Origin of the sequence: Paludisphaera mucosa (genome assembly GCF_029589435.1) — a bacterium.
GTDB classification, from domain to species: Bacteria; Planctomycetota; Planctomycetia; order Isosphaerales; family Isosphaeraceae; genus Paludisphaera; species Paludisphaera mucosa.
In genome coordinates this window covers 745,164-801,865 of the sequence record NZ_JARRAG010000002.1, presented here as the reverse complement: position 1 = coordinate 801,865, position 56,702 = coordinate 745,164, and the positions used below count along the sequence as shown (strand labels likewise).

44 protein-coding genes (2 of these 44 cut by a window edge) are annotated in these 56,702 nt (G+C 72.4%); 24 read left to right on the top strand and 20 right to left on the bottom strand.

Annotation, left to right across the window (positions count from 1 at the left end; genetic code table 11):
* From PZE19_RS12820 to PZE19_RS12785, 8 genes are all read left to right on the top strand, one after another.
* On the top strand, positions 1-595 hold the 3' portion of the coding sequence (locus PZE19_RS12820) for a DUF4956 domain-containing protein (protein ID WP_277861017.1). It extends 80 nt beyond the left edge of the window; 595 of the gene's 675 nt are visible here — the last part of the coding sequence; the start codon falls outside the window, past its left edge; its stop codon occupies positions 593-595.
* 32 nt (positions 596-627) lie between these two features.
* On the top strand, positions 628-1,368 hold the full coding sequence (locus tag PZE19_RS12815; RefSeq protein WP_277861016.1) for a response regulator transcription factor: 741 nt from the start codon (positions 628-630) through the stop codon (positions 1,366-1,368).
* Entirely contained in the window at positions 1,365-1,856 is a 492-nt protein-coding gene (locus PZE19_RS12810) for a hypothetical protein (RefSeq protein ID WP_277861015.1), read from the top strand. Before PZE19_RS12815 ends, PZE19_RS12810 begins: the two co-directional genes overlap by 4 nt.
* Positions 1,790-2,692: a sensor histidine kinase gene (locus tag PZE19_RS12805; RefSeq protein WP_277864348.1), complete on the top strand. Its 903-nt coding sequence runs from the start codon at positions 1,790-1,792 to the stop codon at positions 2,690-2,692. Before PZE19_RS12810 ends, PZE19_RS12805 begins: the two co-directional genes overlap by 67 nt.
* A 241-nt stretch (positions 2,693-2,933) precedes the next feature.
* Positions 2,934-3,956 carry a DUF1559 family PulG-like putative transporter gene (locus PZE19_RS12800; RefSeq protein ID WP_277861014.1) on the top strand — a complete coding sequence of 341 codons (1,023 nt, stop codon included), beginning with the start codon at positions 2,934-2,936 and terminating at the stop codon, positions 3,954-3,956.
* Between the two features lie 41 nt (positions 3,957-3,997).
* Positions 3,998-4,162, top strand: coding sequence for a hypothetical protein (locus PZE19_RS12795; protein WP_277861013.1), 165 nt, complete (start codon positions 3,998-4,000; stop codon positions 4,160-4,162).
* 244 nt (positions 4,163-4,406) lie between these two features.
* Entirely contained in the window at positions 4,407-5,816 is a 1,410-nt protein-coding gene (locus PZE19_RS12790) for a redoxin family protein (protein WP_277861012.1), read from the top strand.
* A 174-nt stretch (positions 5,817-5,990) separates the two neighbouring features.
* Complete coding sequence (locus PZE19_RS12785) at positions 5,991-6,926, top strand: lactate/malate family dehydrogenase (protein WP_277861011.1); 936 nt, start codon at positions 5,991-5,993, stop codon at positions 6,924-6,926.
* Here the strand turns inward: PZE19_RS12785 and PZE19_RS12780 are convergent.
* From PZE19_RS12780 to PZE19_RS12770, 3 genes are all read right to left on the bottom strand, one after another.
* The gene (locus PZE19_RS12780) at positions 6,904-7,992 is read right to left on the bottom strand and encodes a BAR domain-containing protein (protein WP_277861010.1); all 1,089 of its coding nucleotides are present in this window, start codon (positions 7,990-7,992) and stop codon (positions 6,904-6,906) included. The two genes, PZE19_RS12785 and PZE19_RS12780, sit on opposite strands and share 23 nt — an antisense overlap.
* A 489-nt stretch (positions 7,993-8,481) precedes the next feature.
* On the bottom strand, positions 8,482-10,134 hold the full coding sequence (locus PZE19_RS12775) for an RNA polymerase sigma factor (protein ID WP_277861009.1): 1,653 nt from the start codon (positions 10,132-10,134) through the stop codon (positions 8,482-8,484).
* Positions 10,135-10,272: 138 nt separating this feature from the next.
* The gene (locus tag PZE19_RS12770) at positions 10,273-11,436 is read right to left on the bottom strand and encodes an FAD-dependent oxidoreductase (RefSeq protein ID WP_277861008.1); all 1,164 of its coding nucleotides are present in this window, start codon (positions 11,434-11,436) and stop codon (positions 10,273-10,275) included.
* Between the two features lie 226 nt (positions 11,437-11,662).
* Here PZE19_RS12770 and PZE19_RS12765 point away from each other — a divergent pair, with 226 nt between their 5' ends.
* The 4 genes from PZE19_RS12765 (at position 11,663) to PZE19_RS12750 (ending at position 18,111) form a co-directional block, all read left to right on the top strand.
* Positions 11,663-12,514 (top strand): formylglycine-generating enzyme family protein, encoded by an 852-nt coding sequence (locus tag PZE19_RS12765; RefSeq protein ID WP_277861007.1) that lies wholly within the window; start codon positions 11,663-11,665, stop codon positions 12,512-12,514.
* A 231-nt stretch (positions 12,515-12,745) separates the two neighbouring features.
* Complete coding sequence (rplU, locus tag PZE19_RS12760) at positions 12,746-13,063, top strand: 50S ribosomal protein L21 (protein ID WP_277861006.1); 318 nt, start codon at positions 12,746-12,748, stop codon at positions 13,061-13,063.
* 513 nt (positions 13,064-13,576) lie between these two features.
* A complete protein-coding gene (locus tag PZE19_RS12755) occupies positions 13,577-16,582 on the top strand; it encodes a vitamin B12-dependent ribonucleotide reductase (RefSeq protein ID WP_368411357.1) in 3,006 nt (1,001 codons plus the stop codon).
* A gap of 161 nt (positions 16,583-16,743) precedes the next feature.
* On the top strand, positions 16,744-18,111 hold the full coding sequence (locus PZE19_RS12750) for a cytochrome P450 (protein ID WP_277861004.1): 1,368 nt from the start codon (positions 16,744-16,746) through the stop codon (positions 18,109-18,111).
* Positions 18,112-18,118: 7 nt separating this feature from the next.
* Here the strand turns inward: PZE19_RS12750 and PZE19_RS12745 are convergent, their stop codons facing one another.
* A complete protein-coding gene (locus PZE19_RS12745; RefSeq protein ID WP_277861003.1) occupies positions 18,119-18,361 on the bottom strand; it encodes a hypothetical protein in 243 nt (80 codons plus the stop codon).
* Positions 18,362-18,543: 182 nt separating this feature from the next.
* Between PZE19_RS12745 and PZE19_RS12740 the strand changes: the two genes are divergently transcribed.
* Complete coding sequence (locus PZE19_RS12740) at positions 18,544-19,467, top strand: alpha/beta hydrolase (RefSeq protein ID WP_277861002.1); 924 nt, start codon at positions 18,544-18,546, stop codon at positions 19,465-19,467.
* Positions 19,468-19,554: 87 nt separating this feature from the next.
* Here PZE19_RS12740 and PZE19_RS12735 read toward each other — a convergent pair whose 3' ends face one another.
* The 5 genes from PZE19_RS12735 to PZE19_RS12715 form a co-directional block, all read right to left on the bottom strand.
* Positions 19,555-19,818: a hypothetical protein gene (locus tag PZE19_RS12735; protein WP_277861001.1), complete on the bottom strand. Its 264-nt coding sequence runs from the start codon at positions 19,816-19,818 to the stop codon at positions 19,555-19,557.
* Positions 19,818-22,283 carry a tetratricopeptide repeat protein gene (locus PZE19_RS12730; RefSeq protein ID WP_277861000.1) on the bottom strand — a complete coding sequence of 822 codons (2,466 nt, stop codon included), beginning with the start codon at positions 22,281-22,283 and terminating at the stop codon, positions 19,818-19,820. Before PZE19_RS12730 ends, PZE19_RS12735 begins: the two co-directional genes overlap by 1 nt.
* A 123-nt stretch (positions 22,284-22,406) precedes the next feature.
* On the bottom strand, positions 22,407-23,474 hold the full coding sequence (locus PZE19_RS12725) for an SgcJ/EcaC family oxidoreductase (RefSeq protein WP_277860999.1): 1,068 nt from the start codon (positions 23,472-23,474) through the stop codon (positions 22,407-22,409).
* Positions 23,475-23,699: 225 nt separating this feature from the next.
* Positions 23,700-24,050: a hypothetical protein gene (locus tag PZE19_RS12720; protein WP_277860998.1), complete on the bottom strand. Its 351-nt coding sequence runs from the start codon at positions 24,048-24,050 to the stop codon at positions 23,700-23,702.
* An 83-nt stretch (positions 24,051-24,133) separates the two neighbouring features.
* A complete protein-coding gene (locus tag PZE19_RS12715; protein ID WP_277860997.1) occupies positions 24,134-24,889 on the bottom strand; it encodes a hypothetical protein in 756 nt (251 codons plus the stop codon).
* 239 nt (positions 24,890-25,128) lie between these two features.
* Here PZE19_RS12715 and PZE19_RS12710 point away from each other — a divergent pair, with 239 nt between their 5' ends.
* Entirely contained in the window at positions 25,129-26,301 is a 1,173-nt protein-coding gene (locus PZE19_RS12710) for an aldose 1-epimerase family protein (protein WP_277860996.1), read from the top strand.
* Between the two features lie 61 nt (positions 26,302-26,362).
* Here PZE19_RS12710 and PZE19_RS12705 read toward each other — a convergent pair whose 3' ends face one another.
* Entirely contained in the window at positions 26,363-27,043 is a 681-nt protein-coding gene (locus PZE19_RS12705; protein ID WP_277860995.1) for a PEP-CTERM sorting domain-containing protein, read from the bottom strand.
* A 130-nt stretch (positions 27,044-27,173) separates the two neighbouring features.
* Entirely contained in the window at positions 27,174-29,348 is a 2,175-nt protein-coding gene (locus tag PZE19_RS12700) for a heavy metal translocating P-type ATPase (RefSeq protein WP_277860994.1), read from the bottom strand.
* 145 nt (positions 29,349-29,493) lie between these two features.
* Between PZE19_RS12700 and PZE19_RS12695 the strand changes: the two genes are divergently transcribed.
* Positions 29,494-30,210 (top strand): hypothetical protein, encoded by a 717-nt coding sequence (locus tag PZE19_RS12695; RefSeq protein WP_277860993.1) that lies wholly within the window; start codon positions 29,494-29,496, stop codon positions 30,208-30,210.
* On the opposite strand, the gene PZE19_RS12690 is transcribed toward PZE19_RS12695, so the two are convergent.
* Positions 30,184-33,363, bottom strand: coding sequence for a serine/threonine-protein kinase (locus PZE19_RS12690; RefSeq protein WP_277860992.1), 3,180 nt, complete (start codon positions 33,361-33,363; stop codon positions 30,184-30,186). The genes PZE19_RS12695 and PZE19_RS12690 overlap by 27 nt on opposite strands.
* Positions 33,354-34,052, bottom strand: a complete 699-nt coding sequence (locus tag PZE19_RS12685) for an RNA polymerase sigma factor (protein ID WP_277860991.1) — start codon at positions 34,050-34,052, stop codon at positions 33,354-33,356. The genes PZE19_RS12690 and PZE19_RS12685 overlap by 10 nt, the downstream gene beginning before the upstream one ends.
* A gap of 606 nt (positions 34,053-34,658) precedes the next feature.
* On the opposite strand from PZE19_RS12685, the gene PZE19_RS12680 reads away from it, so the two are divergent.
* The 4 genes from PZE19_RS12680 (at position 34,659) to PZE19_RS12665 (ending at position 38,883) form a co-directional block, all read left to right on the top strand.
* On the top strand, positions 34,659-35,654 hold the full coding sequence (locus PZE19_RS12680; protein ID WP_277860990.1) for a sigma-70 family RNA polymerase sigma factor: 996 nt from the start codon (positions 34,659-34,661) through the stop codon (positions 35,652-35,654).
* Positions 35,655-35,716: 62 nt separating this feature from the next.
* Complete coding sequence (locus tag PZE19_RS12675; RefSeq protein ID WP_277860989.1) at positions 35,717-36,352, top strand: DUF502 domain-containing protein; 636 nt, start codon at positions 35,717-35,719, stop codon at positions 36,350-36,352.
* A gap of 101 nt (positions 36,353-36,453) precedes the next feature.
* Positions 36,454-37,974 carry a glycosyltransferase family 39 protein gene (locus tag PZE19_RS12670; RefSeq protein WP_277860988.1) on the top strand — a complete coding sequence of 507 codons (1,521 nt, stop codon included), beginning with the start codon at positions 36,454-36,456 and terminating at the stop codon, positions 37,972-37,974.
* Between the two features lie 24 nt (positions 37,975-37,998).
* The gene (locus tag PZE19_RS12665; protein ID WP_277860987.1) at positions 37,999-38,883 is read left to right on the top strand and encodes a DUF4261 domain-containing protein; all 885 of its coding nucleotides are present in this window, start codon (positions 37,999-38,001) and stop codon (positions 38,881-38,883) included.
* Here the strand turns inward: PZE19_RS12665 and PZE19_RS12660 are convergent.
* Both PZE19_RS12660 and PZE19_RS12655 read right to left on the bottom strand, forming a co-directional pair.
* Positions 38,865-40,436, bottom strand: a complete 1,572-nt coding sequence (locus PZE19_RS12660) for a LolA family protein (protein ID WP_277860986.1) — start codon at positions 40,434-40,436, stop codon at positions 38,865-38,867. The two genes, PZE19_RS12665 and PZE19_RS12660, sit on opposite strands and share 19 nt — an antisense overlap.
* Positions 40,433-40,957 (bottom strand): RNA polymerase sigma factor, encoded by a 525-nt coding sequence (locus PZE19_RS12655; protein ID WP_277860985.1) that lies wholly within the window; start codon positions 40,955-40,957, stop codon positions 40,433-40,435. The genes PZE19_RS12660 and PZE19_RS12655 overlap by 4 nt, the downstream gene beginning before the upstream one ends.
* A gap of 201 nt (positions 40,958-41,158) precedes the next feature.
* Here PZE19_RS12655 and PZE19_RS12650 point away from each other — a divergent pair, with 201 nt between their 5' ends.
* Complete coding sequence (locus PZE19_RS12650) at positions 41,159-41,743, top strand: DUF302 domain-containing protein (RefSeq protein ID WP_277860984.1); 585 nt, start codon at positions 41,159-41,161, stop codon at positions 41,741-41,743.
* Positions 41,744-41,755: 12 nt separating this feature from the next.
* Here the strand turns inward: PZE19_RS12650 and PZE19_RS12645 are convergent, their stop codons facing one another.
* On the bottom strand, positions 41,756-42,769 hold the full coding sequence (locus PZE19_RS12645; RefSeq protein WP_277860983.1) for an Ldh family oxidoreductase: 1,014 nt from the start codon (positions 42,767-42,769) through the stop codon (positions 41,756-41,758).
* A 239-nt stretch (positions 42,770-43,008) separates the two neighbouring features.
* Between PZE19_RS12645 and PZE19_RS12640 the strand changes: the two genes are divergently transcribed.
* The 3 genes from PZE19_RS12640 to ribA all read left to right on the top strand — a co-directional run bounded on the left by PZE19_RS12640 (position 43,009) and on the right by ribA (position 47,092).
* Positions 43,009-44,340, top strand: coding sequence for a hypothetical protein (locus PZE19_RS12640; protein WP_277860982.1), 1,332 nt, complete (start codon positions 43,009-43,011; stop codon positions 44,338-44,340).
* Positions 44,341-44,395: 55 nt separating this feature from the next.
* On the top strand, positions 44,396-45,607 hold the full coding sequence (locus PZE19_RS12635; protein WP_277860981.1) for a DUF2092 domain-containing protein: 1,212 nt from the start codon (positions 44,396-44,398) through the stop codon (positions 45,605-45,607).
* Positions 45,608-45,802: 195 nt separating this feature from the next.
* Entirely contained in the window at positions 45,803-47,092 is a 1,290-nt protein-coding gene (ribA, locus tag PZE19_RS12630; RefSeq protein ID WP_277860980.1) for a GTP cyclohydrolase II, read from the top strand.
* A gap of 173 nt (positions 47,093-47,265) precedes the next feature.
* Here the strand turns inward: ribA and PZE19_RS12625 are convergent, their stop codons facing one another.
* The 4 genes from PZE19_RS12625 to PZE19_RS12610 all read right to left on the bottom strand — a co-directional run bounded on the left by PZE19_RS12625 (position 47,266) and on the right by PZE19_RS12610 (position 53,132).
* Positions 47,266-48,630 carry a DUF5009 domain-containing protein gene (locus PZE19_RS12625; protein ID WP_277860979.1) on the bottom strand — a complete coding sequence of 455 codons (1,365 nt, stop codon included), beginning with the start codon at positions 48,628-48,630 and terminating at the stop codon, positions 47,266-47,268.
* Positions 48,631-48,637: 7 nt separating this feature from the next.
* Positions 48,638-49,255: a hypothetical protein gene (locus PZE19_RS12620; RefSeq protein ID WP_277860978.1), complete on the bottom strand. Its 618-nt coding sequence runs from the start codon at positions 49,253-49,255 to the stop codon at positions 48,638-48,640.
* The gene (locus PZE19_RS12615; RefSeq protein WP_277860977.1) at positions 49,252-50,523 is read right to left on the bottom strand and encodes an ADP-ribosylglycohydrolase family protein; all 1,272 of its coding nucleotides are present in this window, start codon (positions 50,521-50,523) and stop codon (positions 49,252-49,254) included. The genes PZE19_RS12620 and PZE19_RS12615 overlap by 4 nt, the downstream gene beginning before the upstream one ends.
* A 248-nt stretch (positions 50,524-50,771) precedes the next feature.
* On the bottom strand, positions 50,772-53,132 hold the full coding sequence (locus tag PZE19_RS12610) for a sialate O-acetylesterase (RefSeq protein WP_277860976.1): 2,361 nt from the start codon (positions 53,130-53,132) through the stop codon (positions 50,772-50,774).
* 327 nt (positions 53,133-53,459) lie between these two features.
* On the opposite strand from PZE19_RS12610, the gene PZE19_RS12605 reads away from it, so the two are divergent.
* Positions 53,460-56,702 carry the 5' portion of an efflux RND transporter permease subunit gene (locus PZE19_RS12605; RefSeq protein ID WP_277860975.1) on the top strand. The gene runs 282 nt beyond the window's last position, so only the first 3,243 of its 3,525 coding nucleotides appear in the window; it begins with the start codon at positions 53,460-53,462; its stop codon lies off the right edge, out of view.

Sequence of the window (56,702 nt, the reverse complement as noted above, 5' to 3'; positions counted from 1 at the left end):
AGGGGTGGTCGCGGGCATCTACCGCTGGGCCCGCCGCGAGCAGTACGCGCAGGCGACGTTCCTGACCACGCTCGTCCTGCTCTCGGTGACGATCGCCATCGCCACCCAGGTCATCGGCGACAGCGTGGCGCGGGCCTTCAGCCTGGTCGGCGCGCTGTCGGTCGCCCGCTTCCGGACGGTGGTCAAGGACACGCAGGACACCGCGTTCGTCATCCTGGCGGTGGTCGTCGGGATGGCGGCGGGGGCCAACAACCTGACGGTGGCCCTGGTGGGCCTGGGCGTGACGGGGCTCGCCGCCCCGCTGCTCTGGCCGCCCCGGAAAAACTCGGGCTGGGCGGGCGTGGAGGTCGACATGAAGATCCGCCTCGCCGCCGGCCAGAACGTCCGCGCCGCGGCCGACCAGCTGCTCGCGGCCTTCGCCGTCCGAGCGACGCTGCTCTCGGTCGAGACGGCCCGCCAGGGGGCCTCGATCGACCTGACGTACCGCGTCCGCCTGCGGCCCGAGTCGTCGCCCGTCCAGGCGGCGGCCGAGCTGAACCAGACGCCGGGCGTCGAGGGCGTGGAGCTCCGCCGCTCGGATCGATCCTCCGACTGACCGCCGGCCCGGACGGGGCGAGGCCCGGAAACATGATCGACGCCACGACCGACACGCGAGCCGACGACGACGCCGCGGCGAGCCCGTCGATCCTCCTGATCGACGACGACCTGGAGCTGTGCGACCTGCTGCGCGAGTTCTTCGCCCAGGAGGGGATGCGGCTGGAGACGGCCAACGACGGCCGCCGCGGCCTGGGCGCGGCCCTCGACTCCGACCGCGACCTGGTCCTGCTCGACGTGATGATGCCCGGCCTGGACGGCTTCGAGCTGCTGCGGCTGCTGCGGCGGCGGAGCCAGGTCCCGGTCATCATGCTGACGGCGCGCTCCGCCAAGGCCGACCGGCTGGCGGGCCTGGGGGCGGGGGCCGACGACTACGTCCCCAAGCCGTTCGACCCCGACGAGCTGCTGGCCCGCGTCCGCGCCGTGCTCCGCCGCGTCGGCCGCGCGCCCCAGCCCGTCGCCCCGCTCGACGCCGAGGGGATCCGCCTGATCCCCACGGCGCGCGAGGTCCGCGTCGGCGGCGAGGTCGTGGCGACCACCACGTTCGAGTACGAGATCCTCGAATACCTCGTCCGGGCCGCCGGGCGGATCGTCTCGCGCGACGAGCTGACCGCGGCCCTGTACCACCGCCGCAGCACCCCCTTCGACCGCGCCATCGACGTCCACGTCAGCCGGCTCCGCAAGAAGCTCGGCCCGCTGGGGGCGGCCGTCCGGACCGTCCGGGGCGCGGGCTACCTGTTCCGTTCCGACCCCGAGGACCAGGCGCCGCGATGAGGTCGATCTACTCCAAGATCCTGGCCTGGGCGGCGGCGACGGTCGCCCTCTCGTCGATCGGGTTCGTCGCCACCTTCTGGTACCTCTCCGAGTCGCGGTCGGCGGAGACCCGGTTCTTCCACGGCATCATCAGGCTCCAGCGCGACGGTGCCGCGCGGGCCTTCCGCGACGGCGGCCCCGAGGGCCTGCGGGCCTACCTCGCCGAGATGGGGGCCTCGTTCGAGGGCGAGCACTTCCTCGTCGACGCCCGCGGCCGCGACCTGGTCGACGGCCGCGACCGCGGCGACGTCCTCGCGCGGGGCCGCGGGCCCCACGGCGGCGGGGACTCGCCGGGCCGCAGGCCGCCCCCCTCGGCGGCGGGCCCCCCGTGCTCGTCAGCCCCCCCACGGCCGACGGCCTGCGGTTCGTGGCGTTGCCCCGCATGCGGTTCCCCTGGTTCCAGACCCTGCCGTACTACGCCTGGATCCTGCTGCTCGTCCTGGCCCTGATCTACGCCCTGGCCGTCCACCTGGTGCGGCCCCTGCGGCGGCTGCGGCGGGCCGTGGACGAGTTCGGCAAGGGCGAGCTGACGACCCGGATCGGCTCGACCCGCCGCGACGAGATCGGCGAGCTGGCCCGCTCGTTCGACCTGATGGCGCACCGGATCGAGTCGTTGATGGCGGCCGAGCGGCGGCTGATCCAGGACGTCTCCCACGAGCTGCGCTCGCCCCTGACCCGGCTGGGCCTGGCCGTCCGGCTGGGCCGCGCCGGCGACCGCGAGACGGCGATGGAGCGGATCAAGAAGGAGGCCGACCGGCTCTCGACCCTGGTCGACGAGCTGCTCCGGCTCAACTCGGCCGAGGAGGACCCCCACGCCCGCCGCCGCGACGAGGTCCGGCTCGACGACCTGCTCGACGACCTGGTCGACGCCTGCGCCGTCGAGGCCGAGGCCAAGGGCTGCCGGCTGGACCTCTGGATCGACGCCCCGGTCGCCGTCGCGGGCGACCCCGAGCTGATCCGCCGGGCCGTCGAGAACGTCCTGCGCAACGCGGTCCGCCACGCGCCCGAGGGGTCGGCCGTCGACGTCTCGCTGCGCTCGGACGCGGCCGGGGCGACGATCGCCGTCCGCGACCACGGCGAGGGGGTCCCGGAGGCCCACCTGGCCGACATCTTCAAGCCCTTCTTCCGCATCGAGGACGATCGCAGCCGGGCCAGCGGCGGCGTCGGCCTGGGCCTGGCCATCGCCCGCCGCGCCGTGGACCTCCACGGCGGATCCATCGCCGCCGCCGACGCCCGGCCCGGCCTGCTCGTCACCATCCGCCTGCCCCTCCGCCCGGCCGCCTGAGCCCTCGCCCGCGGGCCCGGCCCATGATCGGAATGTATAGATGACAGCGAATGCCGGGGTGGTCCCTTGCATTCTCCTAGGATCTTCGGTGTAATGAAGCCCTCCGGGACGGCGGGGCGCGCCCCCGCACGGTCCCGCTTTCCCTCATCCGGCCTCGACCGGCCCCCGGCCGGCGCGGCCGCCTCGCCCGCGCCCTCGAACCTCTACACTCCAAAATCGTGATCTCCAACGGAGGTGTCTCATGGCACGTTGCCGTGCCTCGCTGCGCCGAGCGTTCACCCTGATCGAGCTCCTCGTCGTCATCGCGATCATCGCGGTCCTGATCGCCCTGCTCCTCCCGGCCGTGCAGTCGGCGCGCGAAGCGGCTCGCCGCATCCAGTGCACGAACAACCTGAAGCAGCTCGGCCTCGCCCTGCAGAACTACCACGACGCCCTGGGCTCGTTCCCGCCGGGCGCCCGCTACGTCGGCTGGGGCACGTGGTACCACTACTCCCTGTCGTTCATGGAACAGGGGGGCATCTACAACGCGTTCAACTTCATGGGGTCGAACGTCACGGTCCCCCAGATGGGGTACCTCAGCCCCGAGAATTCCACGGCGACGACGGCCCGGATCAACTCGATGCAGTGCCCCAGCGACGAGCCGGTCGCCCCGCTCAGCGGCGTCCCCTCGGGCAACTACGTGGCGAACTTCGGCAACACCGGCACCGGCCTGTTCCAGATCAAGGACGCGACCTACTGCTGCGCCACCTACAACGGCCTGATCTTCCTGGGCGCGCCGTTCTCGTGGATCAAGATCGGCACGGCCCCGGCCCAGTCGTTCGCCTCGACCTACAACATCTCCAGCATCAGCGACGGCACCAGCAACACGATGCTGCTGTCGGAGACGGTCCAGGGCAAGGTCAACGGGACGAAGACCGACCTTCGCGGCTTCATCCAGTACGGCTCCTCGTGCGGCTATGCGACCTACCTCGGGCCCAACTCGAAGCAGCCCGACATGCTGAACGACGCCAACTACTGCGCCTATCCCTTCAGCAACAACCCGCCGTGCAAGTTCCGCAACACGGCGGCGCCGGCCTATACCGGCGACACGACCCCGGCGATCAACGGCGACACCTACGGGGCCCGCAGCCGGCACCCGGGGGGCGTCAACACGGTGCTCGCCGACGGCAGCGTCCGGTACGTCAAGGACTCGGTCAACATCGAGTCGTGGCGGGCCCTCAGCACGACCCAGGGCGGCGAGATCATCAGCTCCGACGCCCTCTGACCGCCCCGTCATCCATCCCCACCGAGAGGAGAACGCCCCGCATGCGCAAGTTCCTGCTGCTCGCCCTGATGGCCTCGCTGACCTGGACCGTCGCCGGCTGCGGCGATTCGACCCCGGCGCCCGCCGGCGACGAGGGCCCCAAGGCCCCCGGCGTGCCGACCGACGGCCCCGAGGTGCCCAAGGCCCCCAAGGCCAAGAAGGGCTGACCGGCCGCGAAGCGCCGGACGATCGACGAGACGGGGCCCGCGCCGAGGCCGGTGCGGGCCCCGTCTCGCGTTTCGAAGGCGGCGGGCCGGCGTCGGGCCTCCCGCGCCCGGTCGCCGCGTCGTCTCGACGGTGGGCTCGGCCGGCGGCTAGGATGGACTCGGCGTCCGGATCGGGCGTGTGGGCGGGCCCCCGGGGCGCGGCCGTCGATCCGGGCTTTCGCGGCCGACTTGTGAAGGACGTCTCATGCGTTTCCCATCCCCCACGCGCCTGGCGCGGCTCCGATCTTCGCGGCTCGCCGGGGCGCTGGGGCTGCTCCTGGCCTCGGCCGCCGCCACGGCGCCGGCCCAGGACCCCAAGCCGCCGGCGGCCCGGCCCGAGGACAAGCCCGACGACCCCAAGGCCGTCGCGCTGCTGGGCGAGGTCGCCAAGGCCTACCAGGCGCTCGCGTCCTATCGCGACGAGGGCCGCTTCGTCGTCTCGATGACCGTGGGCGGCAAGGCCCAGAAGCAGGAGTCGCCGCTGCGGCTGACCCTCGTCCGGCCCAACAAGCTGAGCCTCGACGCCGGGCCGGTCAAGCTCGTCAGCGACGGCGAGACCCTGACCACCGTCGTCGAGCCCCTCAAGAAGTACATCGCGACCCCCGCCCCCAAGGCCGTCACGCTCGAGGTCTTCCGCGAGGGCCCCGTCGGCGCGGTGCTGTTCGGCGGGCCCTCGGGCGTGCCGATGTACATCCTCGCGAACATGCTGACCGCGCCCGACCCGGCCAAGTCCGTCGAGCAGCTCGGCGGCTCGCTGCAACTGGCCGGCGACGACGCGGCCCCGACGATCCTGATCGACCAGCAGGAAGGCCCCGACCTCCGGCTGACGATCGACGCGAAGACCAGGCTCTTCAAGGACATCGACCTGGTCATCGACCCCAAGACCCTGGAGCGAAGCGCCCAGCAGGGGAACCCGGTCAAGGTCGAGAAGCTCGGCTGGTCCTCTGGCGCGGTCGCGACCGAGCCCGCCGACGCCGCCGCGTTCGCCTTCAAGGCCCCCGAGGGCTTCACCAAGGTCGACTCGTTCCAGGAGCCCGGCGCCGGGCCGGCCGGCCGTCCCAAGATGGCCGTGGAGTCGAAGATCGGCCAGCCCGCGCCCGACTTCGTCCTCACGCTCCTCGACGGCCCCGACAAGACGAAGAACGTGACCAAGGCCGACCTCGCCGGCAAGGTCGTCGTCATCGACTTCTGGGCCACCTGGTGCGGCCCCTGCCTGGTCGAGCTGCCCGAGATCCAGAAGCTCGTCGAGGAGCTGGCCAAGGACAAGAAGGAAGTCCTCGTCGTCGCCCTCAGCCAGGACCACCAACCTTCCGAGCTGGCGGAGGTCCGCAAGCTCGTCGAGAAGACCCTGGCCGAGAAGAAGATCGACCTGGCCGGCAAGCCGGTCGCCGCCATCGGCCTGGACCCCAGCGGCTCCGTCGGCGAGCTGTTCCAGGTCGAGGCCCTGCCCACCCTCGTCGTCCTCGACGCCAAGGGCGTCGTCCAGGCCGCCCACGTCGGCTTCAGCCCCGACATCCGCGAGAAGCTCGCCGCCGAGATCGACGCCCTCCTCGCCGGCAAGCCCCTCCCCAAGGCGGACGACGAGCCCAAGGAGGCCGCCGCGAAGAAGGAGTGACTTTGCGGCCGGCCGCCGCGCAGCGGCGGATGAGGGTCGTCGGAGTTCGCGAGGAGCTTGGCTTCGAAGGCGTCCCCGAAATCCCGCAACCCTCTTCCGGCCCTTCGGGCCACCTTCTCCCGGCGGGAGAAGGACGATCATCCTCGGCTCGTTTCCGGGAGTTCTCCACCGCCCATGAAGATCAGCGTCGTCGGCATGGGGCGCGTGGGGGGGGCGACGGCCTTCGCGCTGGTGGCCCGGGGGATCCCGCACGAGCTGGTGCTGGTGGGGCGGACGAAGGAGCGGACGGTGGGCGACGCGTTCGACCTGCTGCACGCCTCGGCCCTGGTGCGGCCGATGCGGGTCGTCGCCGGCGACGCGGCCGACACCGCCGCCAGCGACGTCGTGATCCTGGCCGTCAGCGCGGCGGCGGACGACGTCGCGGGCGGCCGGGCGGCGCACGCCGAGGCCAACGCGCGGCTCCTCCGCGAGATCGTCCCGCCGTTGGCCGAGGCCTCGCCGTCGGCCGTCTTCCTCGTCATGACCAACCCGGTCGACGTTTGCACGTACGTGACCTTGAAGGCCTCGGGACTGCCGCCGGGCCGGGTGCTGGGGACGGGCACCCTGCTCGACACCATGCGGTTCCGCAGCCTGCTGAGCCGCGAGACGGGCATCAACGCCCAGGACGTCCGCGCCTACATCCTCGGCGAGCACGGCGAGACCCAGTTCCCGGCGCTCTCGGTCGCCAGCGCCGGGGGCGTGCGGTTCGAGCCCCGCGACTCAACGGTCCGGGCCTTCGCCGAGGAGGCCCGGCAGGGGGGGCACCTGGTCGCCCGCTCCAAGGGCTACACGAACTACGCCGTCGCCCTGGCCGCGACCTCGATCTGCGAGGCCGTCGCCGACGACGCCCGGACGGTCCTCCCCGTCAGCACGCTCGTCGACGGCTACAAGGGGCTGGGCGACGTCTGCCTGAGCCTCCCCTGCGTCGTCGGCCGCCAAGGCGTCGAGCGGATCCTGGCCATCGACCTGGACGACGACGAGACGGCCCTGCTGCACCAGAGCGCCGCCGCCATCCGCGCGGGCATCGACCGCGTCGAGGCCGCCGGGCTCAACCCTTCGGCTCGAGGTTGACCAGGTCGCGGACGGCGATGAGCCGGGCCTTCAGCTCGGCGTTGTAGCGCGACTGGCCGCGGACGCCGACGCGGCGGGCGGTGAGCGGCTGGGGGTCGAGGCCGGCGGGGACGTCGAGGTAGGCGACCACGGTCCCCTCGCGGCCGATCAGGGCGAACAGCTTGCGGCCGTCGAGCATCTTCGCCGAGGGCTGGATGAAGCCCACGGCGTCGTACGCCCGGCTCCGCTCGCGCTCGGCGTCGGCCAGCTTGCGCTCGATCCTGGCGAAGTCCGAGTCCAGCTCGCGGGTGCGCGAGGCCGCCTCGACGAACCCCTGCGCGGCCTTCGACGCCCGCTCGTAGCGCGCGACCTGCGCCAGCCGGGCTTCGAGCGTCCGCCGCTTCTCGGGGTCGCCGTCGGCCTGCTTCATCCGGGCCTCGTAGGCCTCGCGGATCGCCCCCAGCCGCCACTTCTCGACCGGCTGCCCGGTGGTCTCGGCCAGCAGCATGCCGTCGGCCCGCCTCAGCTCGGGGTCGTCGCCGGCCGTCGTGAACGACGTCTGGACCTCGGCCGGCGGGGAAGGGGGGGAGGTCGCCGCGTCCCAGGCGACGCCGTCGGCCGCGACGAAGAACGCCCGGCCCGGCGGCGGCGCGATCGCCCGCCAGCGCTGCGGGGACTTGCTCCCCGACTCCAGCGCCGGGCGGTCCGCCAGCCGCACGCGGTCGCCGGGCTTCAGCGAACCCCGAGGCGGCCCCGGCAGCTTCGCCCGCGGGTTCCCCGACCGGACGGCCGTGGTCGACCGGACCTTGGCGATGCGCGGGACGGACCCGTCCTCGCCCTCGGCCATCTTCAAGGCCGACTCCTCGACCCAGCAGAGGACCGAGGCCGGCGGCTCGATCGCCAGCCAGCCGTGCCGGGGGTTCTCCGACGGCCGCACCCGCACGGCGTCGCCCCGCTTCAGGGCGGCCACGACGTACCCCGATTCCCCGGCCTCGTCGAGGACCTCCAGCCGCTCGGCCGTAACCCGGGCCTCGACCGCGTCCGACTGCCCCAGCACCGCAAGGACGAGGAGATGTGCGAGGATCAAGGCAAACCTCCTCTGACGTCGAACGTCCTTCTCCCCTCGTGGGAGAAGGTGAAAGGCCGGATGAGGGGCTCCCCACCCGACGCCGACCCTCCCCTTTTCACGACGCCGCGCCGGCCCCGAAATCCGAGGCCCGCAGCGTCTCGACCGACGGATTCTGCGAGGCCGCGGCCCATCGGGTCCGTTTGGGTCCGTCGTCTGCGCAACAATTGCGGCGAGTCTCGACGTAAAGCCATCGCTGAAAGGAATTTAAAATTTGATCGCGGCTCGAAAAATTGGGTTCGTTAGTGCGATTTCGAATAGGAAAACAGCCGTCCGTCGCCCCCCATTCAGGCTTCCCGATGCAGCCCCTCATTTCGAGACAATGGTCCACGATCGCCGATCGCGGACGGTCCGCCTCGGAACAACGAGAACCCGCCTCCGAGCCCGCGTTGGGATTTCGAACCCCCAGGCGGCCCTCATCCGGCTTGGTATCCCAGGCGGGCGAAACGGTCAACGCGAATCGGCCGGCTTGCGGGGATGCAGGGCGACGCCGGGGATCGTGGCGACTTCGAACGGGCGGGTCTGGAAGTGGAACGCCTCGACGTTCTCGATAGGGACCGCGAATTCCCAGGAGAGCTGGGCGAAATTCCTGGCGTACCCTCCTCCGAAAAGGATTCCCGGATGGGAAAGGCCGTCCTGATCGACGGCGATGAGCCGGATGGGGATCTCGAACGAGAAATCGTGGGTGATCGAGGCCGCGGTCCCGGCCCTCGTCGCGATGGCGTCGCTGGCGATCACGGTGTGGCCCTCCTGGCCGGCGATGGTCCCTTGCATCCCCCACTTCCGGAGCGTCTTCCAGGGCCCTCGCGTCTCCCGGAATCTCACGGGGACGACGGCGGGGACCTCCGGAAACCACTGGATGAGCCGCTTCAGCTCGGGAACGACCTTGCCCTGACGCTCGACCCGCCATCCCAGGGTGGAGCTGTTCGCAAGATACATCAGGAGGTCCTCGCCGTCGGATGGGCGATCGACGACCTTGAGGAGGATCTCGCGACGTCCTTCGTTGGTCCTCTCGGCCGAGTCGACGGGCGCGGCCTCTCCCGCCGCCGCCATCGGCTCGCACGGGGCCGTTTTCAACGGCGTCCCGTCCGGCCGCCACCAGGTGTCGGGGCCCGAAGGATAGGTCGAGACCGCCACGACTTGCACGACCGTCCCGTCGGCGAGCTTCCTCGTGAATCGCGGGTCGGGCGCGTCCTCGGCCTTCGCGGCGATCGCCGCATGCTCGGATCGGGGTGAGCCCTCCTGGAGCGGGCCTGCGACGGCCACCACGGCCGCGCCGGCACCGGCGACGAGGATCAGGGCGAGGGGCTTCAACTTGTCCCACATCATGGTTCGAATCGCTCCTTCGGCGAGCCGGGCGACGGCCGCGGGGACGACCCCCGAGGCGATCGCGCCGGCCCGGATGGTGGGGGGGATGAAGACCCGAGGGACGCCGGCGCGGCATTCCCGGGCGAGATGGGCCGCGGCGATCGCCGACAGCGGCGCCAGCCCGCGGCGGGCGAGGCGGCCCCTGAGGCGGAGCCGGCCCCGGGCGAGGCGGCTCTTGAGCGTCGCGGTCGGCCAGCCCAGGGAGCGGCCCGCCTGCTCGTACGTCAGGCCCTCGAAGTGGCACAATTCGATCGGGCGTCGGTACTTCGCGGGGAGCTGATCCAGCTCGGCGGCCACCGCGTCGCAGGCCTCCCGGCGCTCGGCGGCGACCGCGGGATCGTCGCCGGACGTCGGGTCGACGGTCGCCGCGGGCCGCCGCGCCGCTTCCTGGCGAAGGCGGCCGGAGACCCGCCGGGCGACGCCGTAAAGCCATCGCCCGAGGGAGCCTCGCTCGTCGACGCGCACCGACCCGGCCTTGCGGACGAGGACCAGGAACGTCGCCTGGAACGCGTCCTCCGCGTCGGCTCGGTCTCGCAGGCCCCGCCGGCAGACCCCCCAGACCAGCGCCGCGTGACGGTCCACCAGCGCGCCGAAGGCGGCTTCGGCCGCCGCCGGGTCCGAAGACCCGTCGCGCGACCGGAACCGTTCCAGCAACTGGCCGTCCGTCATTCCCGTCGCGGTCCCGCCGTGGAAGAGGGCCCGAAGCCCCGCCGGCGATGAAGTGGATCTCGTCATGAGCCGCCCGCCTGCACCTGGATGTCCCGACGCCCTCGTCCCTACCATGCGAGGGAACGCCCGATCGGCCCCGGATTTCTCCCGAGATTCGATCCAGGTCAGGCTATCGAGGTCCGGACGGTCGGGATACAGGCGACGTCACGCCTTCGCGCCGGGGCCGTCGAAGCGGGGAAGCTCGTGATCGAGGCCGGTGAGGGTCCGGACCATGCGGTCGCGGAGGGGGCCGATCCGGGTCAGCACGGGGATCAGCAGGTTCCGCAGCAGCCGGACGGGGGTCGATTCGGCCGCCACCATGCGCGACATGATCTCAACCTGGCGCACCACGCGGGCGTCGACCGGACGCCGCAGGGCGTCATAGTCGGCGAGGCGGCCGGTCCGGACGAGTTCGGAGAAGACCCAGGCGTCCTCGATCCCGAGGTTCATGCCCCGGGCCCCCATGGGCGAGTGGACGTGGGCGGCGTCGCCGGCGAAGTAGACGCCGCCGGCCGCCAGGGTCGCGTCGATCCGGTGCGCGATGTGGAAGCTCGACTCCCAGACCGGGGGCCCCGTCGCCTCGGTCCCGAGTTCGGCCAGTCGCGAGAGCGGATCCGGGCGGTTGCCCAGCACCCGCCAGATCGGCCCGCCGGGCTCGACGGCGTGCGCATCGTCGACGACCGGGAGCAGGAAGAGGAACCCGCCGGCGGCGCCGAGCGCGACGTGGGCGCGGTCGTCCGCCAGGTCCGTCCGCAAGGGGGCGTCGGCCAGGTACCACGGCTCGGCGAACGAGGACCCGTCGAAGGCGATCCCGAGCTGCCGCCGCGCGATGCTGTGCGCGCCGTCGGCCGCCAGGAGCCACGAACAGGCGAAGACCTCCGGGGTGCCGCCGGACGCCGGCTCCAGCACCGCCTCCACCTCCTCGGCCGCGGAGCGGCAGGCCGTCAGCTTCGTCCCGCGCTCGACCCGGCCGCCGAGCGCCGTCAGGGCCTCGGCCAGCAGCCGCTCGGTGGTCGCCTGCGAGAGCGCGAGCATGAACGGGTAGCGGGGATGCAGGTCGGGGAACGAGATCGTCGCGACCACCCGGCCCTTCCGGTGCAGCTGGGCCCCGTGGATCCGCCGGCCCAGCTCCAGCATCCGCCGGGTGACGCCGGAAGGCTCCAGGATTTCGAGGGTCCTCGGATTGACCGCCAGCGCCTTCGACTCCAGCGCCCGCTCGGCGCGCTGGTCCACGACCCGAGCGGTCACGCCCTGCCGCGCCAGGAACAGCGCCGCACCCAGGCCCACCGGCCCGGCGCCGACGATCAACGGCCGTTTCGTCTCGCTCATCGCACGCTCGGGACCCAGCGACGGGCCCCGCCCCCTTCGACCGGGAATCGCCCCGAGCGGCCGCGACGGACGAGGCCGCCGCCGAACGCGCCGTGAGACCGGTCGGGAAGGATCGGCTTGAAAACGGCGCGCCGTACGGCCGCGATCCTCGCCCGGGGGCGGGACGGACTTGCTCGTTCGTCGCCGCGAGGCTCTGCTGAGAGGGAGGCCCCGAGGGAGACGCCCCATGACGACTCGACAAGCCCGCCTCGCGCTCGCGTCCCTGGCCCTCGGCCTCGTTCGCCCGGCCGCGGCCCAGGACGACGCGTTCGCCGGCGTCCGGGCCGGCGAGGAACGCCGCGTCGCGGGCGTCGCGCTGTGCTGGTGTCCGCCCGGGCGGTTCCTCATGGGCAGCCCGCCCGACGAGCCCGAGCGCCGGCCCGGCGAGGATCGGGTCGAGGTCCGGCTCGCCAGGGGGTTCTGGATCGGCAAGTACGAGGCGACGCAGGGCGACTGGAAGCGGGTGGTCGGCGACCTGCCGGGCCCGCTCACGGCGGAGCTGCCCGGGGGGGACGCCTACCCGGTCGGGAACGTCAACTTCGCCGAGGCCGAGGATTTCTGCCGCCGGCTGACCCTGAAGGCGACGGCGACGGAAGAATTGCCCGCCGGCTGGGAATTCCGCCTGCCGACCGAGGCCCAGTGGGAGTACGCCTGCCGCGCCGGGACGACCACCGCCACCGCGTTCGGCGACTCGCTCGGGCGGGCCCAGGCGAACTTCCAGGGCCGGCCCTACAACGGAGCGGCCGACGACGGCCCCTCGCTAGGGCGGGCCTCCGAGGTCGGCCGCTATCCGGCCAACTCCTGGGGGATCCACGACATGCACGGCAATACCTTCGAGTGGTGCCGCGACTGGTACCACCCGAAGCTGCCGGGCGGCGACGACCCCGACCTGTCTTCGGCGCCGGCGAGTTCGCGCGTCCGGCGGGGCGGCGTCTGGACCGACGACGGCTGGCCGTGCCGCTCGGCCTTCCGCCTGCGGTTCGAGCCGGAACGGCGGTACGACCACATCGGGTTCCGGGTCGTGGCGGCGCGTCGGTAGGGCGGGCCTCCTCGCCGGCGATCTTTCGCGACCGGCCGCGTCGATGCCTCTTGATCGCCGGCCGCCCGGTACGCTATGCTTGCGTTTTCTTCTCGCGCGGAGGGGATTCCGCGCGGCGAAGGCGAACCACCGTCAGAACAAGAGTGACGAGAGAGGTCGGGGGGCGGGCGATCCCGAGTCCCGTACTCGCAGAGCGCGGGCCGTCGTCCGCTCAGGAGCTTCGGAAAGACCATGTACGCTGTTTTTGAAGACGGTTCCCACCAGTATCGCGTTCAGGAAGGCGACTTCATCCAGGTGGACCGCCGCCAGGGTCCGGCCGGCACCGACGTCGTTTTCAGCAAGGTCCTGCTGTTCGCCGGCGACGGCGAGCCGACCTTCGGGGCCCCCACCATCGAAGGGGCCAGCGTCAACGCGAAGATCGCCAGCCACTTCCGCGCCAAGAAGATCATCATCCAGAAGTTCCGCCGCCGCAAGAACATGCGTCGTCGCCGCGGCCACCGTCAGTACTATACGACGGTCCAGATCACGAGCTTCGCGACCGCTTCCTGAGCGACGGCTCGTTTCCTGATTCGACACCTTTTCTACATCTTCCGCCCGCGCCCGGCGCACCCGCCGAGCGAGGGCGTTTTTTTTCGCGCCCACCCCCCGGGGCGCGGGCATTCTAGAAGCCGAGTCGTGAGCGCAGAGAACCGCCGCCGTGAGGAAATCGTCGAGGAAGCCATTTCTCGGGAGCACCCGCATCCCGTTTCTTCGCGACCATCCCGCCGCGCCGGCCCAGGCCGATTCGTCGGGATCGCTTCGACATCATCGAGGCGCGACTCAAGTTCGTGTATCTCGGGAACCGACGTAATGGCGGCCGGAATGTACATCTGGACTGGTGGACAGCGATCGATTAAAATGGTGCGCTCAGGTCGCACCTGATCGATCCTGGGCCCGACGTCCCAGGGGGAGTGCGAGCCGATGGCGAATGCAGGAAGGCGGGAGGGGACGACCTCCGTGGAACAGCAACAGCCCGAGGGATCGACGGCGAAGGCGAAGGATCAGGCCAAGGGTCGCTCGGGGATGGCGGTGCCGCGCGTCTTCAGCACGGAAGGGGTCAGCCCGTTCGACCTCGTCGAGTGGGACCTGCGTTCGGCGGCGATCAAGGACGAGCGTGGGAAGGCGATCTTCGAGCAGCTCGACTGCGAGATCCCCAAGGCGTGGAGCCAGCTCGCCACCAACGTCGTGGTGAGCAAGTACTTCTACGGCGACGTCTCCGGCGGCAACGGCTCGCCGGCCGAGGGCAAGCGCGAGTTCTCCGTCCGTCAGCTGGTCGACCGCGTCACGCGGACGATCGCCGACTGGGGCCGCGAGGACGGCTACTTCGCGTCCGTCGAGGACTCGGAGCGGTTCTACGACGAGCTGTCCGCCCTCTGCCTGAACCAGTACGGCTCGTTCAACTCGCCGGTCTGGTTCAACGTCGGCCTGTTCCACTCCTACGGCATCGCCGGCCCGGCCAACAACTGGCGCTGGGACGAGGACACGCGGACGGTCGTGGCGGCGTCGAACGCGTATGAGACGCCCCAGTCGTCGGCCTGCTTCATCCAGAGCGTCTCCGACGACATGGACGGCATCATGCGGCTCGCGCACAGCGAGGCCATGCTGTTCAAGTTCGGCTCGGGGACCGGCACCGACCTGTCGACGCTCCGCTCCAGCCGCGAGAAGCTCGCCGGCGGCGGCAAGCCGTCGGGCCCCGTGAGCTTCATGCGGGTGTACGACGCCGTCGCCAGCGTCGTGAAGTCGGGCGGCAAGACCCGCCGCGCCGCCAAGATGCAGACCCTCAAGATCTGGCACCCGGACGTCCTCGAGTTCATCGAGTGCAAGATCAACGAGGAGGCCAAGGCCCAGGCCCTCATCAAGCAGGGGTACGAGGCCAACTTCAACGGCGAGGCCTACAGCTCGGTCCTCTTCCAGAACGCCAACCTCTCGGTCCGCTGCTCCGACGCCTTCCTCGAGGCGGCCGAGGCCGACGGCGAGTGGACGACCAAGGCCGTGCTCACCGGCCGGCCGATGGACACGTACAAGGCCAAGATGCTCCTCGACCGCATCGCCGAGGGGACCTGGCTCTGCGGCGACCCCGGCGTCCAGTATGAGGACACGATCCAGCGCTGGCACACCTGCCCCAACACGGCGCCGATCAACTCGTCGAACCCCTGCAGCGAGTACATGTTCGTCGACGACTCGGCGTGCAACCTGGCCTCGCTGAACCTGGCCCGGTTCGTCTCCGACGACGGCTCGTTCGACGTCGAGCGGTTCCGCGCGGCCGTGCGGATCTTCATCACGGCCCAGGAGATCCTCGTCGACCACGCCAGCTACCCGACGCAGAAGATCGCCGCCAACAGCCACAAGTTCCGCCCCCTGGGGCTGGGCTTCGCGAACCTGGGCAGCATGCTGATGTCGTCGGGCCTGCCGTACGACTCCGACGCCGGCCGCTCGGTCGCCGCGGCGATCACGGCCGTCATGCACGGCCAAGCCTATCTGACGAGCGCCGAGCACGCCGGCCGGGTCGGGCCGTTCGACGGCTTCGCGATCAACCGCGAGCCGATGCTCAAGGTCATGGAGATGCACCGCGACGCCGCCTACGCCATCGACGCCTCGGCGCCCGAGGCCGTCCGGCTGGCCGCGCACGCGATCTGGGACGAGTGCCTGGAGGTCGGCCGGGCCAACGGCTACCGCAACAGCCAGGTGACGGTGCTGGCGCCCACGGGCACCATCGCCTTCATGATGGACTGCGACACCACCGGCATCGAGCCCGACATCGCCCTGGTCAAGTACAAGCAGCTCGCCGGCGGCGGCATGCTCAAGATCGTCAACCGGACGGTCCCCGCGGCGCTCCGCAAGCTCGGCTACGACGAGCCCGAGGTCCGCGGCATCCTCGACTACATCGACGCCAAAGACACGATCGAGGGCGCCCCCGGCCTGAAGGACGAGCACCTGCCCGTCTTCGACTGCGCCTTCGCCCCGCCGCAGGGCGGCCGCAGCATCCACTACCTGGGCCACCTGCGGATGATGTCGGCCGTCCAGCCGTTCCTCTCGGGCGCCATCTCCAAGACGTGCAACCTCCCCAACGAGGCGACCGTCGAGGACATCCGCGAGACGTACCTGGAAGGCTGGCGGCTGGGCCTCAAGGCCCTGGCCATCTACCGCGACGGCTCCAAGGGGAGCCAGCCGGTCTCGACCAAGTCGGAGACCGGCGCGGCCGCCGACAAGGCGGCCTCCGAGGCCGCCGCGGCCGCGGTCGCCGCCGTCGCCGCGGCCGTCGAGGCGGCCGCGCAGCCCGCGGCGGTCTCGGTCGAGTCGCTGAAGCCCGTGCAGACGCCGGTGACGACCACGATCGTCTCCAAGCCCCGTCGCGAGCGGCTGCCGCACACGCGGCGGAGCATCACCCACAAGTTCGACATCCAGGGGCACGAGGGCTACATCAACGTCGGCTTCTACCCCGACGGCCGCCCCGGCGAGCTGTTCATCACGATGGCGAAGGAAGGGTCCACCATCGGCGGCCTGATGGACGTCCTGGGGACGTCGATCTCGATCGGCCTGCAGTACGGCGTGCCGCTCGAGGTCTTCGTCAACAAGTTCGCCCACAGCCGGTTCGAGCCCGCCGGGTTCACCAAGAACCCGGACATCCCGATCGCCAAGAGCATCGCCGACTACATCTTCCGGTGGCTCGGCATGGAGTTCATCGAGGGCTACCGCGAGGCCAACTCGCCCAACCGCGGCGCCGAGGAGCCCGCGCCCAAGGCGTCGGCCGAGCTGACCGCGACCCCGGTCCTCAAGGTCAACGGCCATCGCTCCGCGACGATCGCCGACCTGGAGCACGCCGAGGCCGTGCTGGGGACCGCCCCCCCCAAGCAGCCGTCGAGCCAGCCCCAGGCCATCGAGCCTACCGCCGCCCTGCACGTCCAGGACCGCCAGTTCGCCTCCTTCCAGAGCGACGCCCCGGCCTGCGACAACTGCGGCGCCCTGACCGTCCGCTGCGGCACCTGCTACCGCTGCTTCAACTGCGGCAACAGCATGGGCTGCTCGTGACCTGATCCCGATCGACCGACGAATGAACCAGGGCCGCCGCCTCACCTCGAGGCGGCGGCCCTGGTCGTTTTCGAACCGCATGATTGACAAATGTCATAGGGGGCCCTATCCTGGCGCGGTCGCCTCGGCTCCCGGGCGACGTCCCTCGCGGGGGTCGGGCCATGAATCGTCCACTCGCCCCGAAGACCGCCCCAGGCCTGAGGCAGTTCCTGCCCATGTCGTTCGGGCCCATGGCCCGGCTGCGGACCGACCCGCTGGGCTTCCTGCTCGACGGCCGGCGGCGGTTCGGCGACGTCTTCCGGTTCCAGGTCGGTCCGTTCGTGATCCACCTGCTGGCGCACCCCGATCACGTCAAACGCGTGCTGGTCGACGAGCAGGCGAACTACGAGCGGGGGTGGGCCTATAACATCCCCCGGCTCGCGGCCGGCGAGGGCCTGGTCACGACCGACGGCCCGGCCTGGCGACGCCTGCGACGGATGATCCAGCCGGCCTTCCACCGCCAGAAGATCGAGGCCATGGCCGTCGCGATGACCGACGCGACCGAGGTCCTGCGACGGCGCTGGCGGGCCCGTCCATCGGGCGAGGGCCCGCTCGACGTCGCCGCCGAGTTCATCGACCTGACCCTCCGCATCGTCGGCCGGACGCTGCTGGGCGTCGACCTCGGCGGCGCGGCCGACCGCATCGGGCCGGCGATCGCGACCGCGATGGAGTACGTCCAGTATCGGATCGACAACATGCTGGCGCCGCCGCTCGTCTTCCCCACGCGGAGGAACCTGCGGTTCCGCAGGGCGATGGGCCGGCTGGACGCCCTCGTCTTCGAGATCATCGCAGGCCGCCGCCGCGAGCCGTGCCGCGACGCCGACGACCTGCTCGCGCGGCTGCTGGCCGCGCGCGACGAAGAGACGGGCGAGGGCCTCACCGACCGCGAGATCCGCGACCAGCTCCTCACCTTCATCGTGGCCGGCCACGAGACGACGGCCGCCGCGCTCGCCTGGACGTTCCACCTGCTGGGACGGAACCCCGAGGCCGCGGGTCGCCTCCACGCCGAGGTCGCCGACGTGCTGCAGGGCCGCACGCCCGCCGCCGCCGACCTGCCGCGGCTGGGATACGCGCGCCGGGTGGTCGAGGAATCGCTGCGGATCTACCCGACGGTCTTCGGCGTGCTCCGGTCCGCCGGCCGCGCCGACGCGATCGGCGGCTGCCGCATCCCGGCCCGGTCGCAGGTCCTGCTGAGCCCCTACGTGACCCAGCGCCATCCCGACTTCTGGCCCGACCCCGAGGCGTTCGACCCCGATCGGTTCCTGCCCGAACGCGCCGCGGCCCGGCCCCGGTTCGCCTGGTTCCCGTTCCTGGGGGGCCCGCACCAGTGCATCGGCCAGGAGTTCGCGATGATGGAGGCCGTGCTGGTCGTGGCCATGATCGCCCAGGAGTTCCGCCTGCACCCCGCGCCGGGCGTCGCGGTCGAGCCGAAGGCGGTGCTGAGCCTGCGACCCCGCGACGGGCTCCCGATGACGATCCAACCGGCCTGAACCGGGGTCAGCGGGCCTGGGCGTCCTCGACGACGCGCGTCCTGGCCGCGTGGGGGAAGTGGGGGGCGGGGACGGCCGGCGTCTCGTCGGCCTTGCGGCCCAGGCCGGCGTCGACGACGCTCTTCGCCAGGCCGAAGCACCAGCGGACCGAACTCTTCCCGAGCATCAGGGCCACTCCGAGGATCGTGGCGATGATGGACGTGGCCGGCAGGACGGTTTCCGGGCCGAAGTAGGCGAATAAGGGCGTCATCACGCATCGTCCTTTATGGTGAAGATGAATTCGTTTTCACGGCGGGGGAAGGGCGTCCCGCTTGTTCGAGGTGAGGGCCGGGATTACAACCGAACGTCGCGATCGCCGCAAGGCGAATCCGCGTCCCCGCCCGGGCCTCGGTCGCCCGGGCCGGGCCCCACTCGCACGAGGAATCGCCCGCCATGCCGCACCGCACGACGCCCCGCATCGGAGTCCTCGCCCTGGTCGGACTGGCCCTCGCGGGGGCGTCGCCGGCGGCCCCGGCGACCGCCGAGGAGCCCGCCGCCCCGCTCGTCCTGGACGTCTGGCCCGGGCCGCCGCCCGGCGAGGTCGGCAAGCTGGAGCCCGAGAAGTACCTCGACGAGAAGCCGGTGAAGCGGCTGGCGAACGTGTCGCACCCGACGTTGACGGTCTATCGCCCCGCGCCCGACAAGGACACCGGCGCGTCGGTGGTGATCTGCCCCGGCGGCGGCTACTTCATCCTGGCCATGGACCTGGAAGGGGAGGAGGTCGCGGCCTGGCTGAACTCGATCGGCGTGACCGGGATCGTGCTCAAGTACCGCGTGCCGAGGCGCGAGGGGACGCCCGACGCCGAGAAGCCGATCCAGCCCCTGATGGACGTCCAGCGCGCGGTGAAGCTCGTCCGCAGCAAGGCCGCCGAATGGCGCCTCGACCCGGCCCGCGTCGGCGTTTTGGGCTTCTCGGCCGGAGGCCACCTCTCGGCCGCGGCGTCGACCCGGTTCGAGGAGCCCGTCTACCCCCAGAAGGACGACGTCGACAAGCTGAGCGCCCGGCCCGACTTCGCCGTGCTGATCTATCCCGGCGGCATGGAGGACAAGAACGAGGTCGACAACCCGCTGCTCCGCGTCTCGGCCAGGACCCCGCCGATGTTCCTCGCCCACGCCGGCGACGACGGCGTCAGCCCCATGAACAGCGTCGCGATGTACTCGGCCCTCAAGCAGGCCGGCGTCCCCGCCGAACTCCACATCTACGCGACCGGCGGCCACGGCTTCGGCCTCCGCCCCAGCGACAAGCCGTGCTCGACCTGGCCGAAGCGCTGCGAGGAGTGGCTGCGGACGATGAAGCTGCTCACGCCGAAGCCGTGACGTGAGGCGTCGACGGGCCGTCGCGGATCGTCCTCCTCCCACGGAGGGGAGAAGGGATATCGACATCAATTCAACTGGATGTCGTCGTCAGCGGGTGAAGGTCAGGGCCGGGCCCTTGCCGCCGTCGGCGGGGCTGAACTTGAAGGAGTTGGGCTGGATCTCGGTGACCTTGCCGGCGAGGGGGGGGCCCTCCTGCTGGAAGAGGCCGAGGGTGTCGTCCTTGTAGCCGGCCATGCCGGTGAGAGTCTGCTTCTGGCCCTTGGCGTCGACTTCCCAGGTGAAGACGGCGTCCTCCTCGATGGTCAGCGAGATCGTCAGGTCGGCGGCGGGCTTGGCCTTCCACGTCCCCATCAGGGTCGCCGGCGGGGGCGGCGGGGGCTCGAATTCGGGCTCCGCCTTGGCGTCGCCCGCGGTCGTCGTCGCCTGCACGACCGTCCCGGCGGGCGCCTGGGCCGGCGTCGGATCCGGCGCCTGCGGGGGCGAGGCCGGCGCCTGGGCCGCGGCCGGCGCGCCGCGGCCGCGGCGACGGCGGTCGGGGCCGGCTCGATCGCCTTCTTGAGGGCCTTGGCGAACGAGGCCGAGAGGGTGTCGTTCGGGGCCTGCTTGACGACCTCGTCGAACTGCATCGCGGACGCCGCCTTGTGGCCCTGCACCATGTAGTGGTAGGCCAGCAGGAAGTGGGGCGCGGCGTCGGCGGGCTTGCCCTTGACCACGGCCTCCAGCGCCCGGACCTGGTCGGTGTAAGTCGACACGTTGGCGTAGAGTCCGACGAGGGTCTCCCAGTTCCAGCCGGGGCCGGCCGAGAGCGCGGCGTACAGGACCGACGCCGCCTCGTCGTAGCGACCGAGGGCGAAGAGGGTCAGCGCGCGGAACTCGTGGATCACGGGCACGTCGGGCGTCTTGGTCAGGACCTGGTCGACGAGGGCGAGCGCCTGGTTGTAGTCGCCCGACTTGAACGCGTCGCGGGCGGCCGAGAAGATCTGCTCGTTCGTCGTGGCGACGTCGGGCGCGGGGGGCTCGGCGGCGAGGTTGATCGGCCGCGAATAGTCGTACACCGGCGCGGCCTGCTGCACCTGCACGGGCTGGGCCGCGACGAGGGCCGTGTTGTAGGGGTTGGCGTAGTCGCTGTAGATCGCCGTGCCGGCGACGGAGCCCAGGCCCCAGGTGTCGTAGGCGCCCACGCTCCACGTCGGGAAGTAGTCGTAGACGCCCATCGTGGACATCATCGGCGCGCCGATGACCGTGGGCTGGAACCAGCTGTTGGTCATGGCCCCCAGGCCGAACGAGGTCAGCGCGCCGGCGCCGAAGCCGGTCCAGAAGCCGTTGCCGCCCCAGCCGCCGCGATACCAGTTGCCGCCCCAGGCCCCGGGGCCATAGCCGCCGCCGCCGTTCCAGCCGCCGCCGTTCCAACCGCCGCCGCCGTTCCAGCCGCCGCCGCCCCAGCCGCCGCCGCCCCAGCCGCCGCCGCCTCCGCCGCCCCACCAGTTGTTGGAGTTGTTGACGACGTTCGTGTTGTTGATGTTGTTGATATTATTAATATTGTTGACGTTCGAGCCGCCGCCCCACCCGGGACGGTTCCAGCCGCCGAGGTTGTCGTTCCATCCGGGGCGGTTCACGCCGCCGTTGTTCCAGCCCGGCCGATTGCCGCCGTTCCAGCCGGGCCTCTGGACGCCGCCGCCGTTCCACCCGGGGCGGTTGACGCCGCTCCAGTTCGGTCGATTGTTGCCGTTCCATCCCGGGCGCTGGACGCCGCCGCCATTCCAGCCGGGGCGGTTCACGCCGCCGCCGTTCCAGCCAGGCCGCTGGACGCCGCCGCCGTTCCAGCCCGGCCGATTCCCCGCCCATCCGGGGCGGTTGCCGCCGATGCCGCCAGGTCCCGGCCCCGGCCGGCCGGGAATCCCGCCGCCGATGCCGCCGCCGGGACGGTTTCCGCCCCACGGCGGGGGTGTGCCGCCGCCGCCGATGCCGCCTGGGGGCCGCATGCCGCCGCCCCAACCGGGCCGATTGCCGCCGATCCCGCCACCCGGCCGCCCAGGAATGCCGCCGCCGATCCCGCCGCCGGGCCTTCCCGGAAACCCGCCGACGCCCCCGCCGGGTCGACCGGGCAGTCCGCCGACGCCTCCACCAGGACGGCCGGGCAGTCCGCCGACGCCCCCGCCGGGAGGCCTCATACCGCCGATCCCGCCTCCAGGACGCCCCGGCAAGCCGCCGCCGCCGCCTCCGGGCCGACCGGGGATCCCTCCACCGCCGCCGCCGCCGGGCCGGCCGGGAAGTCCGCCCACTCCGCCGCCGGGACGACCGGGCAAGCCGCCGACGCCGCCGCCCGCGCCGGGCGGACGCATGCCGCCGATCCCGCCGCCGGGGCGGTTAGGCATGCCGCCGCCCACCCCGCCGCCCGGTCTCCCCGGGAGGCCGCCGCCGCCGGGGCGGTTAGGCATGCCGCCGATGCCGCCGCCGGGAGGCCGATTGGGCATCCCACCCACTCCGCCGCCGGGCCGGTTGGGCATCCCGCCGCCGACGCCCCCGCCGGGGCGGTTGGGCATGGCGGGGCGGGTCATGTTGCCGGGCCGGTTCGCGGCGCCGAAGTTGGGCCGGGTCTGGGGCGTGGCGGGACGGTTCATGGGCATGGCCGGTCGGGTCATGCCGCCGCCGGGACGGGCCGCGCCGCCCCCCGGACGGGCCATGCCCCCGCCGCCGCCTGGCCGGGCCATGCCGCCCCCGCCCCGCATGCCCCCGCGCTGGGCGAAGGCGAGGTCGGCGGCGCCGAGGACGACGCCGAGACACGCGACCGAGGAGATCAGAGGATGCCTGAACATGACCGGGCCTCGCGCAGCACGGGGAGAAGGTCCGCGATCCGTGCGGGCGTTGGGGTCGGGATGTCCATGCGCGGCCGGCGGGCCGCGTCCCGGGGGGATCGAGAACGAGGTGCGGGCGTTACTTCACTTCGCCCTGGTCGCGTCGGCGGCCGGCGCCGGCGCGGGGGCCTTGCGGACCATGACGACGTCGAGGACGTCCTCGGCGACGAGGCCGCCCAGGATCCGGTCGACGGCGTCGGTCTTGACCGAATCCTTGTTGAGGATCGTGTGCACCTGGGTCGCCGACGTCGGCAGCCCGTTGCGCAGGACGCCCTGGGCCTTGACGACCCACTGGTTCTCCTCGGTGCGGGTCCAGACGCCTTCGCCGTGGCCCCCCTCGGAGTCGAACAGCCAGGACTTGATCTGGCCCGACTGGGGGTCCCAGCCGATGAACATGGTCCCGGAGGACTTCTTCTGGCCGTCGAGCTCGGCGGCGTAGGTCCGCACGAGGTAGCTGCGGTTGTCGGCCCACTTGATCTCGGCGGTCACCTTGTCGTGCTGGCCCTCGTTGACCCACTCGCCGACCATCCACTCCAGGTCCTTGAGCCGCTCGTAGGGCTCGACGTCCTCGGCGGCGGCGGGGTACTCGCGGATCTCGGCGATCGTCCACTTGCCGCCCTTCTGGACGAGCAGGCCGCTGTACCGGGTGTAGTCGGCGGCGTCGCCGGCGGGCGTCGCCAGCCGCGACCGGCCCTCGATCCGCGCCACGTCGGGGGTGAGGAAGCGGAGCGCCTCGATCTGCGCGTCCAGCTTCAGGCCGGCGGCGACGGCGAAGGATTCGGCGTAGAGCCGGGCGATCTGCTCCTTGCCCTTGATCTCCAGGCCGTCGGGGTCGACGATCACGGCGTCGTCGGCGTAGAGGGCGGCCAGGGCCTGGGCGTCGCCGGCCTCGTAGGCCTTGACGAACTCGCCGACCTGGACGGCCACGGCCTTCTCGGCCGGGGTCGTGGGCTGGAAGGCGGCCGTCGTCGCCGCCGCGGGGGCGGTCGTGGTCGCGGCCGGCGGCGTCGCCGGCGCGGTCTTCGGGGCCGGGGCGGCCGCGGGGGCCTGTGCGGGCGCGGGCGCCGGGGCCTGCCAGCGCGCGCCGGCGGCCGTCACCAGTCCGACGGCCGCGAAGGTGGCCGCGATGGTCTTCGTGAGCTGCGTTCGCATGGTCGTTCTCGCTGCAAGCGGGTGCGCGACCGGCCTGTCCCGGGGGACTCGGGGACGGGACGCGACGATCGCTGGGTCCTGTCAGTAATAGTACCCGCATGGGCGCAGGTCCAGGGTCGAGCCCCCTGCAAAGCGAAAAAGCGGGGAAAACGAAGCGACCCGGTCGCGGCCTCGCGGGTCGCGCCGGGTCGATAGGGGTGTCGGGGGGGCGGATCGGCCCGCGTCTCACCTCAGGAAGGGGGAGTCGCCGGCGGTGATGCTGCGCACCTGCGGGATCTGGGATGCGGTCGGCAGCTGGTCGATGGGCAGCAGGCCGGTGACGGCCAGGATCGTCGCGTCGGTCGCGTTGATCTGCATGCCGAGGTTGCGGAGCGAGTCGACGAGCGCGGCGAAGTCGCCGTCGACGGTCCCGCTGATCATCACGCTCACGGCCCCGTCGACGATCTTGATATAAGACGGCGGCGCGACGGTCGAGGCGCCGGTGTGGAACTGGTAGACGACGTCCAGCACGCGGCCGACGTTCGCGGGGAGGGTCGTCGCGGCGGCCGCGGAGGCCGGGTCGGTCGGAGTCGTCATGGCGTCCGTCGTCTCGGGGGAGGGCGTCGGGGCCGCCGACGCGTCGGGCGTCGGCGGGGCGACTCCTACACTACGTCCCCCCCTCAGAAAAAAGAACCCGTCGACGTCGGATTCGTGGTCACCGAGGGGACCGTCACGCCGGGCGTCGTGAGGGTCCCGGAGCCCGCCCGCAGGAAGTTGGTGCTGAACCGCGAGGTCGAGCTGGGCACGGTCACGCCGGGCGTCGTCACGCCGCCGGAGCCCGATCCGCCGATCGTGGTGGTGTTGCCCGTCGTGGTGCCGGGGCTGGCGACCACCGCGCCGCCGTTGGTCCCGGCGCGCAGGAACGTGGACTGGAAGCGATTGATCGTCGACGGCGTGGTGACGCCGGAGCCGAGCCCGGTCGCGGCGCCCGTGGTGTTGCCGGTCGGGGTGGCCGTCGCGGCACCCGCCCTCAGGAAGGGCCGCTGGAGGAAGGCGAGCGAGCCGTCGAACGACGAGGCCGGCGTGGTCGTGGTGACCGTCCCCGTCCCGGTGGTGGTCGTGGTCGTGCCGCCGACCGTGCCGGTCCCGGTCGCGCCCGTCGACGTGGCGGTCGCGCCCGCCCTCAGGAAGGGCCGCTGGAGGAAGGCGAGCGAGCCGTCGAACGACGAGGCCGGCGTGGTCGTGGTCCCGGTCGCGTCGGTCGTCGTGGTCGCCGCCGTGTTCGCGGCGGTCGCGGCGGCGTCGGTGGCGATCGTGCCGGCCCTCAGGGCGGTCCCGAAGGCGGCCAGGGGGTTCATCACGGCCGGGGTGAGGCGGGTCTCGAGGGTCTCGAGGACGAGGCGTCGCTTCAGGGTCGAGGTGCGCGTGCGATTCATCGGTGTAGCTCCATGGCGACCGCAGCCGGCGGGCCGCGGAGGATCGACTTGAATAGGGCCGTTCGCGGGGCCGTCGGGTACTGGCGTCGGCCCTGATCGCGGACTACGCTTGACTTTCGCTGAAACACTCTCGCGAAACGTGCGCCGAACGATCAGATATTGATGCGAAGTTCCGTCGATCGGGCCCGGGGGGGTCGTCTCGGGTCGATCGGCGGGGCGAGATACGAAACGGTGGGGCGATGAGCGAACGGCGGAGCTTCGTGCTGATCGATGCAAGCCATGACGTGTGGGTCGAGGATTTCACGCTCGACGGCGCGGACCTGGGGCCGCCGGCTTTGGGGGGATGCGGCGTGACCAAGCGCCGGCTCCGGGGCGGGCGTCGCGACGGCGTGGACCTGATCCGGGTCGACAACGGCGCGCTGGCGTTCCAGATCGTGCCGACGCGGGGCATGGGCCTGTGGAAGGCGGCCTGCGGCGGCGACCGCGCGGGCTGGGACTCGCCGACCCGCGACGGCCCGGTCCACCCGGCGTTCGTCCAGCCCCACGACCTGGGCGGGATCGGCTGGCTCGAAGGCTTCGACGAGCTGATGGTGCGGTGCGGCCTGATGAACAACGGCGCGCCCTACCGCGAGGGCGACGCGGCCTATCCCCTGCACGGCCGGATCGGCAACATCCCGGCCTGGTACGTCGCCGTGCACGTCGACCTGGAGCCGCCGTACGCGATCACGGTCGAGGGCCGCGTCTCCGAGTCGTTCCTGTTCGGCGGCGGCGTCGAGCTGGCGACGACCTACACGACGACGCCGGGCTCGAACGCGGTGACGGTCCGCGACGAGTTCGCGAACGTGAAGGACCAGGCGGTCGAGATGCAGGTCCTCTACCACTGGAACTTCGGCCCGCCCCACCTGGAGGAGGGCTCGCGGTTCGTCGCGCCGTTGAAGACGGTCGTCCCCCGCAACCCCCGCGCCGTCGCGGGCCTGGCGGCCTACGACGCCTACGGGCCGCCCGAGCCCGGGTTCGTCGAGCAGGTCTACTTCTGCGACCTGCACGCCGAGGGGGGCCGCACGGCCGCGATGCTCCGCAACCGCGGCGGCGACAAGGCCGTGGTGCTCCGCTACGGGGTCGACGGCCTGCCGTGCTTCAGCCTCTGGAAGAACACCGGCGGCCTGCGCGACGGCTACGTCACCGGCCTGGAGCCGGGCGTGAACTTCCCCAACCCCCGCCCGTTCGAGAAGGCCCGCGGCCGCGTGACGTCGCTCCCCGTCGGCGGCCGTCACGTCACCGAGACGACCCTCGAAATCGTCGCCGGCCGCGACGCCGTCGCCCGCGTCGAGGCCGAGATCGCCCGCATCCAGGCCCAGGGCGAGCCCGTCGTCCACCCCGGGCCCTGCGAGCCCTTCGCGGCCGAGGGCTGAGCCCCGCCCTCCCGTCGCGGCGCTTCTTCCGGACGGGAGGCGGGGCGGCGGCCTCGGATCGTCAGGCCCGGCGGCGGGCCGCGGCGGCCAGCAGGCCGGCGGCGCCCACGGCGAGCAGCGCGGCGGAGTGCGGCTCCGGGACCACGGTCAGGGTCCGGTTGCTGCCGATGGCGACGAGGATGTCGTTGCTCGGGTCGCGGTCGCCGTCGTCGGCGTACACGTTGAAGGGGATGGGGCCCGCGAGGACGTTCCCGACCGCGAACGGGATCGAGAGGCCCTGGCCGTCGAAGACGAGCGGGGCCCGGCCGTAGAGCCTGCCGTAGTTGGGGCCGACCAGCTCCCACTCCATCGAGAGGCCCGTGACGTCCGCCGAGACCACCTCGCCCCCGCCGTCGCGGACGATGTTGGTCAGCTCGCCGCCGATGAACGCGACGTTGGGGCTGATCGTGAACGGCCCGTAGATCATCGGGTAAACGCCCTGCAGCACGCCCGTCGCGTTCACGAACGGCACCGTGGTCGCCCCCGGGTCGTTGAGCGACGCCGCCAGCTCGAACGTCAGGTCGCCGACCGCCTGGAAGGGGATGGGCGGCGAGTCGAACGGCCTCGGATTGAACGGCGTGCCCGCCACCAGCGAGAACTCGAAGTCGGCGATGATGTGCGACGTGAAGATCAGCGGCTCGGCCCGGACGAGCGCGGGCGACGCCAGGGTCGCGAGCGCACAGAGAAGCAAGATCCGGCGCATGGAATTCCACCCCGTGATGTCACATAAGATCGAATCGGTTTGAGGAAGTGCCGCCGTGTGAGGCTAGCGGCGTTCCGAATCGATTGCAAGGGTTGAATTCGGAAATGGCGCGGCGGCCCGGGACTCGGCCTCAGCGGGTCGCCGGGTCGCCGGCGCGGAGGAGGCGCAGGGCGTTGGCGACGACGAGGAGCGTGGTGCCGACGTCGGCGAGGATGGCCATCCACATGTTGGCGATCCCGAACAGGGCCAGGACCAGGACGACGGCCTTGACGCCGATGGCCAGGGCGATGTTCTGGTGGATCATCCGCAGCGTGGCGCGGCCGTGGCGGACGAGCCAGGGGAGCTGGCGGAGGTCGTCGGCCATCAGGACGACGTCGGCCGTCTCCAGGGCGGCGCCGCTGGAGACGCCCCCCAGCGCGATGCTGACGCGGGCGGCGGCCAGGGCCGGGGCGTCGTTGACGCCGTCGCCGACCATGCCGGTCGGGCCGTGCGCGGCCGTGTACTCGTCGATGGCGAGGACCTTGTCGGCCGGCAGCAGCTCGGAGCGCTGGTCGCCGACGCCCAGCTCGCGGGCCATGGCGGCGGCGGCGCGGGGGTTGTCGCCGGTGAGCATGACGGTCCGCAGGCCCAGGGCGTGCAGCTCGGCCACGACGGCGGCGGCCTCGGGGCGGGGGCGGTCGGCCAGGCGGATCCAGCCCAGCGGGCCGGTCGCGGCGGTCACGGCGACCTCGGTCCCGGGCCGGCCCTCGGCCTCGCCCATCTCGGCGTGGAACTCGGGGCGGCAGAGCCCCGCCTCGTCGATGTAGCGGTGGCTCCCCAGGTGGTACTCCACGGCGTCGATCCGGCCCTGCGCCCCCTTGCCGGGGATCGCCGTGTAGTCGTCGGCGCGGGGCACGTCGATCCGCAGGTCGCGGGCGTGCCGCGCGATCGCCTTGCCCAGGACGTGCCCGCCCCGGTCCCCCAGCGCCGCGGCGATCCGCAGGACGTCGGCCTGGTCCCCCTGTCCCGAGGCGAAGACCTCGACGACGTCGGGCCGGCCCAGGGTCAGGGTCCCGGTCTTGTCGAACGCCAGGGCGCGGAGCCGGCCCACCGCCTCCAGGAACTCGCCCCCCTTGATCAGCACCCCGCGCCGCGCCGCGGCGGCCAGGCCGCTGACCACCGCCACGGGCGTGGCGATCACCAGGGCGCAGGGGCAGGCGATCACCAGGACCACGAGCGCCTTGGCGAACCAGGCGAGGAAGGTGGCCCACACCGGCCCCCCCGCCGCCCAGGCGTACGCCGGCGGGAGCAGGGCGGTCAGCAGGGCGATGACCACGACCAGGGGCGTGTACCAGCGGGCGAACTGCGAGATCCGCCGCTCCACCGGCGCCCGCCCGGCCTGCGCCGCGCGGACCTGGTCGACGATCCGGCTGATGAGGGCCTCGCCGATCGGGCCCGAGGCCTCGATCTCGATCGTCCCCTCGCCGTTGACCGTGCCGGCGTAGACCGGGTCGCCGGGCCCGCGCTCGACGGGCGTCGACTCGCCGGTGATCGCCTTCTGGTCGACCCCCGAACGGCCCTTGAGGATGACGCCGTCGATGGGGATCTGGTCGCCCGAGCGGACCAAGATCCGGTCGCCGCCGTCGATCCGGTCGACGGCGATCGTCTCGACGCCGGCGGCGACGATCCGCTCGGCGGTCGGCGGCGCGACCTCCAGCAGCCGGCGGATGGCGCGGCGGGCGCGGGCGACGCTCAGGGCCTCGAGCGATTCCGAGACGCCGAAGAGGAAGGCCACGGTCGCCGCCTCGTCCCACTGGCCGAGCGCCACGGCCCCGAAGATCGCCAGCGTCATCAGGACGTCGATGTCGAGCCGGAGCCCGCGCAGCGACCGCCAGGCGCGCGGGAAGAGCCAGACGCCCCCGGCGGCGATCGCCAGGGCGCAGGAGGCCGTCGACGCCCGCTCGGCGGCGCCGTCGGAAAGCCCCGCCTTCGCGCCGAAATAGTGCAGCAGCATGCCCGCGGCGAGCGCCAGGCCCGACGCCGCGGTCGACGCCTGCAGCCCCCGCCGCGACCACCACGGGGGGGGGGCCTCGGCCTCGGGCGCGCCGACCGGGACGGTCTCCAGGCCGCTGCGCGCGGTCACCTGGCCCGCCAGCCGCGCGGGGTCGACCCGCTGGTCGTCGTAGTCTACGGTCATCAGGCCGTTGATCAGGTCGAAGCCCAGGCCTTCGATCCCCGGCGCGTCCTTCAAGGCGGCTCGGAGCAGCGCGACCTCATGCTCGCAGTCGAGACCCCGGACGTGGAACGTGCACCGCGCTCGACTCATCGGCCCCACCTCGTCGGCTTCACCGGACCTCGCCCCCCGACCCGGCCGGATGCGGCGATATTCCCCATGATACGGTATAATCCCGCATCGGTAAGGGGAACAGGCGGGGCGTCCGGTTCGATCCGGTCCGGGTGGGGGGCGACACATGGAAGCGGGAGCCGAGGCCGGGACGGTGGGCGCGGCCGAGTGCCTGGTGCGCTACGGGCTGGCGGGGCGCGTCGGCTGGTTCACGCTCGAATCGGGCCTGGCGGCCCCGGGGCGGGGCGAGGCCGTGGTGATCCGGACGAGCCGGGGGGTCGAGCTGGGCGAGGTCCTGACGGCCGACGCCGGCCGCGGCCGGGCGGGCGAGGATTCGGTGGGCGCCTTCCGCGTCCTGCGGCGGGCCGACGCCGACGACTTCGCGCGCGGCGGCGAGGCCGGGCGGCTCCGCGGGCCGCGGTTCGACCTCTGCCGTCGGATCGTCGAGGAGGAGGGCTGGCCCCTGGAACTGGTCGACGTGGAGCCGCTGCTCGACCTCTCGACGGTCCTCCACGTCCTGGCCTTCGACGAGCTGGACCCGGCGCCGATCCGGGCCCGCTTCCGGGTCTCCTGCGACTTCGACGTCCACGTCGAGAGCCCGGGCGACCCGCCCGCCGCGGCCGAGGACGCGCCCGCGCCCGCCGCGGGCCGCTGCGGCGACTGCGACTGCGGCGGCGGCGGGTGCTCGAAGAAGAAGGCCCCGCGCACCCGCGCCGACGCGGCCGAGGCCGCGCCCGGCCCGAGCCCGTGCGCGACGTCCTCGGGCTCGGGCTGCTCGTCGTGCGGCGTCGCGGCCTGGCGGGCGGGCGGGGGCGGATCAGCGGCGGGCGGCGTCGGCGAGTAGGCGGTCGGACTTCTCGGCGGGGCCGCGGGAACCCTTGCGGCGGCCGGCGTCGAGCATCGCCTGGAGCTGGATCCGCACCGGCGCGAACAACGGGTCGTTCCGGAACCAGGTCTCGTACTTGGGATTGCCGGCGATGGCCTGCTCCAGGTGCTCGGCCGAGTGCACGACCCACTTGCGGTTGTAGGCCGCGCCCACGCCCTCGACCATGGCCAGCGTGTAGAGGGCGCGGCCGGGGGCGCGGCCGCCGACCTCCAGGCTCAGGTCGACGATCTTGCGCGCCAGGCGGAGGGCCTGGGTGAACTGCTTCTCGCCGGCGAACAGGGTGCAGGCGAAGTGCAGGGCGTCGAGCCGCTCGGGGGCGTACCGCGCGTACTCGAGCAGGCGGGGGTCGGAGAGCACGCGTTCGAGTTCCCGCTCGGCCTCGAGGGGACGATGCTGGCAGATCGCCAGGCACATCCAGTCGACTCGCGCCACCAGGTTGGACGGGTCGAGGGCCAGGAGCTTGCCGACCTCGGCGACGGCCAGGGCGAGCCGACGCGGGTCGCGCTCGCGGAGGGTGGGAGGGCGCGAGGGTCGGCCCGGGGGCAGCTCGGCCTCGCGGATCCGGGAGGCGAGGACCGCCCGGGCGTCCAGCTCGCCGGCGCCGACCTCGTCCTGCGCGGGCCGCTCGCCGTCCGCCCGCCGCGGGGCCAGGGGCAGGTCGCGGCCGGTCGTGGAGAGTTCGTCGCCCCCCTCCGGGGCCTCCTGGAGGAACCGCTCGGGGAGCGCCCGGCGGAGCATCTCGTAGCGGTCGATGTCCCGCTTCAGGACGTCGAGCGCCGGCCCCTCGGCCCGGATGAAGGCGCGGAGCTGGACGAACTCGGCCTGGTCGGGGGCCGCGTCGATCGCGCGGTTGCACTGCTCGAGGGCCTCGTCGTCGCGGCCCAGCTTGTGGAGGCAGGTGCCGTAGACCAGGAGTAGGGCCGCGTTGCCGGGCCGCCGCAGGCAGCAGGCCGCGACGTCGGCCTCGGCCTCGGCCCAGCGCGACAGGGTGAAGGCGACGACGGCCGAGCGGTAACGGCCCCAGAACGAGCCCGGGCGGAGCGCCAGCAGGTCGCGGTAGAACCCGGCTGCGCGGCGTGCGCCGGCGTCCGAGCCCCCCTCGCTCTCCTCGTCGTCGACCTCGGCGGCGACCCCCCGGAGGTAGGCGTCGATCCAGGCGGGGGCGGGGCCGGGCGGGACGGCCGGTCCCGCGGCCGGGGCGCCGGCGTCGCCGATCTGGCGGGCGAGGCGGTCGCGGAGCTCGCGCAGGGGGGCCGGCCACGTCCCCCCGCAGGCGGCGTCGAGCACGGCCCGGGCTCGCTTCCAGTCGTCGGGCGAGTCGGGCCGGCGGGCCCAGACGCGGCCGTAGCGCAGGGCCTGCTCCAGCAGCCAGAGCTCCAGGTCCTCGCGGTCGGCGGCGGGCAGGCCGCGGAAGCGGTCGCGGGCCCGCCAGTCGCCGCCCTCCAGGACGTCGTACGCCCCCAGGGCGCGCAGGGCGGCGGCGGCCGTGTCCGAGGGGTTGCGGCGGGCGGCGGCGGGCTCTCCCGGGCGCTGGTGCATGATGGCCCGGGAGCCCGGGTCGTCGTAGAGCTGGGCGACCAGGTGCAGGGCCTGCTCGCGGACCTGGGCCTCGAGCGTCCGGCCGCCGCCGACGAGGATCGACCCGACGAGGGCCGCGACGGCGGCGACGGCGGCGGCGACCGTCAGCGGCCGGCGGTTGCGCCGCGACCAGCGGCGGGCGGCGTGCAGGCGGGAGGGCTCGGGCGCGAAGGCGAGCGGCCGGTCGGCCCGCCAGCGGTCCAGGTCCTCGGCCAGCTCCAGGCCCTGCCCGTACCGCGTCCGGGGGTCGGCCTGGAGGCAGTGGACCAGGATCGCGCGGAGCCCGGCGGGGAGCGCCCGGCCGGCCTCGGCCTCGGCCCGGCGGACCACCCAGGCGGACCGCTCGCGGGTCGCGGCGCAGCGACGGGCGGCCTCGGCGAACGCTCCGCGGCGCGGGCCCCGGGCCATGTCGGCCTCGCGCGCCGGCGACCAGCCGGTCAGGGCCTCCAGCAGCACCATCCCCAGCGAGTAGACGTCGGCCCGGTGCGCCCGCTCGTCGTCCACCCCGGCGGCCGCCCGGTCTTCGTCGCCCCCGGCCAGCGCGAGCAGCCGCTCGGGCGCCATGTAGGCGAGCGTCCCGCCGGCGTCGGCGGCCCCGGCCCGCGACCAGTCCTGGGCCAGGTTGAAGTCGAGGAGCATGGGCGTCCCGTCGGCCGCGATCAGGACGTTCGACGGCTTGACGTCGCCGTGCGCCACGCCCCGCCGCCGCGCGTGGTCGAGCGCCTCGGCGAGCCGCGCCGCGACCCAGGCGAACGCCTGCGCGTCGGTCATCGCCCTCAGGTTGGCGCGCGAGGAGCCGGGCGCGCCCGTCGCCTGGTGCTCGGGGGCGGAGACGGCGTCGAGGTCGTCGAGGAACCGCCGCCCGCCCGCGTCCCCGGCCGCCGGGCCCGCCCGCCGCCGCGCCAGGACGGTCGAGAGCGCCGCGCCGCCGAGGAACGGCATGGCGATGAGCTGCAGCGCGCCGTCGTCGACCTCGGCGTGGGTGAGGATCTCGACGATGTTCGGGTGCCGGGCGCGGGCCAGCAGCCAGGGCTCGCGGGTCGGCTTGGTCGTGATCTTGACGACGACCGGGCGGTTTTCCAGGTCGGCCTGGCGGGAGAGGAAGACCCGCGCGAAGCCGCCCCGGCCCAGCTCCCGCTCCAGCACGTACGGGCCGATCGCGTCGCCGACCCGGGGCAGGGGGTCGTCGTCGAGCCCGTCCAGCAGCGAGTCGGGGCACGCGACGTCGAAGTCGAGCAGCCGTTCCAGGGCGGGGCGGTACTCGGGGAACCGCGCCAGGTAGGTCGCCTTGGAGGGGGACATGCCGGCCGACTTCGCCAGGCGGTACTCGCGGTAGATCAGCTCCACGGCGCGCTCGGCCGACCAGCCCCGGGCGCGGCCCAGGTAGGACTCGGCGGGCGCGGCCTCGCCCCGCTCCCAGCGGTCCGCCAGGTCGGCGAGCGCCGCCGAGAAGGCGTCGGAGGGGTCGTCGGCCGCCGCCCCGCCGGCCCGCGCGGCGAGCCTGGAGGAGAGGCCGTCCGACGTCACGCCCATCCCCGGGCCTCCATCCGCTCGCGCGCCGCCTGGATGATCCGCCGCACCGTCCGCTCGTCGACCTTCAGCCGCGCGGCGATCTCGTCGATCGTCCGGCCCTCGTGGCGGAGCGACAAGACCTCGACCTCCTGGGTGGGCCGGCCGGCGGTCAGGAGCGCCAGGCGGTCGCTCGCCTGGACGTTCTCGCTGGGCGACGGGTCGGCCGCGGGCAGGTCGATCGCGATCTCGCGGTCGCCCCGGCGGACGTAGATCGGCTCCTCCCGGCCCACCGCGTACTTGGCGGTCCGGGTCAGCCGCCGGTCCTGCTCGTACACCTTGTTGCGGGCCACGCCCGCCAGGAACCCCCGCAGGTGCCGCGAGTTGGCGAACTCCTGCGAGCCCCCCTTGAGGTCCACCAGGAAGCTCTTCCAGACGGCCTGCACGAAGTCCATCGAGTCGAACTGCGTGCGCAGGCGGCGCGGCAGGCGCTCGCGCACCATCATCCGGACCTCGGGCTCGTATCGGCCCACGAACGTCCGGATCGCGTCGTCGTCCCCGGCCCGGGCTCGCGCGATCAGCTCGGGGACGTCCCGCGAGAGGTCCTCGCCCGGGTCGTCTTCGACCTGCGGATCCGCGTCGAGATCCGACGCCGGCGTCGGCGCCATCGTGGGGATCACGTCCGTCTCGTCTTCATCCGTCGGCTTCTTCACCGGTTCGTCCCCTTGCGTGGAACGCGTCGGCCGGCCTCGCGGCGTGGGCGCGCCGCCCTCGCTCACGCGCCGCCTCTTCCAGGAACCGCCGTCATACGGGAACCGAGGAATTCACGCGACCTCATCGTCGCATGGGGATCGTGGGGGAAACCTCCGTTGATGATCGCATGGAGGGGTCAGGCCGCATATTGGTTAATTAAACAATGTCGAGGAGGGGAATACCAGCCTCCCTTCCGGAATTTCTTCCGCATCGGCCGATCGCGCCGAATCTGTCGGATCGCACGCCGGTCCCCCTGCGCCCGATTTGCACCCGTCCGCCGGGCCGATGGGTGCAGGTCGTCGGCATCCTCCTCCCGCCGCCAGCTCGATGATCGGGTCTTGAGCCTAAAAAAATTCAGAAACCATGTCCGGTTTTCTCAGGCCATTGCAACTGATCGTGTGTTGCTCCTTCCAAGGCTGGAGGCATGGACGTGCGGCGGACGCAAGGCGGCTTTCGGAGCCGGCGCCACGTCTCCCTCCTCCTCCCCGGAGCGCCCGCCACCAGCGAATGAATCCGCCTCCGTGAAAACGCACCACGAAACGGCGTCCAAGGCCGGGAGTACGTTCATGTCTCGCATCGAAGCGAAGGACTGCGGCGTTTCGCACGACCTGCAAACCTACTTCCACGACATCAACGAGGTGTCCCTGCTGACGGCCGACGACGAGCGTCGCCTGGCGGCCGAGATCGCCCTCGGCGACGACGACGCCCGGACCCGGATGATCGCCGCCAATCTGCGCCTGGTCGTCCGGATCGCCCGCGACTACCAGGGCCGCGGCATGACGCTCGACGACCTCATCGGCGAGGGCAACCTGGGCCTGATCCGCGCCTCCGAGGAGTACGACCCCCGGTTCGGCACCCGGTTCAGCACCTACGCCGGCTACTGGATCAAGCAGGCCATCCGCCACGCCCTGATCAACACGGCGACGACGATCCGGCTGCCGGCCCACATGGTCGGGCTCCTGACCAAGTGGCGGCGCGCCGAGCGGCTGCTGACCCGCGAACTCGTCCGGGCCCCGAGCTTCGACGAGATCGCCGGCCACCTCGGCCTGACCGAGATGCAGAAGTCCCTGGTCGTCAAGGCGAAGCGGGCGAACCAGGTGAAGCTGGAGAGCGGCGCGGCCGACGAGGACGACTACTGGTCGCCCGACGACTCCGTCGACCCCGACGAGGGCCCGTCCGCCGACCTGGAGGCCCGCGACGACCGCGCCGACCTCTTCCGCCGCATGCGGGTGCTCGACGAGCGCGAGCGGATGGTCCTGACCTACCGCTACGGCCTGCAGGGCGTCGCCCCGCTGACCCTCAAGGAGATCGGCGACCGCCTGGGCATCACCCGCGAGTGGGTCCGCAAGCTCGAACTCCGCGCCATCCGCAAGCTCGACACGGCCGCCCGGCCGCCCCCCGCCCCCGCCGCGTCGAAGCCCGCCCCGCCCGCCGCCCGCCGCCGCCTACACCCAGCCCCGCCTCGCCGCCGCCGCCTGCTGACGCGGGAGAGGGGCCGTCGCCCCGAAGGGGCCGAAGTCGCCGCCTTCGGGCGGAGCCGCCTTGTTCCTCGCACGCGATGAGCCGACCATCGGAGGACGGCCGGGGCGATCGGGCCCCGGGCCGAACGGAAGGGTGGATCGTCATGCGGCAACTCGGCCGGTTCCTCGTCGCCTCGCTCGTGCGAGGCGTCCTGTTCCTGGCGCCCGTCGTGCTCGTCGCCTTGCTGGCGCGCGAGGGCTACCAGATGCTCCGTCGCATCGCCCAGCCGGTGGCCAGGCTGCTCCCCGAGGATCGCTTCTTCGGGATCCTGGCCGAGGACCTGGTGTCGGTCGCGGCCGTCCTCGCGGTCTTCCTGATCGCCGGCCTCTTCGTCGCCACCCGGCCGGGCCGGTCGATCAGCGACCTCCTGGAACGCTCCGTCCTCTACCGGGTGCCGGGGTATCTCCTGGTTCGCGGCGCGATGGGCGGTTTCCCGGGCCTGGGCGGGGAGGCGCGGCCGGAGCCGGCGCTGGTGGAGACCGACGACGGCTGGGCGTTCGCCCTGCTGGTCGAGCGGGGGCCCCCGGGGTTCTGCACGGTCTTCCTGCCCGACTCGCCCACGCCCACGAGCGGGGCCGTGCGCATCGTCGCGGCCGAACGGGTGCGGCCCCTCGACGCCTCGATGCTCAGCTTGCTGGCCTGCCTGACCCGGTCCGGGACCGGGGCGGGCGCGCTCGCCGAGAGCGTCCTGGCCGGCCGGGAGCCCGAGGCACGGGAGCCCGCCGAACAGTTTCGATGAAGATGACGCGGCGGCGCCCGCCGACTCGCTCGCCCCTTGCCCCGGCCGCCCCCCGGCTGCTCCAATCAGGGGGCGGGATCCTCGGGGCGGGAGGTCGGACGATGCGGATGCGCAGGGGAGGGATCGACGGGCTGCTCGTGGCCCTCGTCGCGGCCTCCGTGATGGTCGTCCAGGCCGATCTCGACGCCCCGCCGCGCTACGACGGGGCGGGCTACGCGGTGCTCGCGCGATCGCTCCGGGAAGGCCGGGGCTACCGGGCGATCGACCACCCCGACGAGCCTCGCCACGCCCACTTCCCGCCCGGCTATCCGACCCTCCTGGCGCTGGCGGGGACCCTGGCGGGCCCCTCGGACCGCGCGGCCCACGCGGCCTCGATCGCCTGCGCCGCGGGGGCGACGCTCGCCGCCTGGCGATGGTTCCGGACGATGTACGCCCGGCCCGCCGCGCTCGCCCTCGGCCTGGCCCTGGCGGTGAACTGGGCCTGGACCCGGACCGGGTCGGGGATCCAGTCGGAGCCCCTCTTCGAGCTGCTGGGCTGTGTCGCCGTCCTGCTGGCCGCCGCGCGCCGGCCTCGCGACGAGCTCGTCCGCGGGCTGCTGCTGGGCGCGACGCTCGGCGCGGCGATGCTGACGAGGCAGGTCGGCCTGGCCCTGCTCGCGGCCGTGATCCTCGACCAGGCCGCCCGGGGCCGGCGGCGGACGCTGGCGACGGCGATCGTCGCGGCCGGCCTGCTGGTCGCGCCCTGGGTCGCCTGGTCGGCGGCGGTCGGCCGCGAGGGCGCGAGCCGGACCCAGGCGGGGCTGCTGTGGCGGGCGGCGTTCGGCGTCGCGGCGACGTTCCCCGAGCAGCTCGTCTTCTACGCCGGGCGGATCCCCGACCAGCTGACGGCGCCGGCGGTCGAGTTCGCGACGGTCTTCGGCCGGTCGCCGAAGGCGCGGGCGGCGGCCGTCGCGTGGGCGGCGCTGGCGACGTCGATCGTGCTCGCGGGCTGGCTCTTCGCTCTGAAAGATCCCCGACGCCGGCTCGCGGGCCTGGTCGGCTTCGCGACGCTCGGCCTGCTGGTCGTCTGGCCCTACACCGAGGCCGGCCGCTTCCTGATCCCGACGATCCCCTGCCTGCTCGTCGGCGCGGTCGAAGGCCTGGCGCGGGTCGCACGGAAGCTGGGGCTGCGACGCGTGCGGACCCTCGCGGCGCGGCTCGTGCTGCTGGCAGCGCTGCCGTATTCGGCCTACGCGGCCGCCACCGCCGACCTCCGACTGAGGGGCGATCGCGACCCGGCGTTCGACGCGGCCTGCGCCTGGCTCCGCGACGACGCCGAGCGCCCCGGCCCGGTCCTGACCCGCCACCCCGGCGAGGTCTTCCTGCGCACCGGCCGGCAGGCCCTGGAAGTCGAGACCTCCGAACGCCCGGGCTCGCTCGACGCCGACCCCGACGCGATCGCCGCGACGATCCGCCGATACGGCGTGGCCTATCTGGTCGTCGACTCCGACCGCTACGCCCGCGCCGTCGCCTCGCCCCTGGAGCGGTTCGCGGCCGATCGACCGGCGGCCGTGCGGCAGGTCTTCGCGCTCGACGTCGGCGCCGGCTCCGTCCGGATCTTCGCCACGACCCCACCCGAATGAGATCCAACCTCTCAGGAGTCACCCATGGCCGAGGCCGAGCCCGCCGGATTCGCCCAGACCTACGGCGTCGAGATCCTCTACGAGACGCCCCTGGCGATCGACGGCGAGGAACTCCTGCGGGCGGTCCGGGTCCGCCGCCCCGCCGCGCAGCCCCTGGGCGACCTCGGCGCGGGCGGGGGCGAGGTGAAGACCCTGGGGTTCGTCCATCCCGACCACGCCGTCGAGCTGAGCGGCGCGGTGATCCGCCCCCAGACGTTCCTGCTGGCGACCGACGCGCCGTTGCGGCTCACGGCGATGATGGAAGACCACCTCGGCCAGTCGTGGAGCTTCCCGGACGCCCGGCAGGCCTTCGCCCGCCGCCGTTCGAGCGCCTTGCTGACCGACATGATGACCGGCTCCCTCGACTACCAGGCGCGGATCGAGATCTTCGAGGACGTGCTGGCGGCCGTGCTCCAGGTCGCGCCGGCGCTGGCGATCCACTGGTGGCCCGCCGGGCGGTTCGTCGACCCGGCGATCTGGCTGGAAGCCTATCGCGAAGGGGGCGCCGACCGCCTCTTCGCCGGCGCGATGAACGTCCGGTTCTACAAGATCAGCGACTCCCCCGGCGACATGCTCATGGACACGCTGGGCCTCGCGGCCCTGGGCGTGCGCGACCTCCAATGCCATTTCCGCGACCTCGACCCGAGCGAGGTGGCGACCCTGCTGGCGAACACCGGCTGCTACCTCTTCGACGAGGGCGACCTCATCGCGGACGGCCACACCATCGAAGGCCTCACGCCCGGCAGCCGCTGGATGTGCCGGCACGAGGACTCCATCCTCAACCCCGCCCGCATCGTCCTGAACGTCGACCCCGGCCCGCCCCACACGGCGGCCGGGCGCGCCGATCGGGATCAGGGCGGGGGCGGCTGAGACATCTCGACGTCGCCGATCTGGTCCCAGCCGCGAAGGTCGTCCAGGCCGCGACGGACGGCGGCGGCGAAGTCGGCGTCGGTGATGGATTCGGGGAGGAAGTGGGACATGGGGCGGCCGTTCGAGGCGTCGGGCTTCGCGTCGGCGGCGATGCCGAGGAGCGTGTAGCCGGCGGCGCCGCCCCCCATGTCGATCAGGTCGCGGCGGGCGCGGGCGGCGACGGCCTCGATCGTCGTCGCGTCGCGGTCGGGCGGGATGGGGACCTCGGCCCACGTCGAGACCTCGCCGAGCGCCCCCCTTTGGTCGCGGAACGCGGGATCCCAGTAGGTCGCCCGCAGCGGGATTCGCGCCTTGCCGGGAAGGTCGTCGAGGCGGGCGGGCTCGCCCGCCGCCGGCCCCAGCTCGCCGTCGCGCACGTATTCGCGGCGGCCGTCCTTGAGCCGGAAGAACCGTCGGGGGACGATCAGCCACCAGCCGTACTCGACGCCGTCGCGGGTCGCGTCGCCCAGGCCGACCATGTCGTACGACGTCCCGTACATCCCGTTGCCGATCCGCTGGAAGGCCACGTCGAGGTCGACCCGCTCGGGGTTGAGCGGGCGGCGGCGGGGCGGGTGTCGCCTGAGGAACTCGGCGGTCCCGCGCACCGAGGAGACGACGTAGAAACCCTCGCGATCCACCAGGGGCTGGACGACGTGGACCGCCAGGATCAGCCCCCCCAGCTCGACGCGGTGCAGCGCCCGGTCGAGCGGGAAGCGGCCGTGGAAGGCCTCATCGCGGTCGATCACGCGGCCGCCGTCGGGCGGGCCGAACGCGAGCTTCCCGGGCGGGATCGGCGGGTCGTACTCGATCCGGACCTCGCGCGCCCGCCGCCAGGTCCCGTCCTCGCGACGCTCCTCGACCGCCAGCTCGCGGACGAGTTCCTCGGCGTCGGCCAGGAGGACGGCGCGGGGGGCGGGGCGGCCGGGGAACAGTTCGGGGGGGGCGTTGAAGGTGTAGCCCCGGCAGGCGCGGCCGTCGACGTCGCGATCCAGCTCGGGCGACCGCTCGCGTTTCCAGCCGTCGGGGCTCGCCTGCAGGGCCATCATCTGCGGGAGCTGGGTCGCGAAGAACCCGGGCGTGCGCTGGCGGATCACGACCGGCTCGCCCGCGTCGGTCCGCCACGACCACTGGTTCGTCAGGTCCTCGACGATCACCCGGCCGGGTTCCTCCATGCGGACGCCCCGGCCCTTGACGTACCAGGCGTCGCCGCGATGCTCCACGCCCTTTTCGTCCGTGCCGTTGAAGATGAGGTGCGCCGCGTTCGCCTTCTCCAGGCCTCGCTGAACGGCCGCGAGCAGCGTCGTCGGTCGGCTCGCGATCATGAGCCAGGCGAGCGTCAGCACCCCCAGCAGGCCCAGGCCCGAGGCCGCCATCCCGGCGAGCCGTCGCGCCCGTCGCGGCCTGCGGCGGGGCGGTTCGGCCTCGATCCGGGCCGTCACGGCGTCCACCATCGAGTCGACGGGCCACTCGGCGCGGAGCCGGGCCAGGCGGCCTTCGAGATCGTCGTTCGTCATCCGATCACCCCCCCGGTCTTGAGCCTCAAACGTCCGATCGCGCGGGACAGTTGCTTGGTCACGGTGCCGACGGGCCTCCCCAGCGCCGAGGCGACCTCGGCCACGGTGCGGCCTTCGAGATAATGGAGAGCGACCACGAGCCGCTCGTGCTCCGGCAGCCGCGCGACGGCCGCCAGCAGCTCTTCGGAGTCGGCCGAGAGTCGGGAGGCTTCGAAGGGCTCCTCGGCGGGCTCGTCGAACGCGTGATCCGGCGAGCGCGCCCGGGCCCTCGCCATCCGGACGGCCTCGCGGCGGGCGATGCGCAGGAGCCAGACGCCGAACCGCTCGGGCCGCTGGAGGTCGCCGAGCCGGCGAAAGGCGAGGAGGAAGGCCTCCTGCGCCGCGTCGGCCGCCGCATGGTCGTCGCGCAGGACGCGCCGGGCCGTGGCCCACGCGGCCCGCTCATGCCGCGCGACGAGCGCGGCGAACGCCGTCCGGTCCCCTCGAAGCACGTCGCGCACGATCTCGGCGTCCGGCTGCATGGGCGTTCCCCCCTCGGCCTCGTCATCCATCAGATAGAGGCGATCGAGGCGGGGAATGCGACCGGAATCTCCAGAATCTCCGCCGGTGCCGGTCTCCGTCGACGGCACTGGACCCGAGGAGTTTTGTTGTATATACTACTTTCAGTCGGCGGGCGGGGCGCGCGTCCCGCGGTTTCGAAGGGAACGAGAGGAGGGATCCCCATGCGTTTCATCTGGACCTGTGCGGCGATCGGCCTGCTGGCCGCGGCGGTCGGGGGCGAGGGAGCGGGGGAGGGCGCCATGCCGGAGAAGCGGAACGAGGAGCGTTCGCAGGTCGCTGTGGAGCACGTCCGCCTGACGGTGGACCGGCCGTTCGATGCGGTGGCCGCCGCTTTCGAGCGGGGCCTGGGGCGGCACGACCCGGGGCCGACCGCCACGCTGGCCCAGGGCGCCGATCCGGCGACGGTCCGGGCCGCGATCGAGAAGATGGCCGGGCCGAGCGGGTTCATGCTGTTCGGCAAGAACGACCACGGCACCCTGCTGGGCCTCGTCGGACCCCGTCGCAAGGCCGTGCAGTACGTCGTCGGCAACCCGCTCTTCGCCGTCGAGATGACCCGCCACGCCGTCGGCGCCGCCCTCTACGCGCCGCTCCGCGTGCTGATCCACGAGCCCGAGGCCGGCGTGACGTGCATCGAGTACGACCTGCCCTCATCGCTCTTCGGCCAGTTCCAGGACGACGCCGTTTCGAAGGTCGCCGCCTCCCTCGACGCCAAGCTGGCCGCCTTGATCGACGATTCCGTGAAGTGACGGCCGTCGGGGTCAGTCCAGGAGCGCCCGGACCTCCTCGACGAGCTTGCGAGGGATGAGCGCACCCTCGGACAGGCTGCGGCGGCGGGCCTCGTAGCGGCGGAGCGAGGGGAGCCTCGCGCCCTGCGAGACGACGCCGTCGAAGATCGCCTCGGCGCGGGCGAGGTGGTCGCCGGCGGCCGCGCCGAGGATCCGCGACGGGTCGATCGCCAGCAGCAGCTCGCCGCCGCGCGGGGCGCCCCGCGCGCCGTCGTCGAAGGCGATCGAATCGACGCTCGTCAGGTCGCCGATCAGGGGGCCGGCGATCAGCTCGACCATGAGGGAGAGGGCCGAGCCCTTGTGGCCGCCGAAGGGGAGCATCGCGCCGGCCATGATGGCGTCGGCGTCGGTGGTCGGCTCGCCGGAGGGGTCGACGCCCCATCCCGGGGGCGTGGGCCGGGCCTCGCGGCGGTGCAGCTCGATCTCGCCCCGGGCCGACGCGCTGGTGGCGAAGTCGAAGACGAACGGGTCGCCCCCCGGCCGGGGCCAGCCGAAGGCGATCGGGTTCGTCCCCAGCAGCGGCCGCGAGCCCCCCGCCGGCGCGACCCACGCGTGGCTGGGCGTGAACGCGAAGCCGACCAGGCCCTCGCGCGCGATCGCCTCGACCTCGGGGAAGAGCGCCGCGAAGTGGCAGCAATCGTTGACCGCCATCGCCGCCACGCCCACCGCCTTCGCCTTCTTCGCCAGCAGCGGCAGCCCGCGGCGGAAGGCCAGGGGCGCGAACGCCCCGCCCGCGTCGACGCGGACGACCCCCGGCGCGACGTCGTGCACGACCGGCTCGGCGTCGAGCGTCACCTTCCCCGCGCGGATCGAATTCATGCACATCAGCAGCCGGAAGATCCCGTGCGACCCGCCGCCGTCGCGCTCGCCGGCCGTCATCACGTCGGCGCAGGCCTCGACGTGCGCCGGCGCCAGCCCGTGCCGCGTCAGCACCGACGCGACCAACTCGCGGACCTCGTCCAGGGAGAATCGCACCCGATCGTCCATCACCCGCCTCCCTCGCCGAGGTTCGACGCGCCGCGCGTCGCCCGCCCGGGGAATGGTACACCGCCCACGAACCGTGAGGAAGCGGGGCGCCCGCGGCTTGCTCGACGTGTCAACCGGACCTATAACAAGGATGCCGGCGTTCGAGCGGCCGTCCGCCTCTCGTCACCGATTTGCGGCGCGCGAGCTGCATCGTCGGGCATCCTCTGGAACCGCACCCGATCGCGACGGAGTCGACCGCCATGCCGCTCCGCATCCTCGCCCTGGCCGCGCTCCTCGCGGCGCTCGCCGATCCGGCGGCCCGGGGGCAGTCGTATCCCGGCGCCCCGCAATTCTTCCCGCCGGGGCGGCCCGATTCGGGGAGCCTGCCGAGGCTGGCCGACTCGCTCGCCGACGAGGCCCGGCAGGCGGCCGACGACGTCCGCTACGAGCTGGCGGGGTCGTACCTGGCCAACCAGGCCGGCATGCGGGCCGAGGCCCTGGCGCGGTCGGCCGCGTCCTTCCGCGATCAGGCGCGGCGCGGCGCGCCCAATCTCCAGGGGGCCTTCCTCGACGTGGACCGCGCCTACACGGCGCTGGCGGGCGTGCTCGGCGGTGGCCGCGTCAGCGCGCCGCGGGCGTCGAACGCGCTGGACCGCATCCAGCGGCTCTCGTATCAGATCCGCAGCGTGATCGGCTCGTACGACGCCGGCTCGCCGGGCCTGCCGCCGAACCGCGACCCCCGGTGGGACGCGCGCGGAGTCGGCGCCGCCACGAGCAACCTGCAGATCGCCGCCGACCGCGCGAGCCAGATGCTCGCGGGGCGTCGCGACCCGGCCGGCGTGCGGGCGTCGGCCTCGGCCGCGAGCCTGCTGGAGCAGAACCGGTACTTCCAGGGGATGCAGACCTCCACGGCCCGCGCCGAGGACCTCTGGCAGATGGTCCAGCAGATCCGCCTGGTCGCCTGGGACCTGTTCCTCTACCCGACGATCGCGGCGGTGGACCCGCCGACCCGCGACGCGATCGTCGGCGTCCGGCAGCAGCTCGACCGGCTCTGCGGCTTCTTCGCGATCGACCCGAGGGGACCCATCGAGGACCCCGCGTACCCGCCGGGCTCCAACCGCATCGTCCGGCCGCCGCCCCCCGACCCGGCCTACGGGGGCCCGCCCCCGATCCAGCCGCCGATCCAACCTCCGATCCTGCCGCCGCCGGGGATCCGGCCGCCCCGGCCTCCCGTCGGCCCCGGCCACGGCTTCCGCCCGGGCCCGGAGTTCGTCTCGCTCCTCAACGAGGCGATCGGCCAGCTCGACGGCTATCTCCAGACCCTGGGCGCCCACGTCAACCAGGTGAAGCAGGGTCGCCAGTTCCAGTCCGAGGCCCAGCAGCTCCGCGGCGCGCTCGAGGGGCTCTATCAGCGCGTCCGCGACGGCGCCCCGCGGCGCGAGCTCCGCGGCGCCCTGGAGTTGGCCCTGCGGCACTCCGACACGATCACCGCGCACATGAACGCGATCGTCGGAGCCGCGGGCGGGCCGATGGTCGCCCAGTTCCGCGCCGCCGACCAGTCCCTCCGGCGGATGAACCAGATGCTCCCCTGAGCCGGCCGCGAGCCGACGTCCGACGCGCCCCGACGAATCCCAGGAGCCTCGAATCATGCTCGCGTCTTCCCTCGTCCTGGCCCTGACCCTCCTCGGTCAGGCCCTCGCCGACCAGCCGCTCGCCGAGCCGGGACGCGTGGCGCCCGAATTCGTCGCGACGTTGGAGAAGGCCCAGGCGACGATGGCGGGGCTCAAGAGCTACTCCGTCGCGGCCCGCGTGAAGTCGACCCTGACCGACCCCGCCGGCGGGCCCGACGCCGTGAGCGGGTCGACGTCGACCCAGACGATCGTCGCCAGCCGGCCCGGACGATTCGCCGTCGCCTCCGACTGGGCCGCGTTCGGCGAGGCCGAGGAGCGGCCCGCCCTGCGGGTGGCCTGCGACGGCCGCAAGCTCGTGACCTATTACGTCCCCGACGGCCTCTACGCCGAATACGAAGGGCCCGACCCCGGCGTGCAGGTCTATCACCAGCATATCGTCGAGTCGACCCTGGACGCCTCGGGCCTGAGCGTGATGGCCCGGCCCGACCTGCGCGAGCACGTCCTGCGGCACGCCCGCTCCGCCTCGGTCGACGGCGAGGAGGTCGTCGACGGCGTGCCGACGACCCGGTTCCGCGTCGACTACGACGGCATGCCGGTCGTCATGTGGGTCGGCCCCAAGGACGCGCCGCTGCTCCGGAGGATGGAGCTGACCTTCGAGTCGGCCGCGCCGGGGGGCCCGAAGCTCGTCACCGCGCGACGCTCCGACCTGACCTGGACGCTCGACGTCGACGTGCCGGATTCCGCGTTCGTCCTGGCCGTCCCCGCCGAGGCGAAGCGGGTCGACGACGTCTTCGCCGCCATGATCGCGGCGCGGACGCCCTCGATCCTCGACAAGCCGGCGCCGGAACTGGCGCTGGCCAACCTCGAAGGCGAGGAAGTCGCGCTCGCCGCGACCACCGGCAAGCCCACCGTGCTCGTCTTCTGGGCGACCTGGGCCGCCGGCTCCGGCGAGTCGCTCGGCCAGGTCGCCGCGCTGAACCGAGCCCTGGGCGATCGGGCCCGCTTGCTCGTCGTGAGCATGGGCGACACGGCCGACCAGGTGAAGGCCCGGATCCAGGGCGTCGCCGGACTCCCCACCATCCTCGTCGACCCCCAGGACGCCGCCTCCGCGGCCTATGGCGTCAAGGACGTCCCCTCCGCCGTCGTGATCGCCGCCGACGGCAAGGTCGTCTACGCCGCCCCGGGCTTCGACCTCAAGGTCGTCGCCGACAAGGCGGGCGTCCGCTAGAAACGGCCCGTCCGCAGGCCCGCGGACGGCGCAACTCGGGCTCGGGCGAGGCGTCTCCGACCCCTTCGACGGGGCTGCGACCTGATTTCGGTCGACCTCGCGCGTAGAATGGAGCAGGCCCGGGGCGACCGGGGCTTCTCGACGTTGCGCAGCCCGGCGACGTGGCTTTCGGTCCGCAAAAGGATGGATGGGTCGATGCGGTACGAGTATTCGAAGATCGAGGACGCGATCGAGGCCCTCAAAATCGGCCGGGTGATCGTCGTCGTTGACGACGAGGATCGCGAGGACGAGGGCGATTTCGTCGTCGCGGCCGAGCGGGCGACGCCCGAGGTGATCGAGTTCATGATCACCCACGGCCGCGGCCTGGTCTGCATGCCGATCATGCCCGACGTCGCCGACCGGCTGCGGCTCAACCCGATGGTCGACCACAACACCTCGGCCCACGAGACGCCCTACACGATCCCCGTCGATCACGCGTCGTGCCGCACCGGCATCAGCGCCGAGGAGCGGGCGCGGACCGTCGCGGCGATCCTCGATCCCGCCACCAAGCCCGGCGACCTCCTGCGCCCCGGGCACCTCTTCCCGCTGGTCGCCAAGGAGGGGGGGGTGCTCCGCCGCGCGGGGCACACCGAGGCGGCCGTCGACCTGATGAGGCTGGCGAACCTGACGCCGGCCGGGGTCATCTGCGAGATCACCGACGGCGTCGGCATGGCCCGGGGCGAGCGGCTGCAGGCGGTGGCCCGCGAGCACGGCCTGCCCATCATCTCGATCGAGGCCCTGATCCGCTACCGCCGGATGCGCGAGAAGCTCGTCAACCGCGTGGCCGAGTCCGACCTGCCGTCGCGGTACGGCAACGGCCGCATCCTGGGCTACCGCGTGCAGCACGAGCCGGGCAACGAGCCGGTGGCCTTCGTGATGGGCGACCTCCAGTCGGTCGAGGCCCCGCTGGTCCGGCTCCACTCCTCGTGCTTCACCGGCGACCTGCTCGACTCGCTCCGCTGCGACTGCGGCGACCAGCTCCACATGGCGCTCGAGATGATCGGCTCGGAGGGCGTCGGCGCGCTGATCTACCTGCCGCAGGAGGGCCGGGGCATCGGCCTGATCGAGAAGATCCGGGCGTACAACCTGCAGGACAAGGGGATGGACACCGTGCAGGCCAACCTCGCCCTCGGCCACCGCGCCGACATGCGCGACTACGGCATCGGCCTGCAGATCCTCAAGGACCTGGGCCTGACCAAGATCCGCCTGCTGACGAACAACCCCAAGAAGACCAACGCGTTCGTCTACTACGGCTACGACCTGAAGGTCGTCGACCAGGTCCCCATCATCGCCCCGCCCCACGCCGAGCGCCAGAAGTACCTCGACGCCAAGCGCGACAAGATGGGCCACATCCTCCCCCCGCGCCCCTGCTGCGCCGGCGAGGCCGGCTGCGCCCCCGTCGAGGCCCCGGCCGCGGAGACGAGCAACGGCGTGGTCGGCGCGTGAGCCGCCGAGGATCGCCCTTCTCCCCCCGGGAGAAGGTGGCCCGAAGGGCCGGATGAGGGTCATGGCGCTTCGAGGAAGCCCTCGTGATCCGTCACGCCATCCGAACTCCGACGACCCTCATCCGCCGCTGTGCGTCGCCTTCTCCCGAGGGGAGAAGGCCGAGGCGCTCGCCTTTATAGCTTCACCCTCAGCCCCAGCCGCGCGAGCAGGCCGGTGAGGGCGCAGACGAAGAGCGCCATGCCGAGCGAGCCGGCGACGACGATCCCCGGGTTCGCCGAGTCCTTGTAGGCCATCACCTGGCCGCCGATCCCTGCGACCGAGAGGGCCTCGGTCACGATCGGGTGCAGGAAGTAGGCGAGGATCGGGTTGGCGCCCGCCGGGCGGGCGACGATCGACCAGGCGCGCCAACCCGCGACGTCGACGACGAGGTAGAGGGCCAACCAGAGCAGGGCGGCCAGCGACGCCGTCCAGAGGCACCAGGTCGGCGTCGCCCCGATCTTGTTGATCCCCGCGAAGCCGTCGGTGACGAGGCCCGCGACGAAGAGGCCCAGGGCGAAGGTGAGCGTCCATGAGGTCCGCTCGCGGGGCGTCGCCACGTCGGACCCCCTCGGCAGGATCGACCCCAGCAGGCAGCCGGCCATCGTGATCGCCGCCAGCGAGCCCGTCGCCTCGCCGATCCCGACGTACGAGCCGATCCAGTCGACGACCCCGCGCAGCCACGACACGGCGGGACCGACGGGCGCGAGCCACGCCTTGCTCTCGACGTGCTTGAACAGCCCGCCCTGGTTCATCACGAGGTGCAGCAGGATCAGGACGCCGAGCGCGCCCATCAGCCACTCGCGGCGCTTCCCCAGCCAGAGCGTCAGCAGCGCCACGGTCAGGTAGGCCCAGCCGATCAGCCCCAGGATGCCCCACCATTCGGAACGGAACCAGGGCCAGCCCTCGACCGGCCCGTAGAACAGCAGCGAGGTGTCCGCGGGCCGCCGGCGGTAGATCGCCAGCAGCGCGATCAGGGCGACGGCTCCCAGCCCCTTCAGGACCAGGAAGGTCGTCCGCTTGCGTCCCGGCTCGCGCGGCGGGCTCGTCCAGGCCAGCATGATCGCGACGAAGGCCAGCAGCGTCCACCGGGCCCCGCCCAGCGTCCGGTCGCCGCCCGCGCCTTCGTACACGACGCCCAGGAAGAGCAGGCTCACGGTCCGCAGCAGGATGTGGCCGACCTGCCCGGCCGTCGTCGCCCCCCGCGCGAAGGCGGACTGGAAGGCCAGCGGGATCGACACGCCGACGATGAACAGGAACCAGGGGAAGACCAGGTCGGCCACCGTCATGCCGTCGGCGTCGGGGGGCTCGATATGGTGCAGCCACGACGGCGCGGCATGGCCCAAATCGTTGACGAAGACCATCAAAAGGATCGTCAGCCCCCGCAGCACGTCGACCGAGTCCACCCGGCCGGCCGCGACGGGCGGGGCCTCCGGGGAGGGCGTCTCGGCCGGGGGCGCGGGGGCGGGCGTCGCGTCGGTCGGGGCGTCGGGATTCGTCAACGCATCCTCACTTCTTGGTCTTGTCGACGATTTCCAGGAACGTCGGGCCCAGGAAGATCCAGTTGGTCGGCGTGACCGAGATCGGGCCGTTGATGCCGAAGACGGCCAGCGAGTACGTCTTGCCCGGCTGCGGGTCGGCCAGCTCGACGCGGTTCGGGTAGTTGAAGCCGGAGGCGACGTTGCCGCCGGCCTGGCCCACCTTGTACGGCAGCTTGCCGTCGACCCAGACCTCGCCGTAGTCGTCGACGACCGTCTGGAAGAAGACGGATTTCCCCTCGACCCCGGGGGGCAGCGTGACTTTGATCCGGTACCAGCAGAAGCAGATCTGGCCCGTCGAGCGGCGATCCTTGAGCGTCTCGGGGGCGATCACCTCCCACTTCGCGTCGTCGTAGTCCGCGGCCATGGCGCGGGGCTCGTAGTTGTACGTCTTGTTGGGCGAGCCGTCCGGGTTCTTGCCCGCGACGGGGACGAGCGTGACGTCGTGCCAGCGCCACTCGCCCTTGACCGACTCGACGCCCGCCTTCGTCCGCAGGTCGATCTTCCGGGGCTCGTCGCCCCGCGAGGACGTCACCAGCGCGAGCGTGGCGACGAGCGGCAGGATCGCAATAGATACGCGCCGGCTCATTTGTCGGTCTCCGTGATCTTCGCCTTCTCGGCGGCGGTGAAGCGGCTGTCGGCCTTCGCGGCGGGCTCCCAGCAGGATTCGAGCGGGCCGGGACGGGCGGCCTCGACGGGGATCACGAACGTCTCGGCGCCGTCGGCCGACTTCTCGACCCGGCCGCCGGCCCTGGCCACGGCCTGCGCGGCGAGGTCGTCGCAGACCGCGAGGACGTCCGGGAAGGCGTAGTCGGTCGAGTTGAACTTGGTGTGGGTGTCGAGGGCGCTCGTGTACTTCGCCGGGAGCTTCGCGGCGCCGATGCTGGTGAAGAGGACGCCGGCGGCGTTCGACGGGTTGCAGTCGGAGTCCTGGCCGCAGCGGGTCGAGACGACGATGGTCTTCTCGGGGTCGCCCTCGCCGTAGAGCAGGCCCATGACGATGTAAGCGCCGTTGAGCTTGGCGTCGATGTTGAACTTGTACGGCTCCTTCTCGGCCTTGCTGCACGAGAAGCGGCGGTAGGCGCGGTCCTTCTGGTACTTGGCCTCGATCTTCTTCCAGGTCGCCTCCCAGTCCTTCGGGTTCTCGCGATGCCAGGCGATCACGTCGGAGACGCACTCGTGGTACTGACATCCCTTGGGGATGGCGGCGAGGCCGGCGAGGACGATCTTCTCGGGGTCGGTCTCGAAGAAGGCCTCGGAGTACATGGCGCCGACGAACCAGCCGCCGTAGAGGCCGTCGCCGTAGTTCATCAGCCGGCCGAAGGTCTCGCCCAGGCGGATGACCGTGTTGGGGAGCCCGGGGGCGATGAGGCCGGAGAAGTCGGCCTCGATCTGGTAGTCGATGTCGTCGGCGTGGTCGTTGAACGCGGGGTGGCCGCTGTCGGGCGGGGCGATCCCCTCGCGCAGCCGCTTGCGGCCGGCGGCGTTGGCGTGCCAGAGCGGATACTTGCTGTTGGCGAAGTCGATCCCCGCCTGCCGCGACGTGGCGTCGAGCCCGTACTTCTGAAGGGTCCGCAGGAACGTCATCTCGACGTAGATGTCGTCCTGGTCGAACTGGTTGATCGTCTCGGGCTTCCAGGCCGGCACCCTGTCGGCCGGGACGGTCGCCTCCTGCCAGCGGAACTCGGTCGGCCCGCCGACCCCCACGCCGGCCATCTGGCCGATCCAGCCGGCCTTCATCTTGTCGCGATACTCCTCGCGCGACAGCCGCCGCTCCTTGACCTGGTCATCGGCCCGGAGCGGCGCGGCGAGGGCGAGCGTCGAGAGCGTCAGTCCCACGACGAAGAAGGTTCTCATGTTCCGATCCTTGAAGAATGATGTGCTCTGTGGATGATCCCCGCGCGGGGCGGTGGTGGATCGTCCTCCTCCCCTCCGTGGGAGAAGGTGGCCGGAGGCCGGATGAGGGGCTCGTCATCCGACGCCGGCCGTCGTCGTTCGCGTGCCGCTTCGGCCTCGATGTCCGAGGACTCCATTGGGATCCCCCTCATCCGGCCCTTCGGGCCACCTTATCCCACGAGGGGAGAAGGACAAGCCTCGGAGGCGTCTCACTCCACCTTGCCCGTCGCCGCCCAGGCGGCGCCGCGGCGGATCCAGGGGGGGACGTTGGGGTCGGCCAGGGCCTTGACGTCGTGGCCCAGGACGCAGCTGAAGACGCGGCCCTTGCCGTACGGGTTGACCCAGATCACGGCCTCGTCCTTGCCGGTCCCCTTGGGCTTGGCGGGGTCGGAGTAGGCGGTGGCGAGGACCTCGGCCCCTTCGGGGAGCTTGGAGTTCTGGTACAGCTCGTCGACCACGTGGTCGAACTGCGCGGGCAGGCCCTCTGAGATCGGGTGCTTGGCGTCGGTCTTCTTGACGGTGAAGGCGTGCGCCGGGCCGTGGAAGCCCTGGGCCCGCCAGCCGCCGAGGGCCTTCTCGTACTCCTCCCAGTTGGGCGAGGTGAAGGCGCTCGACGCGAAGTGGTACGAGACGAGGCCCTTGCCGCCGTCGTGCACGGCCTTCAGGAACGCGGCCTTGTTGGCGTCGGACCATTTGGACTCGGGGGCGCCCTTGTCGGTGTTCCGGTAGTTGAGGACCAGCACGTCGTACTTCGCCAGGTTCTCGTCGGTCAGGTCCTTGCCCGGCGTGGTCGTCACGTCGACGGCGATCTTGCCCCCCTCGGCGAGGATCCCCTTGAGGACCTCGTGGGTCGCCTTCCAGTCGTGGGCGCCGACCTCGTCGCCGGTGATGATCAGGGCCTTGATCGGCGCGGCCTCGGCCTTCTTCTCCTCGGGCTTGGGGGCGGGCGCCGGCGCGGAGGCCGCGGCGGGCGCGGGCTGCGGGGCGATCGGGTCGAGGGCGACCGGGCCGAAGACGGGGACGGCCATGTCGGCGCCGTCGACCAGGTTGCAGCTCGGGTCGTAGCCGTGGCCGTACCACAGGAACGAGCCCGGCGGGACGGGCCTGGCGAGCTTCAGCACGACGGCGTCGCGGCTGCGGCCGACGCGGGCCTCGTAGATCATGGCGATCGGCGTGCCGTCTTCCTTGCGGATCGAGAAGCCGGCGATGTGGGTGGCGGGCTTCAGGCCGGCGGCCATCGTCGCGATCGACCGACCGTTGATGGACTTGTCGATCAGGTTCACGCCCCGGAACTTGACCTCCAGCGTGTTGTTGGGGCCCAGGGCGACGCGGTCGAGGGTCGGCGTCGACGCGCCGAGTTGGCCGAACTGCTCGCGGAGGGCGATCTGCGCCAGCCGCCGGCCGGCGCGCTTCAGGCCCTGGGTGCCGACGTGGATCGCGTCGTCCAGCTCCAGGTCGATGACCGAGACGACGGCCGTGTTCGCCAGCCGGTCGGGCAGGATGCGCTGGGCCTCCTGGACGCGGTTCCAGCCGGCGGGGTCGCCCTCGTTGACGAACCGGCCGATCTGGACGTAGTAGAAGGGCAGGTCGGCCTGGCCGAGGTCGCTGCGGACGGCCCCGATGAAGTCGGCGAAGACGCGTTCGAAGATCTTGGAGGCGTCGGGCGACGAGTCGCTCTCGCCCTGGTACCAGAGCACGCCCTTGACGCGGCCGCCGGCGAGCTGGACCTGGCGGAGCATCGAGCCGTACAGGCTGTTGCCCCCTTCGCCCTTCTTGGCGGGGTCCCACTGCTGCATGCTCGTGCCGCCGTGCGCGGCGGTCACTAGGCCGATCGGCACGTTCGTGGCGCTCACCATCTCGACGGCGAACGGCAGGCCCAGGCCGGCGCCCTTGGTCCGCGTCTTGTGCTGCTGGGCCGACCGCTCGGCGCGGTTCGCCGGGTCGCCCGAGTGGACCGGGTCGGGCGAGTCGACGAGCCAGTGCAGCGGCTCGGTCGCCTGCCCCCACTTGCCGTCCATCCCCAGGGCTGAGACGCTCGGATTCGGCGGCGTGACGTCGAGCAGGTCGCCGACGCCCTCCATGTTCGACTGCCCGGCCAGCACCCAGAGGTCGCCGACGTAGATCGGGCCGACGGCGACCTGCTGGATGGAGCCGCCGTGCTCGTAAGCGATGCTGACGGTGTACGGCCCGCCAGTCGGCACGCCGGCGATCTTGCCGTCGACGAGCGGCGGCGCGAAATTCGCCGCGGGCCCGTTCACGGTGGCGCGGATGTTCTTCGCGTCCTTGAGCGATTCGTCGAGCACGATCGGGACGTCGGCGTTGCCGTTGGCGTCGCGCTGGAAGACCTGGTGCGGGGCCGGGGCCTTGATGATCCCGTCGGCCCGGATCGTGGTCATGGCCACGCCGGGCGCGCTGCGCGGCTGCCCAGGTTGTCGGCCCAAGGACTGGCCGACGCCCTGGCCCTGGGCGGCGACGGCCCCGGCCGCGAGGGCGACGAACAAGGACGCCCCGAGGCGTGTGAGCCGTCGGGCCGATTCGAGGGGCGATCGGAGCTGGGATGACGTCCGCATGGCGCGTGTTCTCCTGGCGCGGGAACGGGAGGGCCGCCCGAGGGGCGGGGTCCGGAGAGCGTCGCGACGATCCGGTCGCCGCCGCGAATGCCACATCGTATCCCTCGCGCCGACCTTCCGAAAGGGAGTAAGCGGCCCGGCCCGCCCGCGCGGAGGTCGCAAATTCCGCCCGATCGACCGGTCGGGTCGAGGCGTCTCGCGAGACGCCTGCTAAGATGTGGGGGCGCCCCGCTCCCTCGCAGTCGGAGGCGTCCCCGCGGGCGGACCGTCCGCCGCGTCGGGACATCGCGGAACCGAGCGGCCCGGTATCGGCCTGGGGTGCGAGTCATGAATCCGATCGTCTTCGCGATGCGCCGCCCGGTCACCACGCTGATGCTGGTGGTGGCGCTGATCAGCAGCGGCGTCCTGGCCTACAGCCGGATGCGCGTGGACATCTTCCCCTCGCTGAACACGCCCAAGATCTACGTCTTCCTGGACTACGTCGGGATGAGCCCCGACCAGATGGAAGGCTTCATCGTCAACCAGCTGGAGCTGTTCTTCCAGTACGTCGACGGCGTGGAGGACATCAACACCCGGAACATCCAGCAGGTCTCGCTCTGCGAGCTGTCGTTCTATCCCGGGACCGACATGGGCCAGGCCATGGCCCAGGTCGTGGCGATGTCGAGTCGAGCGATGTCGTGGATGCCCAAGGGGACGCTGCCGCCGATGATCATGCGGATGGACGCCGGCAGCGTGCCGGTCGGCTATCTCGTGTTCGAAAGCGAGAAGACGTCGCTGGGGGCGATGGGCGACCTGGCGCAGAACATCATCCGGCCGCTGGTGCAGAAGTACGTCCCGGGCACGGTCGCGATCTCGCCGTTCGGGCCCAACATGCGGTCGATCGTCGTCAACGTCGACCCCCAGAAGCTGCTGGCCTACAACCTGACGCCCCAGCAGCTGGTCGACGCCGTGGCGCAGGGGAACACCGTCGCGCCGGCGGGCAACATCTACATCAAGGACTCGATGCCGGTCGTGGCCAACAACGCGACGGTCACCGACATCCGGCGGCTGGGCGACATCCCGGTGAAGCTGGGCCTGAACGTCTACCTTCGCGACGTGGCGACCATCTCGGACGACACCGACATCACCTACGGCTACGCGCTGGTGAACGGCCGCAAGTCGGTCTACCTGCCGATCATCAAGAAGGACACCGGCTCGACCTTGACCGTCGTCGCCGACGTGCACAAGGCGATGCCGCTGTTCCGCGACGCCGTCCCCAAGGACGTGACCGTCGGCTTCGAGTTCGACGAGTCGCCCACCGTGGTGGCGGCCGTCCGGAGCGTGGCGACCGAGGGCCTCATCGGCGCCGTGCTGACGGGCCTGATGATCATGCTCTTCCTCCGCGACCTGCGGAGCGTGATCGTGGTGGTGTCGAACATCCCGCTGGCCCTGCTGGGGTCGCTGTTCGGGCTCTGGCTGACGGGCAACACGATCAACATCATGTCGCTGGGCGGCCTGGCGCTGGCGATCGGCATCCTCGTCGACGAGGCGACCGTCGAGGTGGAGAACGTCCACGCGCAGATGAAGCGGACGCACAACGTCGCCTCGGCCGTGCTGCACGGCAACCTGATCACGGCGGTCCCGCGGCTGTTGGCCCTGCTGTGCATCCTCTCGGTGTTCATCCCGGCGTTCATCATGGGCGACCCGCTGCGGTCGCTGTTCATGCCGCTGACGCTGGGCGTGGGCTTCGCGATGATCTCGTCGTACCTCCTCTCCAGCACGTTCGTGCCCATCATGTGCGTGAACCTGCTGAGGCACAAGGGCGGGGGCGACGAGAAGCCCGGGCTGTTCGACAAGCTGTTGACGGCCTACCGCGCCGTCGTCTCGCGCTTCGTCGGGGTCCGCTGGCTGGTGGTCCCGGCCTACCTGGCGGCCTGCATCGCGGTGCTCGGGACGGTCGGCCTGGAGGTCGGCACCGAGCTGTTCCCGCAGATCGACTCGGGCGAGTTCGTGCTCCGGTTTCGGCCGCCCCCGGGGTCGAACTTCGAGCTGACGCGCGAGATGGCCGTGAAGTGCCTGGAGGTGATCGAGGAGGAGGCCGGGCCCAAGAACATCCAGATCTCGATGGGCTTCGTCGGCCAGGTCGCGCCCAACTTCGGCATCGACAACATGGTGCTGTTCATGCGGGGACCCGACGACGGCCAGCTCCGCGTGGCCCTGACCGAGTCGAGCGGCATCAAGTTGGCCCCGTTCCGCGAGCGGCTGCGCAAGGTCCTGCCCGAGAAGGTCGTCCCCTGGCTGGAGGCGCGGCTGGAGCAGGGGGGGCTGGCGAAGGACGAGGCGAAGCGCCAGGCCGCCCTGTCGATCTTCGGCTTCGAGCCGGGCGACATCGTGACCAACGTCATGAGCTTCGGGTCGCCGATGCCGATCGCGGTGCGGGTGGTCGGCACCGACCTGAAGGAGGTCCGCCGCTACGCCGAGAAGATCTCCGCGGAGATGAAGAAGATCCCCTTCCTCCGCGACGTCCAGTTCCAGCAGATGCTCGACTACCCGTCCGTCGAGGTGGACATCGACCGCGAGAAGGCCGGCCTCAGCGGCGCGAAGGTCGAGGACGTGGTCCACGCGCTGGTGATGGCCACCGCCTCGACCCGCTTCACCAACCTGAACTACTGGATCGACGCCGCGACGGGGTTCGACTACCTGGTGCAGCTCCAGATCCCGCCCAAGCGGCTCGACAAGCCCGAGGACGTCGAGACCCTGCCGCTCGATTCGGTCAACCCGCTGGTCAACCTGATGGTCCGCGACGTGGCGAAGGTCCACCGCGGCGTCCGGCCCGGCGAGGTGGACCGCGACATGTCCCAGCGCTACCTGACGCTGGTGGCGAACGTCGAGGGCGAGGACATGGGCCGGGCCTCCAAGCAGGTCTCCAAGGCCATCGAGGCCGCCGGCGAGCCCCCCCGCGGCGTCCGCGTCGAGACGATGGGCCAGCTCCCGCCGATGCTGGAGATGTTCAAGGCGCTGGGGACCGGCCTGGGCGTCGCGGTCTTCGTCATCTTCGTCCTGCTGACGGCCTACTTCCAGTCGCCCCGGACGGCCCTGATCTCCGTCAGCGCCGTTCCGGGCGTGCTGGCGGGCATCGCGACGATCCTGTTCGTCACGAACACCTCGCTGAACATCGAGTCGTTCATGGGGTCGATCATGTGCCTGGGCGTCTCGGTGTCGAACTCGGTCATGCTGGTGACGTTCATGAACGAGTACTGGAAGGGGGGGGCGCCCGCGCCCGAGGCGGCCGTGAAGGGGGCCGCGGACCGGCTCCGGCCCATCCTGATGACCGCCTGCGCGATGAGCGTGGGCATGGTGCCGATGGCCCTGGCCCTCGAACGCGGCAGCCAGATGCAGGCCCCGCTGGGCCGGGCGGTGATCGGCGGCCTGGTCATGTCGACCTTCGCCACCCTGCTGGTGGTGCCGTCGGTCTTCGCGATGGTCATGGGCCGAAAGACGGCGAAATCGCCCTCGATCTACCCGGACGACCCCGAGAGCGCCTATTACGACCCCGACGTCTTCGTCGACGTCGCCGGCCACGGCCGCGCG

What these genes read in the sequence shown, in the direction of transcription:
- PZE19_RS12775 (WP_277861009.1), bottom strand. Translation starts at nt 10,134, where the DNA reads ATGACGAGATCCACTTCATCGCCGGCGGGGCTTCGGGCCCTCTTCCAC.
- PZE19_RS12720 (WP_277860998.1), bottom strand. Translation starts at nt 24,050, where the DNA reads ATGACGACTCCGACCGACCCGGCCTCCGCGGCCGCCGCGACGACCCTC.
- PZE19_RS12800 (WP_277861014.1), top strand. Translation starts at nt 2,934, where the DNA reads ATGGCACGTTGCCGTGCCTCGCTGCGCCGAGCGTTCACCCTGATCGAG.
- ribA (WP_277860980.1), top strand. Translation starts at nt 45,803, where the DNA reads ATGCGGTACGAGTATTCGAAGATCGAGGACGCGATCGAGGCCCTCAAA.
- PZE19_RS12665 (WP_277860987.1), top strand. Translation starts at nt 37,999, where the DNA reads ATGGCCGAGGCCGAGCCCGCCGGATTCGCCCAGACCTACGGCGTCGAG.
- PZE19_RS12680 (WP_277860990.1), top strand. Translation starts at nt 34,659, where the DNA reads ATGTCTCGCATCGAAGCGAAGGACTGCGGCGTTTCGCACGACCTGCAA.
- PZE19_RS12705 (WP_277860995.1), bottom strand. Translation starts at nt 27,043, where the DNA reads ATGCGCCGGATCTTGCTTCTCTGTGCGCTCGCGACCCTGGCGTCGCCC.
- PZE19_RS12810 (WP_277861015.1), top strand. Translation starts at nt 1,365, where the DNA reads ATGAGGTCGATCTACTCCAAGATCCTGGCCTGGGCGGCGGCGACGGTC.
- rplU (WP_277861006.1), top strand. Translation starts at nt 12,746, where the DNA reads ATGTACGCTGTTTTTGAAGACGGTTCCCACCAGTATCGCGTTCAGGAA.
- PZE19_RS12750 (WP_277861004.1), top strand. Translation starts at nt 16,744, where the DNA reads ATGAATCGTCCACTCGCCCCGAAGACCGCCCCAGGCCTGAGGCAGTTC.
- PZE19_RS12675 (WP_277860989.1), top strand. Translation starts at nt 35,717, where the DNA reads ATGCGGCAACTCGGCCGGTTCCTCGTCGCCTCGCTCGTGCGAGGCGTC.
- PZE19_RS12740 (WP_277861002.1), top strand. Translation starts at nt 18,544, where the DNA reads ATGCCGCACCGCACGACGCCCCGCATCGGAGTCCTCGCCCTGGTCGGA.
- PZE19_RS12730 (WP_277861000.1), bottom strand. Translation starts at nt 22,283, where the DNA reads ATGTTCAGGCATCCTCTGATCTCCTCGGTCGCGTGTCTCGGCGTCGTC.
- PZE19_RS12645 (WP_277860983.1), bottom strand. Translation starts at nt 42,769, where the DNA reads ATGGACGATCGGGTGCGATTCTCCCTGGACGAGGTCCGCGAGTTGGTC.
- PZE19_RS12805 (WP_277864348.1), top strand. Translation starts at nt 1,790, where the DNA reads ATGCGGTTCCCCTGGTTCCAGACCCTGCCGTACTACGCCTGGATCCTG.
- PZE19_RS12725 (WP_277860999.1), bottom strand. Translation starts at nt 23,474, where the DNA reads ATGCGAACGCAGCTCACGAAGACCATCGCGGCCACCTTCGCGGCCGTC.
- PZE19_RS12795 (WP_277861013.1), top strand. Translation starts at nt 3,998, where the DNA reads ATGCGCAAGTTCCTGCTGCTCGCCCTGATGGCCTCGCTGACCTGGACC.
- PZE19_RS12610 (WP_277860976.1), bottom strand. Translation starts at nt 53,132, where the DNA reads ATGCGGACGTCATCCCAGCTCCGATCGCCCCTCGAATCGGCCCGACGG.
- PZE19_RS12660 (WP_277860986.1), bottom strand. Translation starts at nt 40,436, where the DNA reads ATGACGAACGACGATCTCGAAGGCCGCCTGGCCCGGCTCCGCGCCGAG.
- PZE19_RS12815 (WP_277861016.1), top strand. Translation starts at nt 628, where the DNA reads ATGATCGACGCCACGACCGACACGCGAGCCGACGACGACGCCGCGGCG.
- PZE19_RS12650 (WP_277860984.1), top strand. Translation starts at nt 41,159, where the DNA reads ATGCGTTTCATCTGGACCTGTGCGGCGATCGGCCTGCTGGCCGCGGCG.
- PZE19_RS12785 (WP_277861011.1), top strand. Translation starts at nt 5,991, where the DNA reads ATGAAGATCAGCGTCGTCGGCATGGGGCGCGTGGGGGGGGCGACGGCC.
- PZE19_RS12735 (WP_277861001.1), bottom strand. Translation starts at nt 19,818, where the DNA reads ATGGGGACGTGGAAGGCCAAGCCCGCCGCCGACCTGACGATCTCGCTG.
- PZE19_RS12635 (WP_277860981.1), top strand. Translation starts at nt 44,396, where the DNA reads ATGCTCGCGTCTTCCCTCGTCCTGGCCCTGACCCTCCTCGGTCAGGCC.
- PZE19_RS12700 (WP_277860994.1), bottom strand. Translation starts at nt 29,348, where the DNA reads ATGAGTCGAGCGCGGTGCACGTTCCACGTCCGGGGTCTCGACTGCGAG.
- PZE19_RS12765 (WP_277861007.1), top strand. Translation starts at nt 11,663, where the DNA reads ATGACGACTCGACAAGCCCGCCTCGCGCTCGCGTCCCTGGCCCTCGGC.
- PZE19_RS12755 (WP_368411357.1), top strand. Translation starts at nt 13,577, where the DNA reads ATGGCGGTGCCGCGCGTCTTCAGCACGGAAGGGGTCAGCCCGTTCGAC.
- PZE19_RS12670 (WP_277860988.1), top strand. Translation starts at nt 36,454, where the DNA reads ATGCGGATGCGCAGGGGAGGGATCGACGGGCTGCTCGTGGCCCTCGTC.
- PZE19_RS12690 (WP_277860992.1), bottom strand. Translation starts at nt 33,363, where the DNA reads ATGGGCGTGACGTCGGACGGCCTCTCCTCCAGGCTCGCCGCGCGGGCC.
- PZE19_RS12715 (WP_277860997.1), bottom strand. Translation starts at nt 24,889, where the DNA reads ATGAATCGCACGCGCACCTCGACCCTGAAGCGACGCCTCGTCCTCGAG.
- PZE19_RS12770 (WP_277861008.1), bottom strand. Translation starts at nt 11,436, where the DNA reads ATGAGCGAGACGAAACGGCCGTTGATCGTCGGCGCCGGGCCGGTGGGC.
- PZE19_RS12745 (WP_277861003.1), bottom strand. Translation starts at nt 18,361, where the DNA reads ATGACGCCCTTATTCGCCTACTTCGGCCCGGAAACCGTCCTGCCGGCC.
- PZE19_RS12790 (WP_277861012.1), top strand. Translation starts at nt 4,407, where the DNA reads ATGCGTTTCCCATCCCCCACGCGCCTGGCGCGGCTCCGATCTTCGCGG.
- PZE19_RS12710 (WP_277860996.1), top strand. Translation starts at nt 25,129, where the DNA reads ATGAGCGAACGGCGGAGCTTCGTGCTGATCGATGCAAGCCATGACGTG.
- PZE19_RS12640 (WP_277860982.1), top strand. Translation starts at nt 43,009, where the DNA reads ATGCCGCTCCGCATCCTCGCCCTGGCCGCGCTCCTCGCGGCGCTCGCC.
- PZE19_RS12695 (WP_277860993.1), top strand. Translation starts at nt 29,494, where the DNA reads ATGGAAGCGGGAGCCGAGGCCGGGACGGTGGGCGCGGCCGAGTGCCTG.
- PZE19_RS12620 (WP_277860978.1), bottom strand. Translation starts at nt 49,255, where the DNA reads ATGAGCCGGCGCGTATCTATTGCGATCCTGCCGCTCGTCGCCACGCTC.
- PZE19_RS12615 (WP_277860977.1), bottom strand. Translation starts at nt 50,523, where the DNA reads ATGAGAACCTTCTTCGTCGTGGGACTGACGCTCTCGACGCTCGCCCTC.
- PZE19_RS12655 (WP_277860985.1), bottom strand. Translation starts at nt 40,957, where the DNA reads ATGCAGCCGGACGCCGAGATCGTGCGCGACGTGCTTCGAGGGGACCGG.